Source organism: Micrococcus sp. 093350064-1 (assembly GCF_053627955.1).
The window spans coordinates 1-56,791 of record NZ_JBSEYU010000005.1 but is presented as its reverse complement, the minus strand read 5'-3'; the positions used below and the strand labels follow the sequence as shown (position 1 = coordinate 56,791).

At 72.6% G+C, this 56,791-nt stretch carries 46 protein-coding genes and 1 pseudogene (1 of these 47 cut by a window edge); 19 read left to right on the top strand and 28 right to left on the bottom strand.

Going from position 1 to position 56,791, the window contains the following annotated elements; all coding sequences use genetic code 11:
* From ACUW6W_RS06940 to glyA, 3 genes are all read right to left on the bottom strand, one after another.
* On the bottom strand, positions 1–870 hold the 5' portion of the coding sequence (locus ACUW6W_RS06940; RefSeq protein ID WP_095347451.1) for an ABC transporter ATP-binding protein. Its footprint begins 117 nt before the window's first position; only the first 870 of its 987 coding nucleotides appear in the window; the start codon lies at positions 868–870; its stop codon lies off the left edge, out of view.
* Between the two features lie 128 nt (positions 871–998).
* Positions 999–1,910: a bifunctional methylenetetrahydrofolate dehydrogenase/methenyltetrahydrofolate cyclohydrolase gene (locus ACUW6W_RS06935; protein ID WP_049145576.1), complete on the bottom strand. Its 912-nt coding sequence runs from the start codon at positions 1,908–1,910 to the stop codon at positions 999–1,001.
* 7 nt (positions 1,911–1,917) lie between these two features.
* Positions 1,918–3,198: a serine hydroxymethyltransferase gene (gene glyA / locus ACUW6W_RS06930; RefSeq protein ID WP_010079361.1), complete on the bottom strand. Its 1,281-nt coding sequence runs from the start codon at positions 3,196–3,198 to the stop codon at positions 1,918–1,920.
* A gap of 227 nt (positions 3,199–3,425) precedes the next feature.
* Here glyA and ACUW6W_RS06925 point away from each other — a divergent pair, with 227 nt between their 5' ends.
* On the top strand, positions 3,426–4,940 hold the full coding sequence (locus tag ACUW6W_RS06925) for a catalase (protein WP_119217521.1): 1,515 nt from the start codon (positions 3,426–3,428) through the stop codon (positions 4,938–4,940).
* A gap of 105 nt (positions 4,941–5,045) precedes the next feature.
* Here the strand turns inward: ACUW6W_RS06925 and ACUW6W_RS06920 are convergent, their stop codons facing one another.
* Positions 5,046–6,596 (bottom strand): hypothetical protein, encoded by a 1,551-nt coding sequence (locus ACUW6W_RS06920; RefSeq protein WP_119217522.1) that lies wholly within the window; start codon positions 6,594–6,596, stop codon positions 5,046–5,048.
* Positions 6,597–6,775: 179 nt separating this feature from the next.
* On the opposite strand from ACUW6W_RS06920, the gene purU reads away from it, so the two are divergent.
* Genes purU through ACUW6W_RS06905 form a run of 3 tightly spaced genes read left to right on the top strand, consistent with a single transcriptional unit; the run spans position 6,776 to position 9,287 of the window.
* Entirely contained in the window at positions 6,776–7,681 is a 906-nt protein-coding gene (gene purU / locus ACUW6W_RS06915) for a formyltetrahydrofolate deformylase (RefSeq protein WP_454180036.1), read from the top strand.
* Between the two features lie 55 nt (positions 7,682–7,736).
* On the top strand, positions 7,737–8,258 hold the full coding sequence (locus ACUW6W_RS06910; protein ID WP_049145584.1) for a gamma carbonic anhydrase family protein: 522 nt from the start codon (positions 7,737–7,739) through the stop codon (positions 8,256–8,258).
* 33 nt (positions 8,259–8,291) lie between these two features.
* A complete protein-coding gene (locus ACUW6W_RS06905; protein WP_454180035.1) occupies positions 8,292–9,287 on the top strand; it encodes a D-isomer specific 2-hydroxyacid dehydrogenase family protein in 996 nt (331 codons plus the stop codon).
* A 27-nt stretch (positions 9,288–9,314) separates the two neighbouring features.
* Here ACUW6W_RS06905 and ACUW6W_RS06900 read toward each other — a convergent pair whose 3' ends face one another.
* The 5 genes from ACUW6W_RS06900 to ACUW6W_RS06880 all read right to left on the bottom strand — a co-directional run bounded on the left by ACUW6W_RS06900 (position 9,315) and on the right by ACUW6W_RS06880 (position 16,603).
* A complete protein-coding gene (locus ACUW6W_RS06900) occupies positions 9,315–10,607 on the bottom strand; it encodes an ABC transporter ATP-binding protein (RefSeq protein ID WP_002856613.1) in 1,293 nt (430 codons plus the stop codon).
* Positions 10,608–10,642: 35 nt separating this feature from the next.
* Positions 10,643–11,560, bottom strand: coding sequence for a carbohydrate ABC transporter permease (locus ACUW6W_RS06895; protein WP_136940702.1), 918 nt, complete (start codon positions 11,558–11,560; stop codon positions 10,643–10,645).
* Positions 11,557–12,528, bottom strand: a complete 972-nt coding sequence (locus ACUW6W_RS06890; protein WP_002856617.1) for a carbohydrate ABC transporter permease — start codon at positions 12,526–12,528, stop codon at positions 11,557–11,559. The genes ACUW6W_RS06895 and ACUW6W_RS06890 overlap by 4 nt, the downstream gene beginning before the upstream one ends.
* Positions 12,525–13,829, bottom strand: coding sequence for an extracellular solute-binding protein (locus ACUW6W_RS06885; protein WP_145032075.1), 1,305 nt, complete (start codon positions 13,827–13,829; stop codon positions 12,525–12,527). Before ACUW6W_RS06885 ends, ACUW6W_RS06890 begins: the two co-directional genes overlap by 4 nt.
* Positions 13,830–13,915: 86 nt before the next feature.
* Positions 13,916–16,603, bottom strand: coding sequence for an ATP-dependent helicase C-terminal domain-containing protein (locus ACUW6W_RS06880; RefSeq protein ID WP_454180034.1), 2,688 nt, complete (start codon positions 16,601–16,603; stop codon positions 13,916–13,918).
* A 111-nt stretch (positions 16,604–16,714) separates the two neighbouring features.
* Here ACUW6W_RS06880 and ACUW6W_RS06875 point away from each other — a divergent pair, with 111 nt between their 5' ends.
* Complete coding sequence (locus ACUW6W_RS06875) at positions 16,715–17,554, top strand: ATP-grasp fold amidoligase family protein (protein ID WP_454180032.1); 840 nt, start codon at positions 16,715–16,717, stop codon at positions 17,552–17,554.
* A 111-nt stretch (positions 17,555–17,665) separates the two neighbouring features.
* On the opposite strand, the gene ACUW6W_RS06870 is transcribed toward ACUW6W_RS06875, so the two are convergent.
* Both ACUW6W_RS06870 and ACUW6W_RS06865 read right to left on the bottom strand, forming a co-directional pair.
* The gene (locus ACUW6W_RS06870) at positions 17,666–18,667 is read right to left on the bottom strand and encodes a glycosyltransferase (RefSeq protein WP_454180030.1); all 1,002 of its coding nucleotides are present in this window, start codon (positions 18,665–18,667) and stop codon (positions 17,666–17,668) included.
* Positions 18,667–20,562, bottom strand: coding sequence for a hypothetical protein (locus tag ACUW6W_RS06865; RefSeq protein WP_454180029.1), 1,896 nt, complete (start codon positions 20,560–20,562; stop codon positions 18,667–18,669). The genes ACUW6W_RS06870 and ACUW6W_RS06865 overlap by 1 nt, the downstream gene beginning before the upstream one ends.
* Before the next feature lie 271 nt (positions 20,563–20,833).
* Between ACUW6W_RS06865 and ACUW6W_RS06860 the strand changes: the two are divergent.
* Positions 20,834–21,810, top strand: a pseudogene (locus tag ACUW6W_RS06860) (IS481 family transposase).
* Positions 21,811–21,879: 69 nt separating this feature from the next.
* Here ACUW6W_RS06860 and ACUW6W_RS06855 read toward each other — a convergent pair.
* Positions 21,880–22,977, bottom strand: coding sequence for a hypothetical protein (locus tag ACUW6W_RS06855; protein WP_454180028.1), 1,098 nt, complete (start codon positions 22,975–22,977; stop codon positions 21,880–21,882).
* 246 nt (positions 22,978–23,223) lie between these two features.
* Here ACUW6W_RS06855 and ACUW6W_RS06850 point away from each other — a divergent pair, with 246 nt between their 5' ends.
* Entirely contained in the window at positions 23,224–25,071 is a 1,848-nt protein-coding gene (locus tag ACUW6W_RS06850; protein ID WP_454180026.1) for a glutaminase, read from the top strand.
* A 44-nt stretch (positions 25,072–25,115) separates the two neighbouring features.
* Here the strand turns inward: ACUW6W_RS06850 and ACUW6W_RS06845 are convergent, their stop codons facing one another.
* Positions 25,116–26,714: a TIGR01777 family oxidoreductase gene (locus tag ACUW6W_RS06845; protein WP_248074113.1), complete on the bottom strand. Its 1,599-nt coding sequence runs from the start codon at positions 26,712–26,714 to the stop codon at positions 25,116–25,118.
* Between the two features lie 72 nt (positions 26,715–26,786).
* On the opposite strand from ACUW6W_RS06845, the gene ACUW6W_RS06840 reads away from it, so the two are divergent.
* Positions 26,787–27,380, top strand: a complete 594-nt coding sequence (locus ACUW6W_RS06840; RefSeq protein WP_002853712.1) for a methylated-DNA--[protein]-cysteine S-methyltransferase — start codon at positions 26,787–26,789, stop codon at positions 27,378–27,380.
* Positions 27,381–27,540: 160 nt separating this feature from the next.
* On the opposite strand, the gene ACUW6W_RS06835 is transcribed toward ACUW6W_RS06840, so the two are convergent.
* Both ACUW6W_RS06835 and purH read right to left on the bottom strand, forming a co-directional pair.
* Positions 27,541–29,763, bottom strand: a complete 2,223-nt coding sequence (locus ACUW6W_RS06835) for an NADP-dependent isocitrate dehydrogenase (RefSeq protein ID WP_206481311.1) — start codon at positions 29,761–29,763, stop codon at positions 27,541–27,543.
* A gap of 313 nt (positions 29,764–30,076) precedes the next feature.
* Positions 30,077–31,768 carry a bifunctional phosphoribosylaminoimidazolecarboxamide formyltransferase/IMP cyclohydrolase gene (gene purH / locus ACUW6W_RS06830; protein ID WP_454180024.1) on the bottom strand — a complete coding sequence of 564 codons (1,692 nt, stop codon included), beginning with the start codon at positions 31,766–31,768 and terminating at the stop codon, positions 30,077–30,079.
* Between the two features lie 119 nt (positions 31,769–31,887).
* Here purH and ACUW6W_RS06825 point away from each other — a divergent pair, with 119 nt between their 5' ends.
* Complete coding sequence (locus tag ACUW6W_RS06825) at positions 31,888–33,309, top strand: MFS transporter (protein WP_002853715.1); 1,422 nt, start codon at positions 31,888–31,890, stop codon at positions 33,307–33,309.
* Here ACUW6W_RS06825 and purN read toward each other — a convergent pair.
* Positions 33,296–33,859 (bottom strand): phosphoribosylglycinamide formyltransferase, encoded by a 564-nt coding sequence (gene purN, locus ACUW6W_RS06820; RefSeq protein WP_065573378.1) that lies wholly within the window; start codon positions 33,857–33,859, stop codon positions 33,296–33,298. The two genes, ACUW6W_RS06825 and purN, sit on opposite strands and share 14 nt — an antisense overlap.
* A gap of 22 nt (positions 33,860–33,881) precedes the next feature.
* On the opposite strand from purN, the gene ACUW6W_RS06815 reads away from it, so the two are divergent.
* Positions 33,882–34,319 (top strand): hypothetical protein, encoded by a 438-nt coding sequence (locus ACUW6W_RS06815; protein WP_454180023.1) that lies wholly within the window; start codon positions 33,882–33,884, stop codon positions 34,317–34,319.
* A gap of 10 nt (positions 34,320–34,329) precedes the next feature.
* Here the strand turns inward: ACUW6W_RS06815 and ACUW6W_RS06810 are convergent, their stop codons facing one another.
* Positions 34,330–35,694 (bottom strand): cell division protein PerM, encoded by a 1,365-nt coding sequence (locus ACUW6W_RS06810; protein ID WP_454180022.1) that lies wholly within the window; start codon positions 35,692–35,694, stop codon positions 34,330–34,332.
* 160 nt (positions 35,695–35,854) lie between these two features.
* On the opposite strand from ACUW6W_RS06810, the gene ACUW6W_RS06805 reads away from it, so the two are divergent.
* From ACUW6W_RS06805 to ACUW6W_RS06790, 4 genes are all read left to right on the top strand, one after another.
* A complete protein-coding gene (locus ACUW6W_RS06805; RefSeq protein WP_036334064.1) occupies positions 35,855–37,072 on the top strand; it encodes a glycosyltransferase family 4 protein in 1,218 nt (405 codons plus the stop codon).
* A 76-nt stretch (positions 37,073–37,148) separates the two neighbouring features.
* Positions 37,149–38,207 (top strand): aldo/keto reductase, encoded by a 1,059-nt coding sequence (locus tag ACUW6W_RS06800; protein ID WP_454180021.1) that lies wholly within the window; start codon positions 37,149–37,151, stop codon positions 38,205–38,207.
* Positions 38,208–38,364: 157 nt separating this feature from the next.
* Positions 38,365–39,705: an NADP-specific glutamate dehydrogenase gene (gene gdhA, locus ACUW6W_RS06795; protein ID WP_454180020.1), complete on the top strand. Its 1,341-nt coding sequence runs from the start codon at positions 38,365–38,367 to the stop codon at positions 39,703–39,705.
* Between the two features lie 194 nt (positions 39,706–39,899).
* Entirely contained in the window at positions 39,900–40,958 is a 1,059-nt protein-coding gene (locus ACUW6W_RS06790) for a hypothetical protein (RefSeq protein WP_454180019.1), read from the top strand.
* A 140-nt stretch (positions 40,959–41,098) separates the two neighbouring features.
* On the opposite strand, the gene ACUW6W_RS06785 is transcribed toward ACUW6W_RS06790, so the two are convergent.
* The 3 genes from ACUW6W_RS06785 to ACUW6W_RS06775 are packed head-to-tail and all read right to left on the bottom strand — an operon-like array spanning position 41,099 to position 43,236.
* Positions 41,099–41,545, bottom strand: coding sequence for an acyl-CoA thioesterase (locus tag ACUW6W_RS06785; protein ID WP_002853740.1), 447 nt, complete (start codon positions 41,543–41,545; stop codon positions 41,099–41,101).
* Entirely contained in the window at positions 41,542–42,762 is a 1,221-nt protein-coding gene (locus tag ACUW6W_RS06780; protein WP_061866956.1) for an App1 family protein, read from the bottom strand. The genes ACUW6W_RS06785 and ACUW6W_RS06780 overlap by 4 nt, the downstream gene beginning before the upstream one ends.
* A 27-nt stretch (positions 42,763–42,789) precedes the next feature.
* On the bottom strand, positions 42,790–43,236 hold the full coding sequence (locus ACUW6W_RS06775) for a DUF6508 domain-containing protein (protein ID WP_454180018.1): 447 nt from the start codon (positions 43,234–43,236) through the stop codon (positions 42,790–42,792).
* 83 nt (positions 43,237–43,319) lie between these two features.
* Between ACUW6W_RS06775 and ACUW6W_RS06770 the strand changes: the two genes are divergently transcribed.
* Positions 43,320–44,225: an inositol monophosphatase family protein gene (locus ACUW6W_RS06770; protein WP_041103040.1), complete on the top strand. Its 906-nt coding sequence runs from the start codon at positions 43,320–43,322 to the stop codon at positions 44,223–44,225.
* Positions 44,226–44,292: 67 nt separating this feature from the next.
* A complete protein-coding gene (locus ACUW6W_RS06765) occupies positions 44,293–44,817 on the top strand; it encodes a pyridoxamine 5'-phosphate oxidase family protein (protein WP_454180017.1) in 525 nt (174 codons plus the stop codon).
* A 55-nt stretch (positions 44,818–44,872) separates the two neighbouring features.
* Here ACUW6W_RS06765 and ACUW6W_RS06760 read toward each other — a convergent pair whose 3' ends face one another.
* The 4 genes from ACUW6W_RS06760 to ACUW6W_RS06745 all read right to left on the bottom strand — a co-directional run bounded on the left by ACUW6W_RS06760 (position 44,873) and on the right by ACUW6W_RS06745 (position 49,558).
* On the bottom strand, positions 44,873–45,925 hold the full coding sequence (locus tag ACUW6W_RS06760; RefSeq protein WP_454180016.1) for a dioxygenase family protein: 1,053 nt from the start codon (positions 45,923–45,925) through the stop codon (positions 44,873–44,875).
* 258 nt (positions 45,926–46,183) lie between these two features.
* Positions 46,184–47,902: a thiamine pyrophosphate-binding protein gene (locus tag ACUW6W_RS06755; protein WP_356971024.1), complete on the bottom strand. Its 1,719-nt coding sequence runs from the start codon at positions 47,900–47,902 to the stop codon at positions 46,184–46,186.
* On the bottom strand, positions 47,899–48,915 hold the full coding sequence (speB, locus tag ACUW6W_RS06750) for an agmatinase (protein ID WP_049145634.1): 1,017 nt from the start codon (positions 48,913–48,915) through the stop codon (positions 47,899–47,901). The genes ACUW6W_RS06755 and speB overlap by 4 nt, the downstream gene beginning before the upstream one ends.
* 73 nt (positions 48,916–48,988) lie before the next feature.
* A complete protein-coding gene (locus ACUW6W_RS06745) occupies positions 48,989–49,558 on the bottom strand; it encodes an XRE family transcriptional regulator (RefSeq protein WP_447340014.1) in 570 nt (189 codons plus the stop codon).
* Positions 49,559–49,742: 184 nt separating this feature from the next.
* Between ACUW6W_RS06745 and ACUW6W_RS06740 the strand changes: the two genes are divergently transcribed.
* Both ACUW6W_RS06740 and ACUW6W_RS06735 read left to right on the top strand, forming a co-directional pair.
* Positions 49,743–51,251 carry a sodium:solute symporter family transporter gene (locus tag ACUW6W_RS06740; RefSeq protein WP_206450418.1) on the top strand — a complete coding sequence of 503 codons (1,509 nt, stop codon included), beginning with the start codon at positions 49,743–49,745 and terminating at the stop codon, positions 51,249–51,251.
* Positions 51,252–51,457: 206 nt separating this feature from the next.
* Positions 51,458–52,651 (top strand): alcohol dehydrogenase catalytic domain-containing protein, encoded by a 1,194-nt coding sequence (locus tag ACUW6W_RS06735; RefSeq protein WP_454180014.1) that lies wholly within the window; start codon positions 51,458–51,460, stop codon positions 52,649–52,651.
* A 75-nt stretch (positions 52,652–52,726) separates the two neighbouring features.
* Here the strand turns inward: ACUW6W_RS06735 and ACUW6W_RS06730 are convergent, their stop codons facing one another.
* On the bottom strand, positions 52,727–53,050 hold the full coding sequence (locus ACUW6W_RS06730) for a DUF202 domain-containing protein (RefSeq protein ID WP_129043073.1): 324 nt from the start codon (positions 53,048–53,050) through the stop codon (positions 52,727–52,729).
* A gap of 4 nt (positions 53,051–53,054) precedes the next feature.
* Entirely contained in the window at positions 53,055–53,474 is a 420-nt protein-coding gene (locus ACUW6W_RS06725) for a YidH family protein (protein WP_049147149.1), read from the bottom strand.
* 105 nt (positions 53,475–53,579) lie between these two features.
* Here ACUW6W_RS06725 and ACUW6W_RS06720 point away from each other — a divergent pair, with 105 nt between their 5' ends.
* Complete coding sequence (locus tag ACUW6W_RS06720; protein ID WP_454180012.1) at positions 53,580–54,710, top strand: VIT1/CCC1 transporter family protein; 1,131 nt, start codon at positions 53,580–53,582, stop codon at positions 54,708–54,710.
* Positions 54,711–54,889: 179 nt separating this feature from the next.
* On the opposite strand, the gene ACUW6W_RS06715 is transcribed toward ACUW6W_RS06720, so the two are convergent.
* Together ACUW6W_RS06715 and ACUW6W_RS06710 are read right to left on the bottom strand one after the other, a co-directional pair.
* Complete coding sequence (locus ACUW6W_RS06715; RefSeq protein ID WP_060973830.1) at positions 54,890–55,597, bottom strand: ABC transporter permease; 708 nt, start codon at positions 55,595–55,597, stop codon at positions 54,890–54,892.
* A 46-nt stretch (positions 55,598–55,643) separates the two neighbouring features.
* Complete coding sequence (locus ACUW6W_RS06710) at positions 55,644–56,564, bottom strand: ABC transporter ATP-binding protein (protein ID WP_063190198.1); 921 nt, start codon at positions 56,562–56,564, stop codon at positions 55,644–55,646.
* Between the last annotated feature and the right edge of the window lie 227 nt (positions 56,565–56,791).

The window sequence follows — 56,791 nt, the reverse complement described above, 5'->3', positions numbered from 1 at the left end:
GTCGTGCAGGTCGTCCGCGCGTCGGGCGTAGACGAGGACGCGGTCCGGGAGGACCTCGACGCGGTGCACGACGCCGTCACCCGCGTGGGCCTGGACGGTGCGGGCCGCGGCCTCGTTGCGGTCCGCGCCGAAGCGCGCCTCGAGGACCTCACGGGAGGCGTGCTCGCGGATGAGCTCGGCGGGGGTGCCGGCGGCCATGATCTCGCCGCCGTCGACGACGACGAGCCGGTCGCACAGCTGCTCCGCCTCGTCCATGTGGTGCGTGGTCAGCAGCAGCGTGGTGCCGCGTTCCTTGAGCCGGTAGAGGCGGTCCCACAGGATGTGGCGGGCCTGCGGGTCCAGGCCCGTGGTGGGCTCGTCGAGGAGGAAGAGGGCCGGCTCGTTGACCAGGGCGCGGGCGATCACGAGCCGGCGCTTCATGCCGCCGGAGAGGTCGGTGACCTTGGCGTCCGCCTTCTCGGTGAGCTGGGCGAAGGCCAGCAGCTCCTCGGCCTTGGGCCGCAGGTATGAGTAGGGCAGGCCGAAGTAGCGGCCGTAGATCAGGATGTTCTCCCGGGCGGTGAGCTCCTCGTCCAGGTTGTCCTGCTGCGGCACCACGCCCAGGCGCGCACGGACGGCCGGCCCGTCCTCCTCCGGGTCGATGCCCAGGATGGTCAGCTCGCCCGCGGTGCGCTGCGAGGTGCCCGCGAGCATGCGCATGGTGGTGGACTTGCCCGCGCCGTTGGGGCCGAGCAGGCCGAAGCACTCGCCGGGACGCACGTCCAGGTCGATGCCCTTCACGGCGTGGAACTCGCCGTACTGCTTGCGCAGCCCACGGGCACGGATGACGGAGGCGTCGCCGGGGGACGCGTGCAGAGTGGTGTGACTCACAAGGCGACAGCATAGGCGCACCACCCGCCCGGACGCGCGCCGCCCCTCGGCGACGAACCCTGCGATATGGCCCCCATCCGGGGTGGATGGGGGCCATATCGCAGGGTTGGTCGCGGGAGTGGGAGAGGTCAGGCTCCGGCCCGCTCCCCGGCCCAGTCCTCGCCGTCGGCGGCACGCTCGGCGGCCTCGACGACGTTCGCCAGCAGCATGACGCGGGTCATCGGCCCGACGCCCCCCGGGTTCGGCGCCATCCAGGCCGCCTTCTCCTTCACGGCCGGGTCCACGTCACCCAGGACGCGGGACTTCCCGTCCTGGCCGGTCACGCGCGAGACGCCCACGTCCAGGACGATCACGCCCTCCTTGACCTGTTCCGGCTTCACCATGTGGGCGGAGCCGGCGGCGGCGATCACGACGTCGGCGCTCGCCAGCAGCTCGTCGAGGTTCGTGGTGCCGGTGTGGGCCAGGGTCACGGTGGCGTTGACCTCGCGGCGGGTGAACACGAGGCCGGCGGGCCGGCCGATGGTCACGCCGCGGCCGATCACGAGCACGTGCTTGCCGGCCAGCCCCACACCGTGGTGGCGCAGCAGCTCGACGCAGCCGGCCGGGGTGCACGGCAGCGGCGAGTCCAGCTCGCCGCCGACCGAGGCCACGAGCCGCCCCAGGTTCATGGGGTGCAGGCCGTCCGCGTCCTTGTCCGGGTCGATGGCCTCGAGCACCTTCTGGGTGTCCACGTGCTTCGGCAGCGGCAGCTGGACGATGTAGCCCGTGCAGGCCGGGTCCTCGTTCAGCTCGCGCACGACGTCGAGGATCTGCTCCTCCGTCGCGTCCGCGGGCAGCTCACGCTGGATGGACTCGATGCCCACCTCGGCGCAGTCGCGGTGCTTGCCCGCCACGTACTTCTGCGAGCCGGCGTCCTCACCGACGAGCAGGGTGCCGAGGCCGGGGGTGTGCCCGCGCTCGGCGAGGGCGGCCACGCGGCCGCGCAGCTCCTCCTTGATCGCGGCGGCGGTGGCCTTGCCGTCCAGGACCTTCGCGGTCATCGGCGGCTCACCAGCCCTCGAGGCCGTCGTACAGCGGGAAGTCCTCGGTGAGCTTCACGACGCGGGCGCGCAGCGCCTCCACGTCCGGGCTCGGCTTCAGCGCCTCGGCGATGACGTCGGACACCTCGCGGAACTCGGCCTCGCCGAAGCCGCGGGAGGCCAGCGCGGGGGTGCCGATGCGCAGGCCGGAGGTGGTCATCGGCGGACGCGGGTCCCACGGCACCGAGTTGCGGTTCACCGTGATGCCGACCTCGTGCAGGATGTCCTCGCCCTGCCTGCCGTCCAGCTGGGACTCGCGCAGGTCCACCAGGACCAGGTGCACGTCCGTGCCGCCGGTGAGCACCGAGATGCCGTGCTCGGCCATGTCCGGGGCGGTCAGGCGCTCGGCCAGGATCTGCGCGCCGGCCAGGGTGCGCTCCTGCTTCTCCTTGAAGTCCGCGGAGCCGGCGATCTTGAAGGCCACGGCCTTGCCCGCGATCGCGTGCATCAGCGGGCCGCCCTGCTGGCCCGGGAACACGGCGGAGTCGATCTTCTTCTTCAGCTCCTCGGTGGAGAGGATGAAGCCCGAACGGGGGCCGGCGAGGGTCTTGTGCACGGTGGAGGAGACGACGTCGGCGTGCGGCACCGGGTTCGGGTGCAGGCCGGCGGCCACGAGGCCGGCGAAGTGGGCCATGTCCACCCAGAGCCGGGCGCCGACCTCGTCCGCGATCGAGCGGAAGGCGGCGAAGTCGAGCTGACGGGGGTAGGCGGACCAGCCGGCCACGATCACCTTCGGCCGGGCCTCGAGGGCCTTCTCGCGCACCTTGTCCATGTCGATGCGGTGGGTGTCCGGCTCCACCTCGTACGCGGCGATGCTGTAGTTCTTGCCGGAGAAGTTCAGCTTCATGCCGTGCGTCAGGTGGCCGCCGTGCGCCAGGGACAGGCCCATCATCGTGTCCCCGTGGTCCAGCAGCGAGGTCATCACGGCCACGTTGGCCTGGGCGCCGGCGTGCGGCTGGACGTTGGCGTGCTCGGCGCCGAACAGGTCCTTGGCGCGCTGGATGGCCAGGTTCTCGGCCACGTCCACGAACTCGCAGCCGCCGTAGTAGCGGCGGCCCGGGTAGCCCTCCGCGTACTTGTTGGTCAGCACCGAGCCCTGCGTCTCGAGGATGGCGCGCGGCACGAAGTTCTCCGAGGCGATCATCTCGAGCGTGCCCCGCTGGCGGCCGAGCTCGTCCGCGAGCGCCGCGGCGATCTCCGGGTCCACCTCGGCGAGGGGCTGGGTGTTGATGTCGGGCGTCTGCGTCACGGGGGTTCCCTTCGAACGGGGGTCTGTGCGGCCGGAAGGCTCCGGTGCCCTCCATCCTAGTGACCAGGCGCCGTCGTCGGGCCTGCGCGACGGCGGCCCGCGGCCCCGGCGACCGACCCCGGCACCCGGTTCTTTTGACTGATTCAGAAATATGCCAAGATCGGGGGTGACGCCGCCCACCGCGCCGATCGGTGCGCGGCCGACGTCGATCGACGAAGGAGAGTTCCATGACGGAGTACCAGAAGAAGACCCCGCACGCGACCGGTTCCACCCGCCAGAACGGCGCCCCGGCCGTCAGCGACCGCCAGTCCCTGACCGTGGGCAGCGAGGGGCCCATCGTCCTGCACGACACCCACCTGCTGGAGACCCACCAGCACTTCAACCGCATGAACATCCCGGAGCGCCGCCCGCACGCCAAGGGCTCCGGCGCCTTCGGCGAGTTCGAGGTGACCGAGGACGTGTCGAAGTACACCAAGGCCCTCGTGTTCCAGCCGGGCACGAAGACCGAGACCCTCCTGCGCTTCTCCACCGTGGCCGGCGAGCTCGGCTCCCCGGACACCTGGCGCGACGTGCGCGGCTTCGCGCTGCGCTTCTACAGCGAGGAGGGCAACTACGACATCGTCGGCAACAACACCCCGATCTTCTTCCTGCGCGACCCGATGAAGTTCACCCACTTCATCCGCTCGCAGAAGCGTCTGCCGGACTCCGGCCTGCGCGATGCCACCATGCAGTGGGACTTCTGGACCAACAACCCCGAGTCGGCGCACCAGGTGACCTACCTGATGGGCCCGCGCGGCCTGCCCCGCACCTGGCGTGAGATGAACGGCTACGGCTCCCACACCTACCTGTGGGTCAACGCCCAGGGCGAGAAGCACTGGGTGAAGTACCACTTCATCTCCCAGCAGGGCGTGCACAGCCTCTCGAACGACGAGGCCACCAAGATCGCCGGCGAGAACGCCGACTTCCACCGCCAGGACCTGTTCGAGTCCATCGCCAAGGGCGACCACCCCAAGTGGGACCTCTACATCCAGGCGATCCCCTACGAGGAGGGCAAGACCTACCGGTTCAACCCCTTCGACCTGACGAAGACGATCTCCAAGAAGGACTACCCGCGCATCAAGGTCGGCACGCTGACCCTGAACCGCAACCCGGAGAACCACTTCGCGCAGATCGAGTCCGCCGCGTTCAGCCCGAGCAACACCGTGCCGGGCATCGGCCTCTCCCCGGACCGCATGCTCCTGGGCCGCGCCTTCGCGTACCACGACGCCCAGCTGTACCGCGTGGGCGCCCACGTGAACCAGCTGCCGGTGAACCGTCCCAAGAACGCGGTGCACAACTACGCCTTCGACGGCCAGATGTGGTACGACCACACCGGCGACCGCTCCACCTACGCGCCGAACTCCAACGGCGACTCCTGGTCGGACGAGACCGGCCCGGTGGACGACGGCTGGGAGGCCGACGGCACCCTGACCCGCGAGGCCCAGGCCCTGCGCGCGGACGACGACGACTTCGGTCAGGCCGGCACCCTCGTCCGCGAGGTCTTCTCGGCCCAGGAGCGCGAGGACTTCGTGGAGACCGTGGCCGGCGCGCTGAAGGGCGTCCGCCAGGACGTCCAGGCCCGCGCCTTCGAGTACTGGAAGAACGTGGACGCCACGATCGGCCAGCGCATCGAGGACGAGGTCAAGCGCCACGAGGGCGACGGCATCCCGGGCGTCGAGGCCGGCGGCGAGGCCCGCATCTGACGGCTCCTTCCCCCGGCGGGCGCCCGCGCGGGCTCCGCTGAACGCGCGGCGGCCGCTCCCTCACACGAGGGGGCGGCCGCCGTCGTCGTGGGGCGGTTGTTCCGGTCAGCGCTTGCCCCAGCGGCGCTCCTGCGCCTGGGACAGCTTGTCCTTGACCACCTTCACGACCGTGTCCTTGGCGGGCACGGCCACGTTGTCCCGCAGCGGGACGGCGACCTTGTCACGCACGGTCTCGAACGCGGAGGCCGCCACGGCGCCGACCTGGGCCAGCTTCGACTCACCCTCGGCGTCCGAGACTCGGGTCTCGTCGCGGTCCGCCCGCAGGTCCGGGAGGGCGGCGCCCTCGGTGTCGTCCTCGGCGGGCTCCTCATCCGTGGGGGCGGAGGAGGTGGAGGTGTCTGGGGCCACGGTCGTGGGCGTCGACGACGTCGGCGCGGCGGTCCCGGCAGTCCCGGCGGCTGCCGCCGACTGGGCGGCGCGGGCCTCGCGGCGGGTCGCCGGAGTGGCGTCCTCCGCACGGCCGGACGAGGCCGCGGTCGGATCCAGCTCCGGGGCGCCGCCCAGGGGCGTGGCCGGCGTGGTGCCGGCGTGGGTCTCCGGGGCCTCGGCCCGGCGGGTGGCCGGGGCGGCCTCGAGGGAAGGGCGCTCGGCTGCGGGCTCGACCGCCGCCGGCTGCGCGGCGTCCACGCGATGGTCCTCGGTACGCGCCGGCTCGCGGTCCGCCTCGGCCACGCGCCCGGGCACCCCGGGCGTGCCGTCGATGCGCAGGGCCCCGGCGGCCGAGCGATCCGCCCCGGCGGCGCCGGCCTGCTGGGCCTGGTCCAACTCGGCGGCCACGACGGTGACCGAGCCGTGCGCGGTGGTGGCGACCGTGTGCGTCTCGAGGTGCTCGCCCTGCGGGACGGGGATCGCGTCCGTGGCGAACTCCTTGGTGGGGGTGTGCTCGGTGGCGACCTCGGCGGCGGGGACGGTCCCGTGCACGTGCTCGGGAGCCGGGGTGAGGTGGCTCCTGTGCTGCGGAGCCTCGGCGGCCGGTGCCGCCGGGGCGGGGGTCTCGGTCACCGGGGACGGGGAGGCCGGGGTCGCCGGGACGTCCGCCGCGGGCGTCTGCTCGTCCAGGGTGACGCCGGAGCCGCCGGCCACACCGGCCGCGCCCAGGCCCACGGTGTCCGCCTCGCGCGCCGTGCTCGGCGCCGCCGGAGCGGGGCGCAGAGTGCCCCGGGTGGCCGGAGCCGCGGCGTCGCGGCGGTGGATCTGAGCGGCGGCGTCGGCGCTCGGGGCGTCGTGCTGGTCCACGGTCACCCCGGCACCGCCGGCCACGCCGGCGACGGACTCGTCGGTCTCGCGGTCCGCCGCGGCGGTGTCGGACGCAGCCGGACCCCCGGCGGGCTTCACCGCGGCCGCGGGGCGAGCGTCCTTCTCGGCCGCCACCTCGTCCAGGCGGGAGAGGCGGGTCGGGGCCGCGGGGGCGGCCGCGGCGGCGGCCGCCTGCTCACCCGCGGTGTCCGCGCTGACGCCCCGGCGCTCGAGCCGGGTCTCGGCCGCCTCGGCCTCGGCCTCACGACGACGGCGGGAGGCGATCACCGAGAGGATGATCAGGATCAGCAGCACGACGATGATCGCCGCGATGATCCAGTAGAGGGTGGACTGTGGCATGGGGGTGCTCCTCGGTCGTCTGGGGCGACCGGCCGGGCCGGGCGCCGCGTCGTGCTTCCCGCGCCGCCGCGCGGCGGGGAACCTGGTCTTGAGAATGACACGGGGCCCGGCCCCCCGACCAGGGATCAGCCCCGTCATCCCGCGGTTCCGCGCGGCCGGCACCGCCTACCATCGACGCCATGGACACGGCAGCCCTCTCACCCAGCCCCTCCCCCGCCTCCGGCGCGGAGCACGCCCGCGTGCTCACGCTGGCCTGCACGAACCGCAAGGGCATCGTGCACGCCGTGACGGGCGCCTTGCTGGGCGTGGAGGCGGACATCACCGAGTCGCAGCAGTACGGCTCCCCGGACACCGGCGACTTCTTCATGCGCGTGGAGTTCATGACCCCGGCCGTGCGGGAGGACATCGAGCAGGCGCTCGCGCCGGTGCGCGAGGAGTTCGGCATGCGCATGGGCCTGTGGGACGCGGCGCACCGCATGCGCACCCTCGTGATGTGCTCCAAGGACGGGCACACCCTCAACGACCTGCTCTTCCAGCAGCGCGCCGGCACCCTGCCGATCGAGATCCCCGTGGTGGTCTCGAACCACCTGGACCTGCAGCCGCTCGCCTCCTTCTACGGCGTGCCCTTCATCCACGTGCCCGTCTCCAAGGACCCCTCGAGCCGGGACTCCAAAGAGGCCGCGGAGGACCGGCTGCGCGACCTGATCGCCCAGTTCGACATCGAGCTGGTGGTCCTGGCCCGCTACATGCAGATCCTCTCGGACGAGCTGTGCCGGGACCTGGCCGGGATGGCCATCAACATCCACCACTCGTTCCTGCCCTCCTTCAAGGGCGCCCGCCCCTACCACCAGGCGCACGAACGCGGCGTGAAGCTCATCGGCGCCACCGCCCACTACGTGACCGCCGACCTGGACGAGGGCCCGATCATCGCGCAGTCCGTGCAGCCGGTGACCCACGCCCAGACCGCCGCCGACTTCGTGGCCCGCGGCCGCGACGTCGAGGGCTCCACGCTCGCGCAGGCCGTGCGCTGGCACGCCCAGCACCGCGTCCTCGCGGACGGCCGGCGGACCGTCGTCTTCAGCTGAGCCCGGAACGACGGCGCCACGCGGCGCCGTCGTCCTCCACACCTAGGCTGGTGGCATGGCCCACATCATCACCGTCGCGGGTGCCACCCCGCGCATCCACGAGTCCGTCTTCCTCGCCCCGACCGCCGCGATCACCGGCGACGTCGAGATGGCCGAGCGCTCCTCCGCCTTCTACGGCGTCTCCGCCCGCGGCGACTCCGCCCCCATCCGGGTCGGCACGGGCACCAACCTGCAGGACAACGTGGTGCTGCACGCGGACGAGGGCTTCCCGTGCACCCTCGGCGCCGGTGTCTCCGTGGGCCACTCCGCCGTGGTGCACGGGGCCACCGTGGAGGACGACTGCCTGATCGGCATGTCCGCCACGGTGATGAACGGCGCGGTCATCGGCGCCGGTTCGCTCGTGGCCGCCGGCGCCCTGGTGCTCGAGGGGACGCAGGTCCCGGCCGGTTCGCTCGTGGCGGGCGTCCCCGCGAAGGTCCGCCGCCCCCTCACGGACGAGGAGCGGGAGGGCCTCAAGAAGAACGCGGCCACCTACCTGCGGCTGTCCGCCGCGCACCGGGACGCCGTCGCCGGCTGAAGCGGGCCCGGAGGATGTGGGACGGTGGGCACCATGCCCACCACTTCCGCTCTCCCCCGCACCCGACCCGACGACGTCCCCGAGCGCCTGCTCGTCCTCCCCGCGGCGCAGGACGTCGCCGGCACCCCCTACGCCCACGCCCGTCGGCTGGCCGAGCAGGCCGTGGCCGACGTCGGCGGCGCCGCCGTGGCCGAGGGCGACACCTCCGCCACGGCCCTGCTGATGGTCCGCCCGATCCCGGTCGATGCGCTCGCCGCGGCCCTGGCCGCCCACCCCCACGTGAGCTGGGTGCAGCTCCCGTTCGCCGGGATCGAGCCGTTCGTCCCCCTCGTGCGCAGCCGCCCGGACATCGTGTGGACGTCCGCCAAGGGCACGTACGCGCCGCCGGTGGCCGAACACGCGCTGCTGCTCACCCTGGCCCTGCTGCGGGACCTGCCCGCGCGCGTCCGCGCCACCACGTGGGGCCCCTCCTCCGGCCGCACCCTGAACGGCCTGCACGCCGTGGTCGTGGGCGGCGGCGGGATCGCACAGGAGTACATCCGCCTGCTCAAGACCTGGGACGTGCACGTCACCGCGGTGCGCCGACGCGCGGGCGAGGTACCCGGCGCGGACCGCACCGTCACGATCGACCGCCTCGACGAGGTCCTGCCCGGTGCGCAGGTCGTGATGATCGCCGCGGCCGCCACGGACGAGACCCGCGGCCTGTTCGACGCCGACCGCCTCGCCCTCCTGGACGAGGACGCCGTGCTCGTGAACATCGCCCGCGGGACGCTGGTGGACACGGACGCCGTCGTCGAGGCCCTCGCGGCGGGCCGGCTGCACGGCTACGGCACGGACGTCACCGACCCCGAGCCGCTGCCGGACGGCCACCCGCTCTGGACCGAGGAGCGCGCCCTCATCACGCCGCACACGGCGGACACCCCGGAGATGTGCGTCCCGCTTCTCCACGCGCGGGTCGAGCAGAACCTGCGGGCCCGCGCGGCCGGGACGGAGCTGGAGGGCCTGGTGGACGCCGAGGGCGGGTACTGACCCGCCCCCGGCGTCCGCGGTGCCGGCTCAGCGGCGCGGCGCGTCCGCCTCGCGTTCGGCGGCATCGCGCTCGGTGGCCATCTCGATCTGGCGGCGGCGCTCCTCGGCGGCCCGGCGGGTCAGCTCCGCGCCGACCTCGGGGTCGCGGGTGAGGTTCTCCCCGGTGGTCGGGTCGAACAGGTGCACGCGCGTGGTGTCCACCCACAGGCGAGTCGGTGTGCCCGGCCGGGCGCGGGACTCGCCGGAGAGGGTGGCCACGACGACGGGGCGCAGCTCGTCCGCGTCCAGGTCCTTGGCCAGCGAGGAGAGCATCTCGGCCACGGCCGGGTCCGGATCGAACTCGATGTAGCCGTACTGCTCATGGCCGAGCCACTCCAGGTGCGTGAGCGTCGCGTCGAAGGTGGAGCCCTGGTCGCGGCGGCTGTCCTCCACCAGCTCGGCGTCCTCGAAGAACTCCGGCCGCAGGCCGAGGAACACGATGTCCCGCCCCTCGGCGGCGCGGGCCTTCTCGGGCGGCACCGGGATGTCACCGATCGGCGAGGACAGCACGTGGCCGCCCTCCTTCTGCTTCAGCGAGGCGGGCAGGAAGTTCATCGACGGCGAGCCGATGAAGCCGGCCACGAACAGGTTGAGCGGCTGCTCGTAGAGCTCGCGCGGACTGGCCACCTGCTGCAGCTCGCCCTTCTTGAGCACGGCCACCCGGTCGCCCAGGGTCATGGCCTCGGTCTGGTCGTGCGTCACGTAGACGGAGGTGGTGGCCAGGCGGCGCTGCAGCTGCGAGATCTCCGCGCGCATCTGCCCGCGCAGCTTGGCGTCCAGGTTGGACAGCGGCTCGTCGAAGAGGAACGCGTCCGCCTCGCGCACGATCGCCCGGCCCATGGCCACGCGCTGACGCTGGCCGCCGGAGAGGTTGCCGGGCTTGCGCTCGAGGTGGTCCTCGAGCTCGAGCACGCGGGCGGCGTCGCGCACCTTGCGGTCGATCTCCTCCTCGGAGGGCTTGTTCTCCTTGATCAGCCGCAGCGGGAAGGCGATGTTCTCGTACACCGTCAGGTGCGGGTACAGCGCGTAGTTCTGGAACACCATCGCGAGGTTGCGGTCCTTGGGGGCCGCCTCGTTCACGCGGCGGCCGTCGATCAGCATCTCGCCGTCGGTGATGTCCTCGAGGCCCACGATCATGCGCAGCAGGGTGGACTTGCCGGAGCCGGAGGGGCCCACGAGGATGACGAACTCGCCGTCCTCGATCTCCAGATTCACGTCCTTGATGGCGTGGAAGCCGTCGTCGTAGGTCTTGTCGATGTGGTTCAGGGTGATGGAGGCCATCGGGGGGTCCTTTCGGGAGGTCTCGTGCGCGGGCCTCAGCCCTTCACCGCGCCGTTGGTCAGGCCGGCCACGATCTGCCGCTGGAACGCCAGCACCAGGATCACGATCGGGATGGTCACGATGATCGCGGCCGCCGAGATGGCCCCGGTCGGCGACTCGAACTGCGAGGCGCCGGTGAAGAAGGCCAGGGCGGCGGGCACGGTGCGCGCGGTCTCGGTGGAGGTCAGAGAGATGCCGAACACGAAGTCGTTCCAGGCGATGAAGAAGGCGATGATCGCCGTCGTGAAGACGCCGGGGGCGGCCAGCGGGACGATCACCTTGCGGAACGCCTCGAGCGGGGTGGCGCCGTCCACCTGCGCGGCCTGGTCGAGCTCCCACGGGATCTGGCGGAAGAACGCGGCCAGGGTCCAGATGGAGATCGGCAGGGTCAGGGACAGGTAGGGGATGATCAGGCCGATCCACGTGTCGTACAGCCCGAGGGTGCGCCACATGTTGAACAGCGGCGTCACCAGGGAGATGACGGGGAACATCGAGACCATCAGGGACACCGTGAGCACGAGCCGCTTGCCCGGGAAGTCCAGGCGGGCGATCGCATAGGCGCACAGCGTGGCCAGGATGACGGCGATGATCGTGGCGATCACGGTGATGCCGATCGAGTTGCGCAGCGCGGTGAGGAACAGCTCGCGCGAGCCGCCCACGAAGATCTCCTCGTAGTTCACCGTGGACCACTGGGTGGGCAGCAGCTTGCCGTTGGCGAGGTCGGCGGGCGTCTTGAAGCTGGTCGCGAAGATCGAGAACAGCGGGAAGAGGCACCACACGCCGATCACGACGGTGAGGATCCACCACAGCGCGGTGGCCTTCCCGGTGCCGCGACGGTGGGGCGCGCGGGCCTCGGGCCCGCGGCCCTCGGGGGCGCGGCCCTCGGGGGCGGGAGCGGATGCGGCGGTGCTCACTTGGAACCTCCTCGGTCGGCCAGGTCCACCTTGAAGCCCTTGACGGCGATGACCGCCATGAGGGCCACGCACAGGAACAGGATCACGGAGACCGCCGAACCCATGCCGATCTCGAGCCGGCCGATGGACGTGCGGTAGGCCAGCAGCGAGAGGACCTCGGTGCCGTAGGCGCCGTTGGTCATGATGTAGATGGAGTCGAAGATGCGGAACGCGTCCATCGCGCGGAACAGGACGGCCACCATGATCGAGGCCTTCATGTTCGGCAGGATGACCAGCTTCATCCGCTGCCACCACGAGGCGCCGTCGACGGCGGCGGCCTCCGTGAGGTCGCCCGGCACCTGGGCCAGGCCGGCCAGCAGGAGCAGGGAGATGAACGGCGTGGTCTTCCAGATCTCGGAGAGCATGATCACGAACAGCGCGGTGCTGCTCTGCGCGAACCAGTTCAGGTCCGCGTCGACGCCCGGCAGCCACTCGAACCAGGCGTTGATGTAGCCCGAGTCGATCGAGAACATGTAGAACCACGCGAACGCGGAGACCACGGTGATGATGCCGTACGGCACCAGGATGATCGTGCGGATCAGGCCGCGGGTCTGCTTGATGGCGTGGTGCATGGCCAGGGCCAGCAGGAAGCCGAGGATGAGCTCGACCACCACGGTCACCACGGTGATCAGCAGGGTCACCCCGAGGTCCTTCCAGAACACGGGGTCCGTGAGGATCACGCCGTAGTTGCCCAGGCCCACGAACTCGCGGTCGCCCGGCGCGGTGAGCCGGTACTTGAACAGCGAGTCGTAGAGGGCCTGCAGGATCGGGTACAGAACCACGAACAGCATCACGAAGAACGCGGGGCCGGCCAGGAGCCAGCCGAGACGCGCCTCGGACTTCGCGCGCTGGGACTTCACCCGGCGGGGGCGGCGACCCTCTACGGCGCGCGGGGTGGATGCGGCGGGTGCGGTGTCGACGTGGCTCACAGCAGACGCTCCCCTCTCAGGACTTCCTGGATGAAGTCGTCGGTCTCGGCGGGGGTGGACTCGGAGACGCCCGACGGCGGCGCGTAGCGCTGCTGGATCGCGGTGGAGACCTCGTTGTAGTACGGGGTCTGCGGACGCGGGGCGCCGAGCTCGAGGGACTCCCGGATGGTGTCCGCCATGGGGAACTTCTCAGTCACCTCGGGGGCGTCGTAGGCCGCCGGGTCGGCGGGCGGGTTGCCGTTCTCGACGAAGTACTGGCTCTGGTGCTCGGTGGTGGTGATGCAGGAGATCGCGTCCCAGGCGAGGTCCTGGTGCTCGGACTTCGCCCCCACCCCCAGGTTGATGCCGCCCACGGGCGGCGCGGCGTCCTTGTCCTCGGCGGTGCGGGGGTAGACGGCCCAGCCGATGTCCTCGGGCAGGTCCTCCGGCAGCGTGCCCTCCTCCACGGAGCCGAGGGTGGCCGGCCAGACGAACGGCCAGTTGACCATGAACGAGCCGTTCTTGCCCTGGAAAAGCAGCATGGAGGCGTTCTCGTCCTGGGTCGGCAGGCCCGCGCTGCCGAGGCCCTCCTTGCCGATCGTGGAGATGATCCGGGCGGCCGTGCGGCCGGCCTCGGAGTCGAGGTTGGTGGTGACCTCGTCCGTGGGCGCCTCGGCGTTGGGGATGATCTGCTCCCCGCCGCCCTCGATGAGCGCGTTGAGCCACACGGTCATGGACTCGGCGCGGGCGCCCTGGACGGCCAGGTCCTTGTCCTGGCTGCGGGCGGCCTCGATCAGCTGGTCCCACGTGACGGGCTGGGACATGTCCAGCCCCGCGGCCTCGGCGACCGACTTGCGGTACCAGAGCAGCTGCGTGTTGGCCCAGAACGGGACCGTGACGAGCTCGTCCTTCCAGCTGGCGGCCGCGAGGGCGCCCTCCAGGGCGTTGTCCTCCGCGTACGCCTGCATCTCCTCCGGCACGGGGGCCAGGAAGCCGGGCTCGGCGAGCTCGGGGACGAACGGCGGGTCGAGGGACATGATGTCCATCGACGTGTCGCCCGCGGCGAGGCGGCGGGTCAGCTGCTCGCGCTGGGAGCCGGCGTCCGTCGGGAGCATGGAGGTCTCGATCCGGTATCGGCCGTTCGCGGCGTCGGTGCACTGGGCGGCGATCTTCGCCTGCCCGCCGTCGTCGGGGTTGGTGTACCAGGTCAGGGTGGGCGTCTGCTCGGCCGGGGCACACCCGGCCAGGATGAGCGCGCCCGCAGCGACGGCGCCGGCCAGCGTGGCCCGGCGCCGTTGACGTGCCCGCGTGTCGTGTCTCACAAGTGGAACCTCATTCGATGCGAGTCGGATGTGACGGCCATCATCACGCATCGGAGCGATTCCTGCACGTTTCGCGCGCCCCTTTCTCAACGGGCGCGGCGGTTCGTCCGGGCGGTCGGCTCCGCGGCGGCGGGATCCTCGGGCCAGGGGTGCTTGGGGTACCGCCCGCGGTTCTCGGCGCGGACCTGCGCGTAGGGGCCGGCCCAGAAGGACGGCAGGTCGGCGGTCACGGCGAGCGGGCGGCTCGCCGGGGAGAGCAGGTGCAGGACCACCGGCTCACGACCGTCCGCCACAGCGGGGGTGACACGCGCCCCGAAGAACTCCTGCAGCTTGGCGGCGACCACGGGCGGGGTGTCCTCGTGGACGGCCGGGTAGTCCACGACGACGGCGCGCCCGCTCGGCACGGGCAGGCGCTCGGGGGCGAGCTCGTCCAGCCGGCCGGCCTCCGGCCAGGGCAGGGCGCCGCGCAGCAGCGCCTCGGCGTCCAGGCGCGTGAGGGGCCGCCCGGCGGCCAGGTCGGCCGCGAGCCCGTCGACCAGCGCGTCCAGGCCGGGCAGCGCCGCGTCCGAGAGGTCCGGCCACGGGGCGCCGAGGACGCGGTGGAGCAGGTGCACCCGGCGGCGCAGGCGTTCGGCCCGGCCGCTCGGGTCGAACCGGACGAGGCCGTCGGCGGCGAGGGCGGCGCGCACGGCCTGCGCGGCAGCGTCGGGGGCGACGGGCGCCGGCGTCTCCGCCAGCACGAGCGCGCCCAGCCGGTCCACGCGGCGGCCGGTGAGCCGGTCCCCGCGCCAGTCGGCGGTGTCCTCGGTGCGCCGCAGGCCCGCGCCGGCCCGTTCGGCGAGGGGCCGGTCGATCGGCGCGGCCCCGCGGATCACGGCACCCGTGCCGGCCGCGTCCCCGGCCACGCGGGCGACCTCGGCCACGGCCAGCCACTCCTGCCCCGCCAGGCCGCCACCGGCGGCGTCGCGGGGCAGGGCCGCGCGGGTGCCGGAGGCGAGCAGGTACGCGCCCGCCTCCCCCGCGCGTCGGGCGATCCACGCGGGGAAGGCCAGGGCGGCCACGAGGCCGGCGGGGTGCCGCCGCGCGGTCGCCGCCTCGGGCCCGTCCGGCTCCCGCGTCTCCGGGGCGTGGTGCGCGTGCCGACGGGCCAGGCGCTCGAGCCGATCCGCCTCCCGGCGCCACCGCCCGGCCTCCGGGTGCCGGCCGTCCCGCAGGGCCGCGACCAGGGCCTCGAGGTCGGCGCCGGGGGCGCGCAGGTCCAGGGCGAGGGCCGCCGTCGCCTCGGCCGCGGGGCGGGGCCCCGTCCACGGTGCCGCGCGCAGGAGGGCGTGGCCGAGCGGCGGGTCCAGGGGCAGCTCGGCCAGGACGGCGCCGTGCGGGGTGATGCGCCCGTCCGCGTCCACCGCGCCGAGGGAGGCGAGCGTCCGCTCGGCGGCGGCCATCGCGTCGGCCGGCGGGTCCTCGGGCAGGGTCAGCCCACGGCCGCCCGGGGCGCCCCACGCCGCGAACGCCAGGGCCACCGGCGCGAGGTCGACGACGGCGAGGGCCGGCGTCGGTGCTGCGGGCGCGGCGCCCAGGGCCGCGGCGGTGTGGCAGCGGACCACCGTGCCGGGGCCGAGGCGGGCGGCGCGGCCCGCACGCTGGCCGGCGGCGGCGCGCGAGGCCTGGACGGTGACGAGCCCGGCCATGCCCCGCCCCCGGTCCCGGCGCGGCTCGCGGGCCAGGCCCGAGTCGATGACGAGGCGCACCCCTGGCACGGTCAGCGAGGACTCGGCGACCGCCGTCGCGACGACGACGCGCGGCACGGTGGGGTCGGCGCGGCCGGCGAGCGCGGCGTCCTGGTCGGCGGGTTCCTGGCGGCCGTGCAGGACGCGGACCTCGGTGTCCGGGGCGAGCGCGGCGACGCGGCCCGCGACGGCCTCGACCTCGGCCACGCCGGGCAGGAAGACGAGGGCGTCCACGGTCGGGTCGGCGTCGAGCGCCGCGGCGTGGGCGCGCGCGGCCGTGGCCGCGACGTGGTCGAGGAACGCCCGGTCCACGCAGCCCTCGGCGGTGAGGCGGTGGCCGCGGAACGGGGCGTGCTCCTCGCGCAGCGGGTGCAGCACGGCCGGGGTGGAGACCACGGGCAGGGGCGCCTCCTCCCCCATGCCGCGGGCCCAGCGGGCCGCCAGGGCCGCCGCGTCCACGGTGGCGGACATGGCCACGAGCGCGAGTTCGGGACGCAGCTGCCGCAGGTCGGCGAGGAGGGCGAAGAGCACGTCCGTGTCCAGGTCCCGCTCGTGGACCTCGTCCAGGACCACCGCGCCCACGCCGTCGAGCCCGGGGTCGGCCAGGAGGCGGCGCAGCAGCAGGCCCGGGGTCACGAACTCGACGGCCGAGGCACCGCCGCCCGCCGCGTCGCCGCGCACGGCGTACCCGACGGCGGCGTCCGCGAGCCGAGCCCGCGCGTCGGGGCCGGCGCCGGGCTGCGCGTCGGCCGCGGCGGCCAGGACCGCCGTGCGCAGCCGCCGCCAGGCCGCGCGCACCGCGACCCGCCGCGGCTGCGTGACCAGGACGCGCCCGCCGCCGTGGTCCGAAAGCCGGACCGCGAGCGCGGGCGGGACCACGGTGGTCTTGCCCGTGCCCGGGGGCGCCTCGACGACGGCCGCCCCGCGCGCGTCCAGCGCCGCCTCGAGGTCTGGCAGGGCGGCCGCGAACGTCAGGCCGGTGCTGAGGCGGCCGAGGGCGGCGGAGAGGGCGGAGGGGACGGTGACGGGATCGACGGGGGTGGGCATCGGGTCCATTGTCGCGAAGAACGCCCGGCTGTTTCTCCGTCACGTGAGTGGCGTCTCGGGCACGTGTGCTTGACTGTCGACGTGACGCAGAGTGCAGACGGGCCGCAGGCCATGGACTACTTCGACAGGATTCAGAATCGCCTGGAGGGGCGGGAAGCCGGCGTCCCTGGATGGCTGGGGGCGAAGAACGCGACCCGTCAGTTCGCTGCGCAGATCGGGATCAGGACTCCTGAACAGCTCTTCAAGGGACCGCTGTCCGCACTCGAGCGGTTCGACTTCCCCGAGCGGTGCATCGTCAAGCCTGGCTTCGCGTCCACCTCCATCGGCGTGCACCTCCTCGAACGCCGCGGGGCCGAGCTGTGGGATCTCGTGAAAGACGAGCCTGTGACAGTTCCGGGGCTCATCGAGACGCTGCGTGAGATCGAGGGCAGGTACGACCTGAGCCCCGACGCCGGCGAGTTCCTCGTCGAGGAGCTGCTGAGTGACCGTCGTGGAGTGACTCCGCCGGCCGATGTCCGGTGCTACATGTTCCAGGGCGAGTGCGGTTTCGTGCTGGTGGAAGACCACATCGCGGGCCCCGCCGCAGCGTCATACTTCAACGGTGACTTCTCACCGATGACGGACGTCCATGACCGATTCGGTGTGCACCCTGGAGTCACTCATCTGGAGTCCATCGTCAACGCTGCAGAACCCCCGGCGGGAGCCGAGGAACTCTTGGCTGTGGCTCGCCGCGTGAGCACAGCGGTGCCTTCGGCGTTCTGCCGCGTGGATCTCTACGACACCCCCGCTGGGCCGGTGCTCGGTGAGATCACGTTCTACCCAGGCACCTTCTTCTACAAGAACCGGAAGCTCATGGCTCCGGAAGAGGCCGCCCGGCTGGGAAACCTGTGGGACGCGGCAGAGAAGCGACTCGCTGGCTCGCTTCTCGTCGATGCGCCGAAGCGCAATTGATCGAGCGAGACCAAGAAAAACGGCCATAGTCCCCGTCCTCCGCTTGGCCCGCAGGCGAGGCGGAGGACGGGGACGCTCCGGACGGCGCGCCAAGCGCGCCGTCCGACCACCTCACCAGGCCGTTGCGGCACCCGCGGAAACCGGGGCCCCTTCCCGGATGACTCGCACCAGGTCCGCGATGGACCCGCTGGGAACACGATGTACCAGGCCGGTGCCCGCGAAGAGGTCCCAGACCGGAAGGTCCGAGGCAGCCACCCGCAGCCCCGCGTTCGTCGCCTCCGCCACGGCGTAGCCGAAGGACTCCTTAAGCGACGTGGACACCAACCAGCCGTCCGCGTCTCTGACCGAGCGGTAGAACTCCCCCAGCGCCTGTGGAGTGAGGTTCAGGTAGAGACGCACACGCTCCAGGACGCCCAGACCCGCAGCCTCGGCGAAGAAGCGCTCCGCACGATGCGGGTCGTCCTCCAGGCTCACCACGACATGCCCCACGTACTCCTGAGGAAGAGCCGCTATGACCCTCAGGAAGTGCGCGTACGCCTTCCCCTGATCGAACCGCCCGACCCACAGCAGCGGAATGGTGTCCTGCCCATCGCCGAATCCGGAGTCGGCGAGGAACTGCGCCGACCCCTGCTCTCCGAAAGTCTCGACATCCACGAGGTTGGGCTCCACCGCCAGGCGGAAGCGGAGACGACGCGGAAGCAGCGGCTGAATCTCCCGCGCCATGATCTGGGAGGGCACGACGACGGCGGCCAGCCGGTCCAGTTCCAGCGCTCCGAGTTCCTTCTCGATGACGGGGATGCTGGACGAATGGAACTCATACGTCACGGCCACATGGTCCAGTGCCGACAGCACGTTGGCCGAGGCCGGGTGGCTGAGGACAGACACGGACTCATAGTCGAACTGGTGGGCCAGGTGCGTCAGATAGGGCCCCGACCGGCTCTCCTGGACCAGGCGCACGTGGACGTTGTCCATGTCGGAGAACGCGTCCGAGCCCCCTCGGTCGTGAAGGAACACCGCGTCGAACTGGACGTCCGGCTCAGCCTGGGCTCGGCCCCGGATTACGGCGGAGACGCCGCCCTTGGACAGATTGGGGTAGAAGATCAGCTTGCGCATCAGTCGCGTCCCTCCGTCGTGATCCCGTAGTAGGACAGCAGGCGTTCGGCCCGGTCATCCCAGTCGCTCGACTGGACGAAGGACTCCATGGCCTCCCTTTCGCCAGGTGCCCAAGGCGTGCTCAGTGCCTCGTCGAGTTTCTCGACGAACTCGTCCACTCCCCGATGGACCCAGGTGGACGGATACGTCTCCACACTGCCCATGGGCGCGGTGACACACCGCAGACCCCATGCGAAATACTCGTAGATCTTGTTCGGGTCCACCGATCGGGTGAGCGGGATGTCCAGGAACGGGATGAGCCCGACCTTCCAGCCGGTGACGATGTCCGCCAGCTGCTCGTGGGAGCGGGGGCCCAGAAGATGGACGTTGGCGGGCAGTGACATGCCCTGGGGCGCACCGTGACCGATGATCTCGAAGACGGTCTCCGGCATACGCCGGGCTGCTTCAGCGATCAGCGGCCAATCGAACCAGGAGGGCGTCAGGTGCCCGACGTACCCGGCCACCCGCAGGTGTTCACGTCGGTCGAAGCTCTCCTCCGTCCTCAGGTTCTCTGACTGATCGATGACGTGACGGTTGACCGCGTTCGGAATGACCGCGTGGTCGCGCAGGGCCGGCCACATCGACACGAGCTTGGCGTCGAGCGCGGTACTGACGCTGACGACCTTGTCGGCCACAATCAGCATCTGCCGCTCCAGTGCGGGCGAATACCACTTGGAGTAGCCCACGCGATTGAACTCTTCCATGTCGTCACGGCACTCGTAGACGACCTGCCAGCCAAGGGTCTTGAGCTGGGTGCCGAGTGCGACGGCCGCAACCGACGGGAACGAGCTGCAGATGTAGGTGTCACCCATGGACCGCCGTCGGGTGGTCAAGCCGCGCACCAACCGACCGAAGTCCTGGCGGGCGACCTGGAGGACCCGATTGGACACCCGCGCCGGGAACTCCTGGAGTGACGAGAATGGCAGGAACACGACCCACACCCCGGCCCTCTCGAAAGCGCGCGCCAGGTTGTTGGGCCGCAGGGACAGCGTCTCGTGTCCGAGCGGAGGTGCGGTGGTGTCGATGACGAGCAAGGTGTCGCCCGCCGGGATCTCCGCGAGGAAGGCGTCGATTTCGGCAGCCGAGGAGCGGACCTCAGTCACTTCGACCTCGGCCTTCATCATGACGTCAGAGTTTCCCCACCCGCGTCGGCCCTGGATCCGGACCCATCGAGCATGCGACGGGGCCGCAATCTGGAACCGCGTTTCAAGGGGGCCTTCTGCGGCTCCCCTCAGCTGGACGAAAGGTCCGAACGTCGGATTCTGGGGGAGATCCGACGGCCCGGGAAGGGGATCTCCTTGTTCATCCAGGAAGCCGACAGTGAGGAGCGCCGTGCTCTTCTCGGTCGGCAGGCTCGCATGGATGACCCCTTCTATGGAGGCGGTGCCCGGGCTCACCGGCAGATGATGGACGAAGTCCCATACCCGGACGCGTGTGTCCGGGCTGAACGGGGAGGCTGGTGTGTCCAGCGGATGGACGTGGCGCAGGACCATCGGGGCGCCGTTCACTCGCACGGGGAACTCCGGCTTCCATGCGTGGCCCTGCAGCACAAGATGAGCCGCCCCGTCCGGCACCGTGACGTCGAAGGCGGTGACCCGCTGGCCTTCACCGGCGGAGAGGTATCGGTACTCTCCCAGGCTCGTCGAGACGTGGGTCCACCCCTCCACCTCCACCCGTTCCCCTGCTGCGTCTTCGAACCTCAGCTGTACCAGCGCCGCCCCTCGCGCATCTGCGTCATTGACGTGCTGGATCGCGACGCTGAGGAGCTCGCCGGGAGCCACTGGAACGTGGTGCGCGAGATCGGAGACGTCGGGCAAGGATTCTCCCGGCCCTTCGGCGTGCTCTGAAAGGATCATCGACCCTGCTTTCCATGAGTTTTCTGGCGAGTGGACGGTGCCACCCGCGGGCACCACGACTCAACATACGTGACGGTGGGCGAACCCCACTCTTCGTATGCGAAATGGTGCTCCACACCGCCTCCGCCACGCTGTCCCGGGACTGTCCCACTGACTAGGTGTTGTGGGTCATGAGGTTCTTGCCACGAGGTACGGGCTGAGATGAGACGAGCGAGCCCAGCCCGCAGGATGGAAGTTTCTCAACAAACACATCCAGCAAGAGAGCCCGCTCGTGACCCACGCTAACGCACCCCTGACCCCGACCGGCCGACTCAGGATGGTCCACCGCCACCTGATCGACGGGATCCCCCAGGCTCACGTCGCCGCCGAGTTCCGCGTCAGCCCGCCCACGGTGGCCACGTGGGTGGCCTGCTACCGCGCCGGAGGCGAGGCGGCACTGATCGACCGGTACAGGCAGCCACGGCGTTCTCCTGGCCAGCTCGACCCCGCAGTGGTCGCCCAGATCCACGCCCTGCGCCGGGAACGCAAGTGGTCCGCCCGTCGCGTCCACCACCACCTGCACACCGCAGGCCACCAGCTCTGCGTGCGCACGGTGGGCCAGCGGCTACACCGGGCCGGGGAAGACCTCCGCCGGCAGCCGGCCCAGAGGATCACCGCGCGGGCCCCGGGGCACACGGTGCACCTGGACGTGAAGAAGATCGGGCGTATCCCTGACGGGGGCGGCTGGCAGGCCCACGGACGCGCGTCCGAGGCCGGCAGGGCCTCCAAGCGTGGCCCCGGGCACGAGTGGGGTACCCGTACCTTCACTCGGTCGTGGACGAGTTCACCCGCCCGGCCTACACCGAATCCCTCGAAGATGAGCGCGCAGCCACGACGGTGAGCTTCTACTGCCGGGCGAGGGTCTTCTTCGCCGCGCACGGGACCCGGATCGACAGGATCATCACGGGCAATGGGAACAACTACCGAGCCGGAGACTTCACGCAGAAGGTGACCTCCCTGGGTGGCCGAGACCACTGGATCCGCCCGTACACCCCGAAGCACAACGGCAAGGTCGAGGAGTACAACCGGCTCATGGTTGATGAGGTCATCTACGCCCACCCCTGCACATCAGAGGCCCAGCGGCGTGAGGCGTTGGCGGTGTGGGTGAATCACGACAACTACCATCGGCCTCACACTTCCTGCGGGGACGCCCCGCCGGCCCCGCTGGCCCCGGCGCGTGTCAACAACCTCATGACCTCCTACAACTAGACAGCAATGAACCTCCTTGCGAGGCTACGCAGCGTAGGTGAGTTGCTCGGATATTGAAGGCACAACAGCCTAGTCAACCGGCAGCTGCGGGATTGCTTCCGCTGCCCACTGGAGCGCCGCTTCCAGGCCCTCTAGAAAAACCTCCGCTGATGGAGCCACATGCCCCTGAGGCCCGTCATACTCAAGCACTCTGAACCGCTCAGAGAGGTTCTCGCCCCGAGCAGCGGCACCGAGCCACGGAAGATAGTGCTGTTCATAGTGGAAGTCATTCACGTTTTGAACAAATAGGACATAGTTTTCCCGCCGACGTGAATAACGACGCAACGGCGAGACATGGTCACCCAACTGGAGAGACCATCCAGGGCTCGGGTCGTGCCCCACCACATCAGGATGCACCCAGATCGCGTATGAGCGCTGGGGCCCACGCAAAGCCGGATCGCCATTGACAAAGTAAGACTCGATATCTGTCTGCGGATTCATCGGGACCGCGATGCTGCCGGGCACGAGTGCCGAGACCTGGAGAGCAGCGAAGCCCCCTCCCGAGGCGCCCGTGAAGATTAGTGTGCGGCACCCCAGTGCTCGAGCCGCCTCCACCGAGGCGGCGGCGATCTGGGCCTGCACGTCTTCACCATCCCAGCCGGTGTACCAGGCGAGTTCCATCCGGTCATTCAGCTGGAGGGTGAGATCTGAGAAGAACAGAGAGTTAACGTCTCGCGCAGCCAGAGTGGCCATGCGTTCGAACCGAGGCAATTTAGTCGCACTCCGCGAGGTCGCCCCATGGAGGCAGACAACGAGGACATCCGATCCCTTGTTGAGCAGGAGGGAGTCCAGATAGCTACCCTCGCCGTACTCATAGCGGTATCGAGATGCGCCCAAGTTCGTTGCGTAGGTCGGCGAGGCAGCAGCCTCAACGAAATGAACGGGCGCGTTATGACCATTGAAAAACAGCTTCTCCACCGGTATTACAGCAGGGTCGCCCACCTCAAAATCCCATTTAAATGGCCAGAACCCGGCCGCTTTGATAGCTTCATCCGGAGTGGGCCCGTCAACTGATCTGAGTATCTCTACGGATCCGACCTCAGCCCCCTCCTGAGTGACCACGGTGGCGATATCGAGGACCCCGCGCTCGTCGCGCGTCCCCTGGTCGGTCATGATGGCCGTATACATGCGCTACACCCTGCCACATCGGGCCTTAGTCGCGTGTCGATCGTGCGTCACGCTACGGTGCGGCCGCCGGAAAACCGAAGCGCTTAGACTCGGCTCTGCCTAGTTGTAGCGAAGACGGGGTTTTCCCGAGTTTGGTTGGCATCAGCAGACCTGGCTCTTAGGTGCTGTGTTCAGCGAGCTCTTACCCCGCCGTCACCGCCTCCGCCACGCTGTCCCGGGACTGTCCCACTGACTAGGCTGTGACCCATGACCACACCCGTCCAGGAGCACCTCGATCGCCTCACGTCGGCCCACGCGGGCGAGGGGGAGGTCCCGGACGGGCTGGGCGTCGCGATGCTCATGGTGGACGGGCACCGCTACGTCTCCGGATCCATGACGTCCGTGCCCCTGGCCACGCTCGCCTCTCCCCTGTTCCACGCGCAGGCCCTCGAGGACCTCGGCGCGGTGCGGGTGGGCGAACGCGTGGGGGCCGCCCCCGTGCGCGACCTTGACCACCGGGTCGAGGTGGACGCCGTGACGGGTCTGCCGCACAACCCGCTGCAGAATGCGGGCGCGGTGGCCACCGCCTCCCTGGTGAAGGGCCGCGGCGGCCGCGACCGCACCGCACGCATGATGCAGCTGCTCTCCGCCCTGTTCGACCGCGAGGTCACCGTCACGGAGACGGCCGCCCGCGCGGAGAACCGCGCCCAGCACCACACCCGGTCCGCTGCGTGGCTGATGAAGTCCCTCGACACCCTGGACGCCGACCCCGAGACGTTGCTCGAGGACATCGCCACGGTGCGTGCCGCCGCCGTGACCGTGGAGGACCTCGCCCTGCTCGCCGGCACCCTCGCGCACGGCGGCGTCCACCCCGTCACCGGGGACCGCGTGCTGAGCGAGGAGACGGTCCGCGGTGTGCTGTCCGTGATGGACTCCTGCGGCATGGACACCCGGGACTCCCGGTGGGCGTACGACGTCGGCCAGCCCGGCTGGGCGTCCACGCGCGGCGGCACCGTGCTCGTGGTGGTGCCGGGCCATCTCGGTCTGGCGCTGCAGTCGGACACGACGGACGAGAACGGGCTCGGCGCTGCGGCGATGGCAGCCCTGCGGACCATCGTCGAGGACTTCGAGCTGCACCCGTCGGTGGTCACCGGGTCCCCGCGCGCGGCCCTGCGCACCCACTACCGGATCGATCAGGCGCCCTCGGGCACGGTGCGCAGCGCCGCGGTCCTCGAGGCGCTCGGGCGGTTCGCGGACACCGTGCACGTGATGGAGCTGGGTGGTCACCTCGGCTTCAGCCAGGTGGACGCGATCGCCCGCGTCAGCCGCGGTCTGCCGGAGGCCCTCGAGACGCTCGTGGTGGACATGCGCTCGGTCAGCTCCGTCTCCCGTCCGGCCCGGCTGCTGGTGGCCCAGTGGTTCGCCCGCGCGCTGGGCAACGGGCTCGACGTCGTCGTCGTGGACCGGGACGCCACGGAGATGAAGGAGCTGATGGCGGCCGTCGAGGAGTCCGTGGAGGTCGACCTGCCCGAGCCGCTGCAGGATGAGGCCGAGGGGGTGGACCCCGCCGCCGAGGGCGCGCAGTTCGTGTTCTTCGACTCCCGCTCGCGTGCCGCCCAGTGGGCCGAGCAGCGGCTGCTCTCCCGGCACGCCCCCCACCTTTTGCCGCGGGACGCGCAGGAGGCGGCCGTGGCACCCCTGCTGCAGCACCTCTCCGCGGACGACGCGCGTCTGCTCGAGTCCATGATGGACGAGCGGGTCTACTCGGACGGCCAGATCATCCGCCGCGCCGGCCAGCCGTTCGGCGGCATCTACGTGATCGTCTCCGGCACCGTGGAGCTCTCGGGGCAGGGCACGGGCAACCGCCGCGTGCGCCGCACCCTGCTCACCCCGGGCATGACGTTCGGCGAGATGGCCCTCGGCCAGCCCGGCCGCCAGCCCTCCACCGTCCGCGCTCGCGGGCCGGTCACGGCGCGCGTCCTCACCGCCCAGGTGATGGTCGCGCTCCAGGAGGGCTTCCCGCAGCTGGCCCTGGCCCTGTGGGAGGCGCTGGCCCGCGACGCGTTCACCGCGCTGAGCCAGCTCATCCGGGAGACCGGCGCGCTGCAGGATTGACGACCTGCCGGGGCAGCGTCCCCGTGGGACGCCGCCCCACCCCGTCACCGCCCGAGGACGTGGCGCAACGCGCCCTCCAGTTCGGGGTCGCGCATCTCGTAGCCGGAGGCGACCAGCCGGTCCGCCACGACCTTCTGGTCCGCCGCCACGGTCTCGGCCCGGCCCTCCTCGCCCAGCAGCAGGCGCGGCCCGGCCTCGGGCACCGGGATGACCGCGGGCCGGCGCAGCACCCGCCCGAGCACGGTGGCGAACTCCTTTGCCGTGACCGGCTCCGGCGCCACGGCGTTCAGCGGGCCGGTGACGCCGTCGTCGAGCACCGCGTGGGCGAAGGCCCCCGCGATGTCATCCGCGCCGATCCAGCTCAGCCACGGGCTGCCGTCGTGGCTCTCCCCGCCCGAGGTCGCGACCGGGCCGCCGAGACCCGCGAGGAACAGCGGCAGCACCTGCTGCAGCATGCCCCCGGCCGGGCTCAGGACCACGCCGGTCCGCAGCATCGCCACCCGGACGCCGGACGTCTCGGCGCGCCGGGCCTCGGCCTCCCAGTCCGCGACGACCTCGGCGAGGAAGTCGTCCCCGGGCTCCAGGTCCTCCACGAGGCCGCTGCCGAACGGGCCCGTGCCCGCGTCCGCCCCGTAGTACCCGATCGCCGAGCCGTTCACGAGCGCCCGCGCCCGCGCGTCGTCCCCCTCCCGCGCGGCGATCCGGGCGAGCGCGTCCACCAGGGTGCGCGTGCCGCGCACACGCGAGTCGTGCACGGCCTCCTTGTGCGCGTCCGTGAACCGGCCGGCGATGGGCTCGCCCGCCAGGTTCACCACGACGTCGGCCTCGGCCAGGGCGTCCTCGTCCACGATCTCGCGGGCCGGGTCCCACAGCGCCGCATCCAGCGCACCGCCCTTCTTCGAGCTCCGCACCAGCCGGATGACGCGGTGGCCGCCGGTGGTGAGCAGGGCACGGAGCTGCCGGCCGATCAGTCCGCCGGACCCCGTCACCGCGACCGTGCGGGCCGGTCCACCGACGAGGGGGCCGGGGTGGGCGGCGTGGAAGTCCAGGTCATCGGCCATCACGCGGGCGCGGTAGGCGAACTGGCGGCCCAGCTCCGCCTCGAAGGCCTCATGGGTGCGGCGCGAGGCCGCGGTGCCCAGACCGGGCACCCGGGACACGAGGGACTCCCCCGGCAGCGCGTACTCGATGTGGTCTGTGACCACCGTGCCGCGCCGCCCGTCCGCCGTGTCCGCCTCACCGGGCGCGGCGTCGTCAAGCAGGTGAGTGTGCCTCCAGGAGGCCAGAGGTCCGGAGACCATCTCGTCCCGGAACATGCGGCCCTCCTCGTAGGCCGTGTGGCGGGCCCGCCACGGCACCGCGGGCGCGGCTCCGCCAGGGAGGCGGGAGGCGACGGCGTCCGGCAGCAGGCCGGTGAGCATCCCGTGGGCCGCGCCGGCGAACAGGCCGGCCGCCCCGGGGGCCTGGATGCGCAGCCGCGATTCGGAGCCCACGCGGAGGCCGTCAGAGGGCCCCTGGACCACCTCGCCGGCGAACGGCGGGGTGAGACGCTCCAGCGCGCCGGGGTTCTCCAGCCATTGGAAGACGACCTCACGCGGGTGGCGCAGGAGGGTGCGGTGCTCGAAGACGCGGATCTCGGTCATGCACGCCAGCCTGGCACAGATGGAGGAGACGCGAACACCTGTCCGGGCCGGGCCGTGCAGGACAATGAGGGGATGGACCTGCTTCCCGAGCTGCGCTGGACCGCCGCCGCCCTGCCCGCCACCGAGCTGACCCTCGTGGCCGTCTTCTCCCCCGAGGACCAGACGGTGCGCGCCTCCGGCGTGGCCGTGCCGGAGGACTCGGAGCCCCCCGCCGCCGCGATCGGGCGCCTCCTCGAGACGCTCATGGACCGGCTCGTGGCCCTGGACCCGGAGACCGCCGACCGCGAGATGAACCCGCGCCCCGTGGAACCGCGTCCGGGTGCGTCCCAGCCCGTCGCCGACGCCCTGGCCGCCTACGCCGCGGGGGACGTGGCCGCGCTGGACGCCCTCGACGTCGCCCAGCCGGGCACCGCGTTCCGGCAGCGGGCGTGGCGGGAGCTGCGCGGCATCGCCCCCGGCTCCCCCGCCACCTACGGCGGCCTGGCCGAGCGGTGCGGGGCCCCGCGGGCCGTGCGCGCCGCCGGCGGGGCGTGCGCCGCCAACCTGGTGGCCGTCGTCGTGCCCTGCCACCGCGTGGTGCGCGCCGACGGCGCCGCGGGCCACTACCTCTACGGCACCGCCGCGAAGCAGGCCCTGCTGGCCCACGAGGCGGCGCACGCGGGCTGACCACCCCTCCCCCCGGCAACGCCGGTTGAGTTGTCACGGGTCCCGGGCACGCACACCCGTGACAACTCAACCCGCGTTGCGGACACGAGAAGGGGCCGGGCCGCGCGCTCCACGCACGCGACCCGGCCCCCGGCGCTCAGCCGCTCAGTCGCTCAGTCGCTCAGACGGAGAGCTTGTCCACGATCGCGTTGAGCGTCGCGGACGGGCGCATCACGGAGGTGACCTTCTCCAGCTCCGGCCAGTAGTAGCCGCCCAGGTCCACCGGGGAGCCCTGCACGCCGTTGAGCTCGGCCAGGATGGTCTCCTCCTGGGCCTCCAGCTCCTCGGCGACCGGCTTCGCCGCGGCCGCCAGCTCGGCGTCCTCGGTCTGCTTCGCCAGCTCGCGGGCCCAGTACAGCGCCAGGTAGAAGTGGCTGCCGCGGTTGTCCAGCTCGCCGACCTTGCGCTTCGGGGACTTGCCCTCGATCAGCAGGGTGCCGGTGGCGGCGTCCAGGGTGTCCGCCAGGACCCGCGCGCGGTGGTTCTCGTTCGCGACCGCCTCGTGCTCGAAGGACACGGCCAGCGCGAGGAACTCACCCAGGGAGTCCCAGCGCAGGTGGTTCTCCTCCACCAGCTGCTGCACGTGCTTCGGCGCGGAGCCGCCCGCACCGGTCTCGAACAGGCCGCCGCCGTTGAGCAGCGGGACGACCGAGAGCATCTTCGCGGAGGTGCCCAGCTCGAGGATCGGGAACAGGTCCGTGTTGTAGTCACGCAGCACGTTGCCGGTCACGGAGATGGTGTCCTCGCCGCGGCGGATGCGCTCCACCGAGAGCTTGGCGGCCTCGACCGGGGAGAGGATGCGGATGTCCAGGTCCTCGGTGTCGTGCTCCTTGAGGTACTCCTCGACCTTCTTGATGAGCTCGCGGTCGTGGGCGCGGGTCTCGTCCAGCCAGAACACGGCCGGGGTCTGGGACGCGCGGGCGCGGGTCACGGCCAGCTTCACCCAGTCGCGCACCGGGACGTCCTTGGTCTGGCAGGCGCGCCAGATGTCGCCGGCCTCGACGTCGTGGGAGAGCAGGGTCTCCCCGGCGGAGTTCTTCACGGCCACGGTGCCCGCGGCGTCCATGATGAACGTCTTGTCGTGCGAGCCGTACTCCTCGGCCTTCTGCGCCATGAGGCCCACGTTCGGGACGGTGCCCATGGTGGTGGGGTCGTAGGCGCCGTTGGCCTTGCAGTCGTCGATCACGGCCTGGAAGACGCCGGCGTAGGAGGAGTCCGGGATGACGGCCAGGGTGTCCTGGGTCTGGTCGTGCTTGTTCCACATGCGGCCGGAGTTGCGGATCATGGCGGGCATGGAGGCGTCCACGATCACGTCGGAGGGCACGTGGAGGTTGGTGATGCCCTTGGCGGAGTTCACCATGGCCACGTCCGGGCCGTTCTCGTAGGCGGCGGCGATGGCGGCGCGCACACCCTCGGCGGTCTCGGCGTCGAGCTTGTCCAGGCCGCCCTCGATCGCGGCGAGGCCGTTGTTCGCGGACAGGCCGGCGGCGGCCAGCTGCTCGCCGTACTTCTCGAACAGCTCGGAGAAGTAGGCCTTCACGACGTGGCCGAAGATCACCGGGTCGGAGACCTTCATCATGGTGGCCTTCAGGTGCGCGGAGAAGAGGATGCCCTCCTCCTTGGCGCGCTTGACCTGCTCGGCGAGGAACGCGTCCAGGGCCTTGGCGGACATGAACGTGCCGTCCACGACCTCGCCCTTGAGGACCTTCAGGCCCTCCTTGAGCACGGTGGTCTTGCCGTCCTCGCCGGTGAACTCGATCGTCAGCACGTCGGCGGCCGGCAGGGTCACGGACTGCTCATTGGCGCGGAAGTCGTCCGCGCCCATGGTGGCGACGGCGGTCTTGGAGTCCGGGGTCCACTCGCCCATCGAGTGGGGGAAGCGCTTGGCGTACGCCTTCACGGCCTTCGGGGCGCGGCGGTCCGAGTTGCCCTCGCGCAGCACCGGATTCACGGCGGAGCCCTTGACCGAGTCGTAGCGCGCCTTCGCGTCCTTCTCCGCGTCCGTCTTCGGCTCGTCCGGGTACTCCGGCAGCGCGTAGCCGTGCGCCTGCAGCTCCTTGATCGCGGCGCGCAGCTGCGGCACGGACGCGGAGATGTTCGGCAGCTTGATGACGTTGGCCTCGGGGGTCTTCACGAGCTCGCCGAGCTCGGCGAGGGCGTCCGCGGTGCGCTGCTCCTCGGGCAGGACGTCCTTGAACGCGGCGAGGATGCGGCCGGCCAGCGAGATGTCACGGGTCTCCAGCTCCACGCCGGCGGTGCCCGCGTAGGCGCGCACGATCGGCAGCAGCGACGCGGTGGCCAGCATGGGCGCCTCGTCCGTGAGCGTGTAGATGATCTTCGACATGCGGATGATCTCTCCTTCTGGCCGCACTCGAGACGCGGCCCTCGTCGGCAGGGAACGGGTGACTCGCCGCCAATCTACCCGGCGTCTCGGACGCGCCACACCGTGTGTGGCTCGGCGTCAGCGCCCCGGCCGTCGCCGGTGCCCTCGCCGGGCCGGGAGGGGTCGCTCGGGTACCAGGGGGGCGTCGGGTCGGAGGGGGCGCCCTCCGACGACGGCGGCGTGGATCGTGGCCGGCTCAGGTGCCCCGCACGGCCTGGGCGATGAAGAAGGAGACGACCAGGCCGAGGGGCTCCACACCATCGGCCCGCCGCGCTCAGCCGTGGAAGAAGTGGCGCGCCCCGGTCAGGTACAGGGTCACGCCGGCGGCCTCGGCCGCGGCCACGACCTCCTCGTCCCGGACGGAGCCGCCCGGCTGGACGACGGCCTTCACGCCGGCGTCGATGAGGATCTGCAGCCCGTCCGCGAACGGGAAGAACGCGTCCGAGGCGGCCACGGACCCGCGGGCCCGCTCGGGGGCGCCCTCCCCGGAGACGTTCTCCGCGCCGCCGGCGCTGCTCACGTCCTGCCCGCCGGTCTGCGCGGCGCCCAGGGTGTTGGCGCGCTCGACGGCCAGGCGGCAGGAGTCGAGGCGGTTGACCTGGCCCATGCCCACGCCGACCGTGGCGCCGTCGTGGGCCAGCAGCACGGCGTTGGACTTGGCCGCGCGGACGGCGCGCCACGCGAAGGCCAGGTCGGCCAGGACGGTCTCGTCGGCGGCGGGGCCGGCGGCGAGGGTCCAGGTGGCCGGGTCGTCGCCGTCCGCGTCCACCGCGTCCGCGATCTGCAGCAGCATGCCGCCGGAGACCTGCTTGGCCTCCACCGCGTCCCGCAGGAAGCCCTCGGGCAGGCTCAGCAGGCGCAGGTTCTTCTTGGCGGAGAGGATCTCCAGGGCCTCGGGCTCGAACGCCGGGGCCACGACGACCTCCGTGAACACGTCCTTCACCTGGGCGGCCATGGCGGCGGTGACGGGGCGGTTGGCCGCGATCACGCCGCCGAACGCGGAGACCGGGTCGCACGCGTGGGCCTTGGCGTGCGCCTGCGCGATGTCCGTGCCCTCGTCCGTGACGGCCACACCGCACGGGTTGGCGTGCTTGACGATCGCCACGGCCGGGACCGGGTGGTCGAAGGCGGCGCGCACCGCGGCGTCGGCGTCCACGTAGTTGTTGTAGCTCATCGGCTTGCCGTGCAGCAGCTCGGCCTGCGCGATGCCGGGGGCCGCCGAGGAGTCCAGGTACAGCGCCGCAGGCTGGTGCGGGTTCTCGCCGTAGCGCAGGATCTGCGCGCGCTCGAGGGAGAAGCCGGCGTAGGGCGGGAACACGGGGATCTCGTCGGCATCCGTGTCCTCGCCGAAGTGGGCGGCGGTCCAGGCGGCCACGGCGTTGTCGTACCCGGCGGTGTGGGCGAAGGCCAGGGCGGCCAGGCGCCGGCGGGCGCGCAGGTCGAAGCCGCCGGACTGCGCGGCCTGGACGACCTCGCCGTAGCGGGCCGGGTCCACGACGATCGCCACGGACGCGTGGTTCTTCGCGGCCGCGCGCACCATGGACGGCCCGCCGATGTCGATCTGCTCGACGACGGCGTCCTCCGCGGCGCCCGAGTTCACGGTGTCCACGAACGGGTAGAGGTTCACGACGACGAGGTCGAACGGCTCCACCTCGAGATCGCGCAGCTGGGTCACGTGGTCCTCGCGACGACGGTCTGCCAGGATGCCCGCGTGCACGCGCGGGTGCAGCGTCTTCACGCGGCCGTCCAGGCACTCCTGGAACCCGGTGACCTCGGCGACCTCGGTGACGGGCACGCCGGCGGCGGCGATGCGCTGGGCGGTGGAGCCGGTCGAGACGATCTGCACGCCCGCGGCGTGGAGCCCGGTGGCGAGCTCCTCGAGGCCGGTCTTGTCATAGACGGAGATCAGGGCCCGCTTCAGGGGCACCGTGTCCAGGACGGTGGTGGTGGGCTGGGCAGAGGTCACGAGGGGGCGCTCCTTCGAGGGGGTCCGGGTGCATCCCCCAGCATAGGCCGGGCCGCATAATGGCCCAGGCGTCCGCGTGACGGACCGCCCCCACTCCACCCGACGAACGGGAGCCGACCATGTCCTCCGCCACCCCACCCCGCCCCAGCGCCGACGGCGCGCACCCCGGGCCCACGCCCGACGTCGTCGCCCCCGACGCCGCCCTGCCCACCGGCGAGGCGGTCGTCCAGGAGCTGCCGTGGCGCTGGTCCGTCCAGGGACGCATCTTCCTGATCGGCGGCCTGGGCTTCATGTTCGACGCGTGGGACGTCACGCTCAACGGCGTGATGATCCCGCTGCTGCGCGAGGAGTGGGCCCTGGACAAGGCCGACGCCGCGTGGATCGGCACCGCGAACCTCATCGGCATGGCCGTGGGCGCGTTCCTGTGGGGCACCATCGCGGACCGCATCGGCCGCAAGGCGGCGTTCGCGTGGACGCTCGCGATCTTCTCCGTGTTCACGATCGCGGGCGCGCTGACGGACTCCCTGCTGTGGTTCGCGCTGTTCCGGTTCGTGGCCGGCATGGGCCTGGGCGGCACGATCCCCGTGGACTACGCGCTCGTGGGCGAGTTCACCCCGCGCCGGCTGCGGGGCCGCGTCCTGGCCGCGATGGACGGCTGGTGGCCCGTCGGCGCCGCGCTGTGCGGCCTCGTCTCCGCCTGGCTCGTGGGCACGTGGGGCGACTGGCGCCTGCCCCTGCTGGCCATGGTCCTGCCGGCCCTGCTCGTGTTCGTCGTGCGCCTGGGCATCCCCGAGTCCCCGCTGTTCCTGATGAGCCGGGGCCGCGAGACGCAGGCCCGCGCCGTCATCGACCGCATGGTGGCGGCCACCGGCGCGCCCCGCCGGCCCTACACGATGCCCCCGGCCGAGCCGGCCCGCTCCGGCGGCGTCGGCGCGCAGCTCGCCGCGGTCTGGCGGTTCTCCCCGCGCATCACCGCGGTCGCCTGGGCCCTGTTCGTGGCCATCATGCTCGTCTACTACATCGCGCTGCAGTGGCTGCCGACGTTCCTCATCGACGCCGGCTACGCGGAGGGCCGCGCCTTCATCATGACCTCCGGCATGGCCGCGGCCGGCCTGCTCGGCGTGGTCGTGGCCACCGTGCTGATCGAGGTCACCGGCCGCCGCTGGCTGCTGGCCGTCAGCGCCGTCGTCGCGAGCGCCCTGACCGTCTGGCTGGCGAGCGTGCTGGACGTGCCCGCCGCGGTGCTGCCGCTCGTGCTGGCGTTCGGCTTCGTGGTGCAGGTCGCGATCCCGGTGCTCTACACGTACGTCTCCGAGCTGTACCCGACGACGCTGCGCGCCTCCGGCTTCGGCTGGGCGTCGGCGGCCTCGCGGGTGGGCGCGGGCCTGGGTCCGCTGCTCTTCGTGGGCACGCTGGTCCCCGTCCTCGGGCTGCCGGGGGCGTTCGCCGTCACCGGCGGGCTCGTGGTCCTGGCCTGCGCGGCGATGCTGGCGCTGGCCCCGGAGACCCGCGGCCGCGCCCTCGAGGTCAGCGCCGACTGAGCTCGCCGAGCACGCGCAGCAGCAGGGCCCGCTCCTGGACCTTGATGCGCTCGTGCAGCTCGGCCTCGGTGTCCGTGTCCAGCACGGGCACCGCGGCCTGCGCGAGGATCGGGCCGGTGTCCACGCCCGCGTCCACCACGTGCACGGTGCAGCCGGTGACCTTCACCCCGTGCGCCAGCGCGTCCCGGACGCCATGGGCCCCCGGGAAGGACGGCAGCAGAGCGGGGTGGGTGTTGAGGATGCGGCCGTCGAACCGCTCGAGCAGCGGGGCGCCCAGGATCCGCATGAACCCGGAGCACACCACCCAGTCCGGCGCGTAGGCGGCGACGGCGTCCGCGAGCGCCTCGTCCCACGCGCGCCGGTCCGCGTGGTCCTTCGGGGAGACCACGAACGTCTCGATCCCGTGGGCGCGGGCGCGCTCCAGGCCGCCGGCCTCGGCGACGTCGGCGCCCACTGCGGCGATCTCCACGTCCAGGGCGCCGGAGGCGACGGCGTCGAGGACGGCCTGCAGGTTGGTGCCGGAACCGGAGACGAGGGCAACGATGCGCATGCGCCCATCGTAGGGTGAGGGGGTGTCCGCCCCCGTTCCCTCCTCCCCGCCCCGCCCGCCGCAGGGCACCCCCGACCCCGGCCGCGTCCGCACCGGCCGTGCCCTGCTGTGGCAGTCCGTGGCGCTGCTGGGGATGGTGCTCTCCTTCTCCCTCGTGCTGCCGTGGAAGCTGATCGCCCTCGCGCTGGGGCTGGTCGCCCTTGTGCTCGGCGTGCGCGTGTGGGTCACGAGCCGCGGCGCCGAGCGCTCGGGACTGCCCCGCGCGGTGGCGTCCGCCGGCATGGCGATGGCGCTGGTGGGCATGACGACGGCGGCGCTGCCGCTGCTCGCGTGGGACGCGACGGTCCAGCTCGAGCAGTGCGGCGCCTCCGCGCTCACCGTGCGGGCGCAGCAGGCGTGCGCGGACGAGTTCACCCGTCAGGTGGAGGAGCGCACGGGGGTGCCCCAGCTGCGGCCCTGAGCCGCGGGCGTCAGTCCCGCGCCCGGCGCGGGGCCGGCCGGTCGCGCGGGCCCGAGGCGCGGTCGCCGGACCGCGGCACCGTCGTCGTCCTGTCCCGGTGCCCGGCCACGGCCAGGGCCGTGAGGTAGCCGGCGGCGCAGCCCAGCGCGACCCACCCGGCGACGGCGGCGCACACCGCCCAGACGTGGGAGCCGATGTCCGTCAGCGTGCCGAGCCCGAGCGTGCCGGAGGTGAGGGCCAGCGGCACGAGCAGCAGCAGCCCCGTGAGCAGTCCGGTGAGCAAGGCCAGGGCCAGCGTGGACAGCGTCAGGGACACCGCGCGGCTGCCGTGGCGGGTGTCCAGCCAGTCGTCGAGGTGGTTCTCCCCCTCCCGCAGCAGCCACACGCCGGCCACGGCGCCGGCGCCGATCGGCACGGCCAGCAGGAGCAGCTGCCACGGCGACCACGTCCCGGGCAGCGCACCCAGCGCCGGGAGGGCTGGCGCGGTGGCCGACGTCGCGCCGAACACGGAGTAGAGGCTGTCCGCGCCCACGGAGAACCCCGGGCCCGCCGTCCACGCGATCGACCACGCGGTGAACGTGGGCAGCCAGCCGATCTGCAGCAGCGCCAGCAGCAGGCCGCCCAGCGGGCCGCCCCCGATCGCCTCGGCCACGGTGACGACGGCGGCCCACTCGGCGGCCAGCCGCCCCGCCACGAGCAGCGCGTTCAGGCCCGTCAGGGCGAGCACGGCGACGGCCGCGGCGCGCACCACGGACCACGCGTACGAGCCGGCCCAGCGTTCGTACTGCGAGCGCCGCGAGATCCGCTCCGTGAGGTCCAGGCCGATCAGGTGCGCCCAGGTGCCCGCCTCGCGCCGCGCCCCCGCGAGGGCGGCCACGCCGAAGAGCAGGGCGGGCAACAGCGCCGCCGGGGCGGGGTGCGCCGTCAGCTCGTCCGTGCCGGGCAGGAAGGCCACGGCCAGCCCCACCAGGGCGTAGGCCCCCACCGCGCCCACGAAGGCCTGCCACGCCTGGTCCCGGTAGGACGCGCGCGCCAGGCGCCGGCCGGCCCGCCAGGACAGCGCGAGCGGGAGCAGGGTCAGGCCCCACGGCACGAACCACGCCGTGCCGGCGATGAGGTGATCCGGCGCGGTGGGCATGGCCGTGGCCACGGTGACGGGCACCGCGTGCAGGGCCAGCCACAGGACGCCGCCCACCTGGACGGCACCCTCGATGGTCGGCCGCTCGAACCCGCCCGTGGCCCACACCGCGAGGGTGGGGACCATGACCGCGAGCAGGCTGATCATCGCCGTGACGAGCGCCTCGACCACCCCCTGCAGCCACAGCGGCAGGGGGACGGGGCGCAGCAGACGGGGCGCAGCGGGGCGGGAACTCACCCGTCCATGGTGCCACCCGACTCCGGGCGGCGCCTGGACGGGGGCGGGCCGCGCGGGCCGGTGCGACGACCGTCACGCGCCCCGAGAGTTCACCGTGGGGTCACCGGGCCGTCGTCGGAGGGTGTCCCGGCCGTGGTCCGGGGTCCTTAGCGTCGGCCACGTGCGTGTCGTCGTGGTCGCCGAATCGTTCCTGCCCCACATGAACGGGGTCACCCACTCCATCCTCCAGGTGCTGCGCCACCTGCGGGAGCGGGGCGACGAGGCGATGGTGATCGCCCCGGCCGCCTCGTGGTCCGCCGGGTGGACCCAACGCGCGGGCGCCGGTGAGGCCCCCCGCGAGGTCGAGGGCTTCCCCGTGCGCACCCTGCCCTCCGTGCCCCTGACCGGGTACGCCTCCGTGCGGGTGGCCGCCGGCACGGTGGGCCGGCTGCGCGGCATGCTCGCCGACTTCGCCCCGGACGTGGTGCACATCGCCTCCCCCTTCGTGCTGGGCTGGCGCGCGGTGCAGGCGGCCGAGGAGCTCGGCATCCCCTCCGTGGCCGTCTACCAGACCGAGGTCCCCGGCTACGCGGCCCGGTACGGCGCCCCGTGGCTGGAGGACGTGCTGTGGAGCCATGTGGCGCGCCTGCACAACATGGCCACGCTGACGCTCGCGCCGTCGTCGTTCACCGTCCGGCAGCTGCACCGCCAGGGGGTGCGACGCGTGCACCTGTGGGGCCGCGGCGTCGACTCCCGCCGATTCCATCCCGCCAAGCGGGACGAGGCGCTGCGCGCCGAGCTCGCCCCGAACGGCGAGAAGCTCGTGGGCTTCGTGGGGCGGCTGGCGCACGAGAAGCAGGTCGGGGACCTGCGGGTGCTCTCGGACCTGCCGGGCACCCGCCTCGTGGTCATCGGCTCCGGGCCGCTGCGCGAACAGCTCGAGCGGGAGCTGCCCGGCGCGCACTTCGCCGGCTTCCAGGGGGGCGAGGACCTCGCACGCCACGTGGCGAGCCTGGACCTGTTCGTGCACCCGGGCGAGTCCGACACCTTCGGCCAGACGCTGCAGGAGGCGATGGCCTCGGGCGTGCCCGTCGTCGCCGTCGGCCGCGGCGGCCCCCTCGACATCGTGGACGCCTCCCGCACCGGCTGGCTCTACCCGCCCGGCGAGCTGGACGAGCTGCGCCGCCACGTCGCGGACCTCGTGTACGACGACGTCAAGCGGGCCGCGTTCGCCGACGCGGCGTGGGCGTCGGTGCAGGGCCGGACCTGGCCGGTGCTGTGCGAGCAGCTCGTGGGCTACTACGAGAAGGCGATCGCGGTGCAGGAGCGCCGCCGCGTGGAGCTGGCCCGCCGGCTGCTGACGGCGCCGGCGCTGCTGGCCGCGCGCGTGTTCGGCTGAGCCCCCCGGGCCGGGCGCCGTGCGGGCGCCGTGCGGTCCGGGTCTCGCGTCCGGAGCCGTGACTAGGGTGGCGGGCATGGACGCCACCCCGCACCACCGCCCCGCCGAGCCCGGCCCCCTGCCCGATCCCGCCGCGCCTCGCCGCCTCGCCGGCAAGGACGTGCACCCCGTCGGCCTCGGGTGCATGAACATCGTGCACGGCTACTCCGGGTTCCTCGACGACGACGCCGCCGTCGATCTGCTCACCCGCGTGCTGGACGACGGCACCGACCACCTGGACACCGCTACCCTCTACGGCGGCGGCCGCAGCGAGGAGCTCGTGGGGCGGGCGCTCGCCCGGGCGAGGTCGGACGTCCGCGAGCGCGTCCTGCTCGCCTCCAAGGGCGGGCTCGTGCGGGACGGGCAGCGGCGGATCGACGGCCGCCCGGAGACGCTGCGCGCGCACGTGGACGCCTCCCTGCGCCGGCTCGGCCAGGACCGGATCGACCTGTACTACCTGCACCGGCTGGACCCGGAGGTCCCCGTCGAGGAGTCCGTGGGGGCGCTCGCGGAGGCCGTCACGGACGGCAAGATCGGGGCGATCGGCCTGTCCGAGGTCTCGGCCGCCACCCTGACCCGGGCCGTGGCCGTCCACCCGATCGCGGCGGTGCAGTCCGAGTACTCTCTCGCCACCCGCAACCCCGAGTGGGGTGTGCTCGAGGCGTGCCGCCGCCACGGGACCGCCTTCGTGGCCTTCTCCCCCGTCAGTCGCGGCCTGCTCACGGACGCGCCGCCGCGGCTGGGCGGGCTGGACGCGGGAGACCTCCGGCACCGGCTGCCCCGCTTCGCCGAGGGCCACTACGAGGCCAACCTGACGCTGCGCGAGGCGCTCTCGGCCGAGGCCGTCCGGCTCGGGACGAGCACGGCGGGGCTCGCCGTCGCCTGGGTCCTGGCCCAGGGCGAGGACGTCCTGGCGATCCCGGGGACCACCTCATGGGAGCACTGGCTCGAAAACCGGGGCGCGCACGAGGTGCGGCTGACCCCGGCCGACGTCGCCCGCCTGGACGCCCTCGTCAACGACGCGACCGTGGCGGGCCCGCGCTACAGCGAGAGCCAGCAGGCCAGCATCGACACCGAGGCGGCGCCGCCGCGCTGAGCCGAACGCGGGGCCCGGGGTGGCCCGCGTCTCATGTCGGTAACAGGGCGCGCTCCCTGTCAGGATGGGCGTCAGGCACCGCGGCCTCCTCCGACCGCGGCGCGCCACGGCGGGGGCACCGCGGGGCGTCTTTATCCCGACGTCCGAGGAGGACACCATGAATGAGTCTCTGGAGAGCCTGCGCGACGAGGTGTTCGCGCGCAACCCCGGCGAGGCCGAGTTCCACCAGGCGGTGTCCGAGGTGTTCGAGGCACTGGGACCGGTGGTGCAGCGCCACCCCCAGTACGTCGAGGCCGGGGTCATGCACCGCCTCTGCGAGCCGGAGCGCCAGATCATCTTCCGCGTGCCGTGGATCGACGACGCCGGCGTCGTGCAGGTCAACCGCGGGTTCCGCGTGGAGTTCAACTCGGCGCTCGGCCCGTACAAGGGCGGACTGCGCTTCCACCCCTCCGTGTACCTCGGGATCGTCAAGTTCCTGGGCTTCGAGCAGATCTTCAAGAACTCGCTCACCGGCATGCCGATCGGCGGCGGCAAGGGCGGCTCGGACTTCGACCCCGCCGGCAAGTCCGACCGCGAGATCATGCGGTTCTGCCAGTCCTTCATGACGGAGCTGCATCGCCACATCGGTGAGCACACGGACGTGCCGGCCGGCGACATCGGCGTGGGCGCCCGCGAGATCGGCTACATGTTCGGCCAGTACAAGCGACTGACCAACCGCTTCGAGGCCGGCGCCCTCACCGGCAAGGGCCTGACGTGGGGCGGCTCGCTCGTCCGCACCGAGGCCACCGGCTACGGCGCCGTGATGTTCGTGGACTCCATGCTGCGCACGCGCGGCGAGTCCATGGACGGCCAGCAGGTGCTGATCTCCGGCTCCGGCAACGTGGCCATCTACGCCGCGGAGAAGGCCGCCGCGCTCGGGGCCACCGTGCTCACCGCGTCCGACTCCTCGGGCTGCATCGTGGACCCGGACGGCCTCGACCTGGACCTGCTCAAGCAGATCAAGGAGGTCGAGCGCGGCCGCATCTCCGAGTACGCCGAGCGCCGCGGCGGGCGGTCCCGCTACGTCAGCGGCGGCAGCGTGTGGGACGTCGAGGGCACCGTGGCCCTGCCGTGTGCCACTCAGAACGAGCTCGACGAGTCCGCCGCCCGGACCCTGCTGAAGAACGGGGTGAAGGCCGTGGCCGAGGGCGCGAACATGCCCTGCACCGAGGCAGCCTCCCACCTGTTCGTCGACTCCGGGACGCTGTTCGGCCCGGGCAAGGCCGCCAATGCGGGCGGCGTGGCGACGTCCGCGCTGGAGATGCAGCAGAACGCCTCGCGGGACTCGTGGAACTTCGACTACACCCACGACCGGCTCGAGCAGATCATGCGCGACATCCACGACCGCTGCGTGGAGACCGCCGAGGAGTACGGCACCCCCGGCAACTACGTGGCGGGGGCGAACATCGCCGGGTTCATCAAGGTCGCCGACGCGATGATCGCCCAGGGCGTGGTCTGAGGCTAGGCCCCGCCCCTTCCGTGATCCTCCGCCGCCCTGCGACATCACCGCCGTTCTGACGCGCGGTGATGTCGCAGGGCGGCGGTCGTTCGAGGGCACCCGACTCCTGCACAGGCCCCCCGACGTCGGGGGCCCTCCACCGTCCGGCGCGGCCGACCCCGCGCGCCCCGGACGGGCCCACGACACTGGGCCGCATGACCCTGCTCTCCGACCACGCGCGGACACTGCTCCCGGGACGCGGGCCCCTGCTCAGCGCAGCGGACCCCCACGACGGGGCGGCGCGGCGCCGTCTCGAACGCGCCTGGACCCGCGGGGTCCTCGTGCGGCTCAGCCCGCGCGTCTACATCAGCGTCAGCGACTGGGCCGCGCTGCGTCCGTGGGACAGGGCGGTCGTGTCCGCCGTCGCCCTCTCGATCGCCCGCCCCGCGACGGTGTTCACGGGCCTGACCGCGGCCCGGCTGCACGGTCTGGGGCCGGCCGTCGAGCCGCCCGCGCTCGAGCTGCGCGCCCCCTCGCCCGGGCATCACGGCTGCGGTCCGCTGACCCGCCGTCCCCTCGCCCCCTCCCTGGTGGCCCACGACCGCCGGCTTCCCGTCCCGCCACGCCGCCGACCCCGGTGGGGGCTGCCGGAGGCGGCCCACGCCGCGCCTCAGCCGGTCGAGGCCGTCCTGTCGGACGGGCAGAGCCTCGGGACCGTCCTGGCGGATCCGCTGCCCACGGTGCTGCTGGTCCTCGGCGCGGCCACCCCGTTCCGCGACGCCGTGGCCCCGCTGGACGCGCTCGTCCGAGCCTGGCCCGAGGAGGCCGCACGCTGGGCGAGGCAGGCGGAGAGCCGACTCGGATCAGCGGCCGCCCTCCGCCGATTCGAGCGGGCGTGGCACTTCGCGGACGCGCGGGCGGAATCCGCCGGCGAGTCCTACAGCCGGGCCATCATCCACGAGCTCGGCTTCGTCCCGCCCACGGCGCTGCAGCATCGCCACCGGGATGCGAACGGACGCGGGGTGGCCCGCACGGACTTCTGGTGGGAGCAGGTGCGGGTGTACGGGGAGTTCGACGGGCTGGGCAAGTACGACCTGTCGTTCTTCGACGGTGACGACACGGCCCGCCGCGCCAGCATCCGCCGGGAGAAGGAACGGGAGGTGGCCCTGCAGCTGGTCACCCGGGCGGGTGCGCATTGGACGTGGGGAGACCTCCTGCGGCCAGACCGGCTGGCGCGGATCCTCACCGCCGCGGGCGTCCCCCGCTCGGTCTGATCCACGGCCGTCCCACGGGCCCGGTCCCGACTCGGCGAGCCCGAGCGGTCGACCTCCGCTCTGCGACATCGCAGCCGTTCTGCACGGCGGTGATGTCGCAGGACGGCTGCCGGGCGGCCCGCAGCCCACCTCGGCCCACCTCAGCCGGCCAGGGCCGCCCGCTGCTCGGGGCTGATGCGCACGGGGCGGCCCGTCTGCCCGTCGACGAACACCATGACGGACGTCGCGGTGGCGCAGAGGGTGTCGTCGACGCCGTCGTGCAGGGCGTAGCCCACGTGCACCGAGGCGGCCTTCACGGCGTCCACGCTCACCACCACGCGCAGTGGCACGGGGCGGTAGGGCATCTGGGCCCGGTACTTCACGGTGTGCTCGGAGATGAACGTCCGCACACCGGGGGCCACCCCCTCGAGCAGGTCGATCGGCGGGGCCTGCCCGCCGCCGGCGCCGGTGTTCGCGGGCACGCCGAAGGCCGCCACGCGGGCCTCCTCCAGCAGCTGCACCACGGCGATGTTGTTCACGTGGCCGTAGGCGTCCATGTCCGCCCAGCGCAGCGGGATGCGGACCTCGACGGAGCGCGAGGCGGTCATCGGGCGGCCTCCTCGTCCGCGGGCCGGCCGTCGCGCTGCCCCGGGGCGTCGAGGGTCGCCGGCGCCTCGTCGTCGCCGAGGATGTCCTCACGCCAGGCCTCGGGCTGCACGTCCACGAACTCGACGGGCAGGATGCCCAGGTCCTCGAGCTGATTGGACAGCGTGGCCCCGTCCGGGCCGTAGCACCACGGGATGCCCGGGGTGGAATGGCGGGTGTCCTCCGCCCGGCCGCCCGCGAGCAGCGCCTGCGAGGGGGTCAGCTGCCGGATGACGATCGCCTTGACCCGGTCGGGGTGGCGCTGCGCGAACTCGGCGTAGATCTCGGGGTCGTGCTGGCCGTCGTCGCCCACCAGGATCCACTGGATGTCCGGGAACTGCTCGGCGAGGCGCTCGAGCTGGACCCTCTTGTGCTCCTGACCGGAGCGGAACCAGCGGTCCCTCGTGGGCCCCCAGCTGGTCAGCAGCAGAGCGCCGAGCGGGTAGAGGTTGCGGCCCAGGAAGCGGGTGAGGGTCTGCGCCACGTTCCACGCGCCCGTGGACAGGTACAGCACGGGGGCCTTCGGCTCGAGCTCGGCGATCCGGCGCAGCAGCACGGCGATCCCCGGAGTGGGCGTGCGGGCGTGCTCGTCGATCACGAACGAGTTCCAGGCCGCCAGCAGGGGGCGGGGCAGTGAGGTGACCACCACGGTGTCGTCGATGTCCGAGACCAGGCCGATCCGCGCGCCCGGCTCGCAGATGTACAGGTCCATGACGGCGTGCTCCTCTTGGCCGCCGACGTGGAGGGTGGCGGTCTGCCAGCCGGGCTCCAGCTCGACGTCCAGCACGACGTCGACGACGCCCATCCGGTCCGTGCGCACCGTGGTGCGCAGGTCCCCCACCTGCACCTCCACCTCGGCGTAGGCCATGGGCGGGGCCACGAAGTTGCGCCAGCCGCGCACGCCGTCCGCCACCACCTTCGACAGCCGACGGCCGTTCATGAACTCCTCGTCGGAGGCGATCACCACACGGGAGAGGATCCGCACCCAGCTGGTGCTGCCGTAGCCCGTGAACGCCATGACCGTCGGCACGTTGCCGGCACGCAGCGCGCGGGCGCGGTGCCAACGGTTCCACCCCTCCTGCAGGTGCGTGGCGACGTTCTCCACGGGAGTGGGGTCACCGGAAGGGGCCAGGCGGCCGCGCCGGGGCGCGGGCGTGGGGGCGTCGGAGGCTGCGGGCATGCGCCCAGTATTCCGCACCGTGCGCTCTCAGCGGATCTCGGGGACCAGCGCGGTCAGGCGGTCCAGCATGCGGCCGACCTTGCCGTTCTCGATCGCGGCGGCCACGTGCCCGTTCGCGAACCGCTCGCCGCGCACCAGGTAGGTGAACAGCGTGCCGAGGTCGGCCAGGGACGCCTCGGCGATGCCGGCCTCGCTCACCCGGTCCACGTTCCGCAGGTAGTCGACGTCGATGCCCGCCAGCTCCTGCGCGGCCACGAGGCCGGGGAACACGCGGTCGTCGTAGTCCGGGTAGACGCCGCCGAGGGTGCCGGGCGCGGGGGCGCCGTAGGAGGCGATCGGCCGGGCCTCGGTGCCGTAGCCGGCGGCGAGCAGCTCGCGCAGCGCACGCACGGCGGCCACGCGCTGGGGCGTGGGGGTCTGCGGGCCGGTGAGGGAGGCGTCGTCGTCGGGGGTCGGGAGGGGGTGCTCGGTCATGGCGGCTCCTCTGCTCGGGGGGGGTCGGCCCCATTGTCTCGCGTGCGGTCCGACGTGTCCGGGCCCCCGCCTAGGCTCGGGGCATGAGCCCCGCCCTGCCCTGCCCCGCCGAGCTGCGCGCGATCGCCCTCGACGCCGCCCGCGCGGTCGTCGGCGACCTCGCCGCCGCCTTCCGCTCCCCCACCGCCATCGGGCCCGAGGCCAAGACCACGCACCACGACCTCGTCACCGTGCACGACCGACACACCGAGGCCCGGCTCGTCGCCGCGCTCACGACGGCGGTCCCCGGCTCCGGCGTGCTCGGCGAGGAGCTCGGGGCGCAGGCCGGCACCGGTGAGGCCGCCCGGCTGACCTGGATCGTCGACCCCATCGACGGCACCTCCAACTTCACACACGGCTTCGCGATGTTCTCGGTGTCCCTGGCCGCCGAGGTCGACGGCGAGGTGGTGGCCGGCGTCGTGCTGGACCCCGTGGGCCGGCTGGCGTTCTCCGCCGACGCGGACGGCGCCTACCTCACCCGCGGCGACGGGCCGGAGCGCCCGCTGGCCGAGGTCGGCCGGCCGGCGCCGGCCGGCGGCGAGCGCGCCCAGAACCTCGTGACCTCCTATCCGGCGGGCGAGGCGCTCGCGCGCGAGGGCGAGGACGCGCTGCGCCGCTTCGGGCGGCTCGTGACCGCCCACGCGACCGTGCGCCGCACCGTCTCCGGCGCCCTCGAGCTCGCCCACACGGCGGCGGGCTGGGCCGACGCCGCGCTGTACGTGGACACCAAGCCCTGGGACGTCGCGGCGGGGCAGCTGATCCTGCGCCGCGCCGGGGGCAGGTGGCTCACGCCGGACCCGGCCGCGCCGTCGTCGGGCCGGCTCGTCGACGACGGCCCGCGCGCCCACACGTGCCCGTTCGCGCTCGCCGTCGCCCCGGGCCGCGAGGCGCCGACGACGGCGGCGGTGCTGGGTGACATCGTCGCCTCGCGGGCGACCGACCATGTATAGAGTGGATGTGAGCCCGATCTCAGCGCCGCGCCCGACGGCGCCCGTCCCGGCATGCCAGGAGGCCCCGATGACCCAGCAGCACCATGACACCGCCGACGCCCCGTCGATGCAGCGCCCCGATCCGGTCGCGGAGCCCGGGGACCACCTGATGTTCGAGCACCCGGACGGCGAGGCCGTCCTGGTGCTGGACGAGGACCAGGTCTGGCGACTGCTGGGCCGCGTGGGCCACGCGCGCCTCGGGCTGGCCGTGGACGGGCGGCCGGACATCGTGCCGGTGAACGTGCGGGCCCACGACGGCGCCATCTACTTCCGCACCGCGCCCGGCTCGAAGCTCGCCGAGCTCACGGTGAACCCGCGCGTCGTGGTGCAGGCCGACGGGATCCTGGCCGACCAGGCCTGGTCCGTGCTCGTGCACGGCACCGCGCGCCGCCTGGACACGGAGGCGGAGATCGCGGAGGCCGAGTCCCTCGGCATCGAACCGTGGGTGCCGACGCTCAAGGACTTCTACGTCCGCGTGGACGTCCAGCGCGTGTCCGGCCGCCACTTCGTGTTCGGCCCGCACCCCGAGCGCAACGAGTCCCAGACCGACTGAGCCGCCGGCAGGACGCGTGGGCTGAGCCGGACGGCTCAGCCCACGTCCGCCGGGCTCAGGGCTGCGCCGGGGGCTGGCCGCCCTCGCCGCCCGCCGGGGGCTGGCCACCGCCGGGCCCGCCCATCCCGCCCTGCTCCTGCTCAGTGGTGGTGTCGATCGGGACGTCGATGGTGATGGCGAAGCCCTTCTCCACGGAGCCCGTGATCTGCGGCAGCTGCGTCTCGTAGCCGTCCGAGAAGACGTTGTCCGTCTCGAGGCTGACGTCGGCGAAGTTCTCCGTGGACCCGTCGTAGGCCGAGGTGGCGTAGACCTGCGCGGACTGCTCCTCGGGCATGGCGATCTGGGAGGTGAGGACGTTGTTCGTCGCGTCCGTGATGGACGCCTTGTCCGGGAACACCTCGAAGTGCAGGTGGGGCCACCGGCCGGCGTAGCAGCCGGGCCACACCGTGGTGAAGGTGACCGTGCCGTCGTCGCCCACCACCTGGACGCCGCGCAGGTAGTTCTCCTCCGTGATGCCGTCCGAGTACATCGAGTAGCGGCCCTGCGCGTCGGCGTGCCAGAGGTACACGGCGGCGCCGGTCATGGCGGCGTCGCCGTTGGCCATGTCAATCACGTTCATCGTCACCCTCAGCGGGACGCCCTCGGCGGCGGTGCCCGTGTCGATGCTCGTGGTCAGGTCGGAACGTTCGATGCCGGACGCGTCGAGCACGTCCGGGCCGTTGGAGCCGTCGCCCGGGTACGGGCCTGCGGTCTCGGTGACCATCTCGGTCAGGGTGGCGGACGGCGAGGCGCTCGCCGCCGACGAGGAGGAGGCCGCGGGTGACGAGGAGCCGGCGCTCGCCGACGTCGAGCCGGAGGAGGACGAGGCGCCCTCCTGGACACCGCACGCGGCGAGGACGAGGGCTCCCGCCCCCGCGCCGAAGATGCCCAGCGCGTTGCGGCGGGAGACGAGCGTGCCGACGTCGAAGGCGGCGCCCTGGTCCTCGACGTCCTCGGCGGGGCGATGGAAGGCCCGGCCCTCGAAGGTGGGCGTGACGGCGGGGGCCTCGTCTCCCTCGGTGACCTGGGGGAAGGGACGGCGGGAGCGGGTCGGGAGCCCGGGGGCCATGGAGTTCCTCTCGTGGGGCGCCCGCCGGGTGGCGGGCCGCGTCGAGAGGCCAGCATGGCAACGGATGCCGGACGTTTTCGTGAGATCGGCGGGATGGTTCCAGGACATCTCCTGGGCGGTTTCTGACACGGGCGGGACCGCCGGCGCCTCGGTCGACGCCTCAACTACCTGCCGGTCCAGCTCCGTTGCTAAAACATGCACCTGGAAAGGTGGCGCACACTCTCAGGGTCGAGTCAGCGATTCCGGCGCCGGGCCGCGTCAGACCTCCGGGGCCTCCCCCAGGTGGCTCGGCGCCCACATCGCCAGGCGGGTCTGCACCACGACGACGTTCGGCCCGTCCGCCTGGAACGCGCGCTCGAGCGCGCCGCGCACGTCCTCCACTCCCACCGTCTCGGCGGGCACGCCGAAGGAGGCGGCGAGGGCCTGGAAGTCCGGCCGGTCGAGCTCGGTGGCCGTGGCCTTGCCGAACGCGCCCTCCATGTACTCGCGCAGGATGCCGTACCCGCCGTCGTCGATGATCAGCCACGTCACCGCCGCGCCGTGCTGTTTGGCGGCCGCGAGCTCGGCGAGGGAGTACATCGCCGAGCCGTCGCCGGCGACGGCGAGCACGCGCCCGTCGATCCCGGTGCGTCCCTGGTGGGCCAGGCCCACCGCGCCGCCGAACGCGGCCGGGAACCCGTAGCCGAGCCCCCCGGCACCCTGCGCCGAGTGGAACTCGCCGTCCTGCGCGTCCCAGCAGTTCCACGCCCAGTAGGCGGCGATGGTCATGTCCCAGTACGTCTGCATGGTCGACGGGACGGCGGCGCGGATGTCCGCCAGGAGCCGGCGCTCCACGCCGAGGTTCTGGGCATCGAGCCGGGCGCCGATCCGTGCGTTGACGTCGGCGACCACCTCGGCCGGGGTGCGGCCGTGCCAGACGGCGGCGTCCTGCGCCACCGAGCCCGACTCGCGCAGCGCCGCGGCGAGCGCCTCGAGCGCCTGGCCGGCGTCGGCGCGCACACCCAGCGTGGGGTGGTTGGTCTCCAGCACGCGCGGCTCCGCGTCCACCTGGATGAGGCGGCCGCGCGGCTCGAGCGTGAAGTAGTTCGAGGTGACCTCGCCGAGCGAGGAGCCGACCACGAGCAGCACCTCCGCGTCCTCGAGCAGGTCTGTGACGAGGCGGTCCTCCACCCAGCCGCCGAGGCTGAGCGGGTGCTCCCACGGGAAGGCGGTGTTGCCGCCCGGCGAGCAGACCACGGGTGCCTGGAGCAGCTCCGCGACCTCCCGCAGGCTCTCCATCGCGGCCCGGCCGGAGCGGCGCACGCCGCCGCCGGCCACGATCGCCACCCGCCCGGCCCCGCGCAGCCAGCGTGCGGACTCGGCCACGAGCTCGGCGCGCGGCGGGTGGTCGTAGGGCACGGCCAGGGCGTCCTCGACCGGGGGCACCATGACCTCGCCGAGCAGCACGTCCTGCGGGATCTCGACCCACACCGGCCCCTGCGGCACGGTGATGGCCTCGGCCCACGCGTCCTGGATGGCGGACGGGATGCCCGAGGCGTGGTGGACCGTGAACTGGGCCTTGGTGACGTTGCGGGCCGAGGCCTTCTGGTCGTCCAGCTGGTGCAGCATGCCCTTGCGCCGGGCACCGAGCCCGGACAGCGGGATCTGCGAGGCGATCACGAGCATCGGCACACCGGTCGCGTAGGCCTCCTGCAGGCCGGCCAGCGAGGTGAGGGCGCCCGGGCCGGTGGACAGGAACAGGACGCCGACCTCGCCGGTGGCCCGGGCGTACCCGTCCGCGGCGAAGGCGGCGTTGTTCTCCACGCGGTTCGAGACGAACTCCAGCGGGGAGCGGGACAGGGCGTCGAAGAGGCCGAGGGCGTGCTGGCCCGGGATGCCGAAGACCGTCCGTGCACCCAGGGCGTGGAGCGTCTCGACGGCGAGGTCGCCGCCGTTGCGCCGCGGGGCCGCCGCCGTCGTCGTCTGCTCGTCCGTCATCGGCCCGGCTCCTCACCGGCGGCCGCGCGGGTGGCGCGGCGGTCGGCCATCAGGGAGATGAGGTCGTAGGCCACGTGGGAGGCGGCGACGCCGGTCAGCTCGGCGTGGTCGTAGGCCGGGGCCACCTCCACCAGGTCCGCGCCCACGATGTCCAGCCCGCGCAGGCCGCGGAGGATCTCGAGCAGCTCGCGGCTCGTGATGCCGCCGGCCTCGGGGGTGCCCGTGCCCGGCGCGTGCGCGGGGTCGAGGACGTCGATGTCCACCGAGATGTAGAGCGGCCGGCCCCCGATGCGCTGGCGCAGCTGGTCCACGATCTCGTCGACGCCCTGACGGAACACGTCCGAGGAGGTGACGATGCCGAAGCCCATGCGGTGGTCGTCGTCGAGGTCCTTCTTGCCGTAGAGCGGACCGCGCGTGCCCACATGCGAGATGGCCTCGGTGTCCAGGATCCCCTCCTCCACGGCGCGGCGGAACGGCGTGCCGTGGGTGTACTCGGCCCCGAAGTAGGTGTCCCACGTGTCCAGGTGGGCGTCGAAGTGCAGCAGGGCAACGGGCTCGCCCGCCCGGGCGGAGGCGGCGCGCAGCAGCGGCAGCGCGATGGTGTGGTCGCCGCCGATGGTCATGAGCGAGGAGCCGTCCTCGGTGAGGTCCATCGCGTCCTGCTGGATCGCCTCGATGGCCTCGCCGATGTCGAACGGGTTCACCGCCATGTCCCCGGCGTCCACCACCTGGGCCTGCGCGAAGGGCGAGGTGTCCGTGGCGGGGTTGTACGGGCGCAGCAGCCGCGAGGACTGCCGCACGTGGCCGGACCCGAAGCGTGCACCGGGGCGGTAGGAGACGCCGGCGTCGAACGGCACGCCGACCACCTTGATCTCCGGGGCGACGCCGGCCGCGGCCGCCTCGTCCAGGCGCGGCAGCAGCGCGTAGGTGGGGGTGCCGCCGTAGCGGGGCACGAGGGCGGAGTTCACGGGGCCGAGGCGGCCGTTGTCCTCGACGCGGGGGATCTCGAGCATCTGGATGTCCTCTCTGGGCGGTTCGGTTCGGTCTGGTCGGTCTGGTCTGTCCGGCGCGGGCGTGTCGCACGGTTCACGCGTGGCCCACGAGGGTCCACAGCACGACGGCGGGGCGGTCGTCCGGATTGGCCCACGAGTGAGGCTCGCGGCCGGGGAAGGTGACGGTGTCCCCCTCCTCCAACAGGTGCACGGCCTCGGTGGTCCGCAGCTCGAGGCGGCCGGTGACCACGTGCACCGCCTCCACGCGGCAGTCCACGGTGTACAGCTCCGCCTCCCCGCGGCCGCGCGGCGCGATGTCAGCGCGCAGGATCTGCAGGTCACGACTGCCGCGCGGGGTGATCAGGCGCTCGCGGATGCCCTCGCCGCCGAGGCTGACCGCGGGGGCGTCGGTGAGGCGCACGACCGTCACCTCGGGCGCGTCCAGGACGTCGCCCGGGCTCGCGCCGAGCACCTGGCACAGGGTCACGAGCGTGCTCACGGACGGGCTCGTCAGGTCCCGCTCGAGGCGGGAGAGGAAGCCCTTGCTGACGCCGGCCGCCTCGGCCAGCTGGGCCACGGTGAGCCGCCGCGCCTCGCGCAGCGCACGCAGCCGACGGCCGATCAGCGCCTGGCCCGGCGCGGTCTCGAGCGGGAGGGCCTTCATCGCGCTCCTCCCGACGTCGGCCAGGCGACATCGCCGATGTCCCCCTGGACGACATGTTGTCTGATAAGCAACATGTGTTTACCGTAGACCCGGATCGTGTGATCGGCAACACGCCGATCACTCCTGTCCCGCCGCGGCGCCCCCACATCCGGCGCCCCGGATCCCCTCGCCCCAAGGACCGCCCGTGACCCTCGACCTGACCATCGTCGCCGTCTACCTGGTCGGCATGCTCGCCTTCGGCTGGTGGGGCAAGGCCCGCGCCGCCAGCTCGGAGGACTACCTCGTGGCGGGCCGCCGTCTCGGGCCGGTGCTGTTCACCGGCACCATGGCCGCCGTCGTGCTCGGCGGCGCCGCCACCGTGGGCGGCGTCGGCCTGGGGTACGAGTTCGGGCTCTCCGGCGCGTGGCTCGTGGCCGCCATCGGCGTCGGCGTGCTCATCCTGTCGGTGGCGTTCGCCCCGATCCTGGCCCGCCTGAAGATCTACACCGTCTCGCAGATGCTCCGCCTGCGGTACGGCCGCGGCGGGGCCTCGCACGCCTCCTCGTTCGTGATGCTCGCCTACACGCTCATGCTCGCCGCCACCTCCACGGGCGCCTACGCGTCGATCTTCGTGGTGCTCTTCGGCTGGGACCGCTGGCTGTCCGTCCTGGTGGGCGGCGGCATCGTGCTGGCCTACTCCGTGCTCGGCGGCATGTGGTCCATCACCCTGGCGGACATGGCCCAGTTCCTCATCATGACCATCGGCCTGTTCGCCCTCATGCTCCCCCTCTCCCTGGCCAACGCCGGCGGCTGGAGCGCCATGCAGGAGCGCCTGGGCGCCGAGTTCTTCAGCTGGGACGGGATCGGCGTGCAGTCGATCGTCACCTACTTCGTGATCTACACCCTCGGCCTGCTGATCGGCCAGGACGTCTGGCAGCGCGTGTTCACGGCCCGCTCCCCGCGCGTGGCCCAGATCGGCGGCGCCACCGCGGGGCTGTACTGCATCGGGTACGGCGTCGCCGGCGCCGTGATCGGCATGGCCGCGCGCACCGTGACCGCGGACATCGCCGCCACGGACGACGTGTTCGCGTGGGTCGCCCAGAACCTGCTGCCCGTCGGCGTGGGCGGCGTGGCCCTGGCGGCCGCCGTCGCGGCCATGATGTCCACCGCCTCGGGGGCGATCATCGCGGCCTCGACCGTGATGCGCACCGACATCCTCCCGATCCTCCGCGGCGAGGCCGCCGCGTCCGAGGACGGCGCCACCGCCGAGGACCAGGCTCCGGAGACCGCGGCGGAGCTCGCCTCGAACCGCGGCTGGGTGCTGCTGCTCGGCGCCGTCGTGCTGGGGCTGGCGATCGTCGTCCCGGACGTGGTGGCGGCCCTGACCATCGCGTACGACATCCTCGTGGGCGGCCTGTTCGTCGCGATCGTCGGCGGCCTCGTGTGGAAGCGCGGCACCGGCACGGCGGCCCTGTGGTCCATGGTGGCCGGGACGGTGGGCACCCTCGGCACCATGGGCTGGCTCGAGCTGAACGCGGCCGAGCCCTTCGAGGGTGTTTTCGCGAACGAGCCGATCTACGTCGGTCTGGCCGCCTCCGCCGTCGTGTACGTCCTCCTCAGCCTGATGACCCGGCCCACCGACCCCGCGGTCCTCGAGGCCTGGCGGGTGCGCTCCCGCCACGGCGTCGACCCCGCGGTCCGAGCGCAGGTCTGACCCACGCTCCCGGGGCCTGTGATCCTCCGACGCCCACACGATGGCCGAGGCCACGTGGTGCGGCGGGCGGCGGCGGGCGACCCTTCCCGCGGGCTCCCCCCGGCCCCTAGTGTCTCCGTACAGCCTGAGACCGGGACTCCCCCTCGGGTTCGCCCCGTCTCTCGCCCCACCTGGGGCCTCGCTGGAGACAGAAAGGCAACAGTTTCATGACCACCAAGAACCGCGCCGTGGCATTCCACGGCATCAAGGACGTGCGCGTCGACGAGCTGGACTTCCCCAAGCTGGAGATGCCCGACGGCTCCGCCGCCCCGCACGGTGTCATCCTCAAGATCATCGCGACCAACATCTGCGGCAGCGACCTGCACATCTACCGCGGGTCCTTCCCCGCCCCCGAGGGCATGGTGCTGGGTCACGAGATGACCGGCCAGGTGCTGGAGGTCGGCAGCGACGTCCAGTTCCTGCAGGAGGGCGACCTCGTCTCCGTGCCGTTCAACGTGGCCTGCGGCCGTTGCCGCAACTGCCGCGCCGGCCGGACCGAGATCTGCGAGACCGCCAACCCGGACCAGGCCTGCGCCGCCTACGGCTTCAATCTGGGCGGCTTCCAGGGCGGGCAGGCCGAGTACCTGTTCGTGCCGTACGCCGACTTCCAGCTGCTGCGCTTCCCGGACCAGGAGCAGGCGATGGAGAAGATCCTGGATCTCGCCGTGCTCTCGGACATCCTGCCCACGGCGTTCCACGGTCTCATGTCGGCCGGCGCCAAGCCCGGCTCCACCGTCTACATCGCCGGCGCCGGCCCTGTGGGCCGGTGCGCCGCGGCCGCCGCTCGGCTGCTGGGCGCCTCGTGCATCATCGTGGGCGACCAGGACGCCTCGCGGCTGGAACTGGTGCGCAAGCACGGCTGCGAGACCATCGACCTCTCCGCCACGGAGAACCTGCAGGACGCCGTGAACGACATCCTCGGCGAGCCGATGGTGGACTGCGCGGTGGACTGCGTCGGCTCCGAGGCCCACGGCCTGGGCTCCGCGTCCGATGAGATGCAGCCGATCGCCGCCGTGAACCAGGTCCTGGACATCACCCGTCCGGGCGGCGCCACGGGCATCATCGGCATCTACGGGCCGAACCCGATCGCGGAGACGAAGGCCGAGCAGGAGGGCACCTTCCCGGTGGACTTCGGCAAGGCCTGGATCAAGTCGCCCCACATCATCGGCGGCCAGGCGCCCATCATGCGCTACAACCGCCAGCTGATGATGTCGATCCTGTGGGACCGGATGCCGTACCTGACGGAGATGGTCAACCCGCGCGTGATCAGCCTGGACGAGGCACCGCAGGCCTATGCGGAGTTCGACCAGGGCTCCCTGGAGAAGTTCGTCATCGACCCCCACGGCATGATCGCCCGCTGAGCGGTCCGCCTCCGGAGGCACGACGGCGCCCCTCACCTGCCCGCGCAGGTCAGGGGCGCCGTCGTCGTCCGCGGATCATGCCGCGTGCAGCAGCGTGGCGGTGATCCCGAGGCCCGCCAAGCCCACCACCAGCGCGACCATGCAGGCCACCGACGCCAGGGCCGGCCGGGCCTGCTCCCGCGCGATTCCGTCCGCCTGCGCCACGTAGCGCCGGCGCTGCGTGGCCAGCACCGCCGCCCCGCCGACGGCCGCCACCACCGCGGGCCCGAACGCCCACGCGCCGACGGCCGGCCACCACCTCAGGAACGTGAGGCTGAGGACGCTCAGCGCCAGGACCGTGCGGCCCCAGCTCATCACGGTGCGCTCGGGCTGCAGCCCCGGGTCGTGATGCAGACGCATCGCCTCAGCCCCGCGGCAGGACGACGGCGGCCAGCAGCACCACGACCGCCAGTACGACGCCCCCCGCCAGGACCGGGACGATCAGCGGCAGCGGCAGCGGACGGCCGCGGCGCATCGCCCGCTCCACCCGGAGCCAGCGCACACCCGCGCCCAGGGCGAGCAGCGCCGCCAGGACGAGCAGCACCGTGCTCAGCACCACCCGGACCGGCGGCGCGAAGAGGGCGCCGGTGAACGCCTCCACCGCGACCCCGCCGGCCAGCAGCGCCAGCGCCGTCCGGACCCAGGCCAGGAACGTGCGCTCATTGGCAAGCGTGAACCGGGGGTCCGGCTCCACCCCGCCCGCCAGGAGGCGGTGCTGCCAGGCCGGCCGGCCGCCGTCGTGGGCGGCGGCCTCGGGGCCGTCGGGGGTCTCTGCTGCGTCCATGCGGCCATGGTAGCGACGGCGTAGACTGGCGGGTCGGGCGCGCGCCCGGCCGCCGTGGTCCGCGGCGGCGGCGCCCGTCTCCGCCTGCCCATCCGATGGAGCCCCATGAGCCCCGCCCACACCGCCACTCCTGCGGCACGCCCCGAGCCGACCCGCGAACAGGTCCGACGCTGGCGCCGCTACCTCGCCGACGAGATCGCCGAGGGTCAGATCTACCGCGACATCGCCGCCCGCAAGGACGGCGTGGAGCGCGACATCCTGCTCGGCCTCGCCGAGGCCGAGCGCCGCCACGAACAGCACTGGCGGGCCCTCCTGGGTGGGCACGCCGAGAACCCGCCGCGCCCCTCCCTGCACCGCATCCTGCTGCGCTGGCTCGCGCGGATCTTCGGCTCCGTGTTCGTGCTGGCCCTGGCCCAGCGCGCCGAGTCGGACACTCCCTACGCGGAGGACCAGGACGCCCCCGAGGGCATGGTGGCGGACGAGGCCATCCACGAGGAGGTCGTGCGCGGCCTCGCCGCCCGGGGTCGCGAGCAGCTGGCAGGCAACTTCCGTGCCGCCGTCTTCGGCATGAACGACGGGCTGGTCTCCAACCTGGCGCTCGTGATGGGCATCGGCGCGACGGGCGTGGCGCCGTCCGTCGTGCTGTTCACGGGCGTGGCCGGCCTGCTGGCGGGCGCGCTGTCCATGGCGGCCGGCGAGTACGTCTCGGTGCGGTCCCAGCGGGAGCTGCTCGAGGCATCCTCCCCCACCCAGATCACCCTCGAGGCGGCCCAGCACCTGGACCTGGACCACAACGAGCTCAAGCTCGTCTACCTGGCCCGCGGCATGACGCCCGAGGACGCCGAGCACCGCGCGCTCGAGCGCCTCGGCTATCTCACGTGCGACTGCAACCCGCAGTTCTCCGCCCGTCCCGACGGCTCCCAGGGGCCGGTGGACCACTCGGACTCCTTCGCGGAGATCGGCTCGGCGTGGAGCGCCTCCCTGTCCAGCTTCGCGTTCTTCGCCTCCGGCGCGCTCATCCCGATCCTGCCGTACATCTTCGGCATGTCCGGGCTGTGGGCCCTGGGCCTGGCGGCGGCGATGGTGGGCGTGGCCCTGCTCTTCACCGGCGGTGTGGTCGGGCTGCTGTCCGGCTCCTCACCGCTGGCTCGGGGCCTGCGCCAGCTCGCGATCGGCTTCGGCGCCGCTGCCGTGACGTACGTGCTCGGCCTGCTCTTCGGCGCGAACGTGGGCTGACGCGGGGAGGGCGGTCTGGCGCCCCGGCCACGAGAAGAGGGTCCGGTCCTCTCCGTCCTCTCGGCGGCTCAGTTCCTCCAGAGCCCCGATGAGTGCACCGACAGCGGTGGGCCGGCCCGCTGTCGCAGTGTCGCTCTGCTCTGTGTCATGAGGAGCGGAAGGTGGTGACCATGCGGGCCTCAGGTACGCGGTTCCCACCGGAAGGTGCTCTTTGCCATGGCGAACGCCGCCACGACGAAGGCGAGGCTCGGCAGCAGCAGGCTGACGGCCTCGTGGAGGGCCATGCCGCTCCATCCCTCGATGATCAGCTCGGTCACCGCACCGCCGGGGAGCAGGCGTTTGACTCCGGCAAGCTCCTCCGTGCCGGTCAGACCGACCCACATGGAGGCGCCGAGGGCGACGACGAACAGGGGCAGCGTGGTCACCTGCGCGTGGTCCGGGGAGTTGGTGAGACCCGCCGTCGCGATGGCCGCGCCCACGAACATCAACTCCAGGACGACGACGGCGGCCACGACGGCCACGACCCCCACCGGAGGGGTGCCGACGACCGACAGGATCGCGACGATGACCCCGGCCTGCACCAGGTTCACCAGCGCAATCGGCAGCACGAGACCGCTCAAGATGGAGGCGTCCTTCGCCGACGTGGAGCGCAGCCGCTTGAGGAACAGGTTCTGGCGGCGGGAGGCCAGGGTGGTCGTCGCCGTGATGTAGGTGCCCATGGCGGTCACGGTGACCAGGATCAGAGCGGCCGTCACCGGGGTGCCCCCGAAGTTCTCGCGGTTGAAGATCAGGACCGCGCTGAAGGCGAGGGGGATGAACAACGACGAGGCTGCGACGAGGCGGTTGCGGACGAGCTGTGTCATCTCGCTGCGGGCGATGGCGAACATTGCGGGCTCCTCTTGTGGTGGTCGAGTCGGTCGTGAGGACGTGTGATCAGGCGTTAAGGGCGCGGAAGAGGGATTCGAGCCCCTCGGCTCCGACGTTCAGGCCCTCGAGCTCCACATCGCGGGAGCGGGACCACACCAGGAGGCGGTACAGGTCCTCCTGGAGGTTCGTGGTGGGGATGGTGACCGCGCCGCCGGGTGCGATCGTCGCGTCCTCGAACGGGACGGTGGGCTCACCACTCAGCCGGAAGCTGATGGTCGAGGGGAAGGCCGAGGTGAGCTCGGCGACTGTCCCCTGCCGATGGATGCGGCCGCTGTGCATGAGCGCGATGCGGTCGGCCCGCTCCTGGGCCTCCTCGAGGTAGTGCGTGGTGAGCAGGATCGTCGCGCCCTCGTCACGCAGCCGGTCCACGACGTGCCAGAGTGCGTCGCGTGCCTCGATGTCCAACCCCGTGGTGGGCTCGTCAAGGAAGATCAGCTCCGGTGAGCCGAAGATCGCCGTGGCGAAGTCGAGGCGGCGCTTCTCGCCGCCAGAGAGCTGCCCGGTCCGGGTGTCCCGACGCCGGCGGAGGTCCACGAGGTCCAGGACACGGTCGACGTCGTCGTCCCGCCGCGTCAGACGACCGATCAGCGCGAGGGTCTCGCGTACGGTCAGGTCCGGGGCGAACCCGCTCTCCTGGAGCATGATCCCCACCCGACGACGCAGGGTGCGGTCGCTCGGGTCCTGCCCGAGGACCCGCACGGAGCCGGCGGTCGGGGCCCGGTGACCCTCCATGACCTCGATGGTGGTGGTCTTCCCGGCACCGTTGGTGCCGAGCAGGCCGAAGAACTCCCCACGTCGGATCTCGAGATCGATCCCGTCGACGGCAGTGAAGTCCCCGTAGTCGACCCTGAGGTCGTGGATCTCGACGATCGTCTGCGTGCAGGAGTCGACGGCGATGGGGGCCGGGAGAAGCGTCGTGTTTTGCATGTCCCCCACACAACCAACCGGGATCCGCCCCCGACAGTGAGGTCACGTCACTGCGCGGCATGACAGACTTGGTGCGCAAGCATGACGCTATGTCACTGGTGCGGGGCGGGCCGGTGACGGAAGGGTGGATGTGGGCGTGTCAGATGGTCTGTGTAAGCCGTACCGAGAGGAACGGTAAGAATCATGACCATGATCGACGAGAAGAACCCAGGCGAGCCCTCGGGCCA

What these genes read in the sequence shown, in the direction of transcription:
- ACUW6W_RS06760 (WP_454180016.1), bottom strand. Translation starts at nt 45,925, where the DNA reads ATGGCCCCCGGGCTCCCGACCCGCTCCCGCCGTCCCTTCCCCCAGGTC.
- ACUW6W_RS06875 (WP_454180032.1), top strand. Translation starts at nt 16,715, where the DNA reads ATGGACTACTTCGACAGGATTCAGAATCGCCTGGAGGGGCGGGAAGCC.
- ACUW6W_RS06770 (WP_041103040.1), top strand. Translation starts at nt 43,320, where the DNA reads ATGAGCCCCGCCCTGCCCTGCCCCGCCGAGCTGCGCGCGATCGCCCTC.
- ACUW6W_RS06925 (WP_119217521.1), top strand. Translation starts at nt 3,426, where the DNA reads ATGACGGAGTACCAGAAGAAGACCCCGCACGCGACCGGTTCCACCCGC.
- ACUW6W_RS06715 (WP_060973830.1), bottom strand. Translation starts at nt 55,597, where the DNA reads ATGTTCGCCATCGCCCGCAGCGAGATGACACAGCTCGTCCGCAACCGC.
- ACUW6W_RS06845 (WP_248074113.1), bottom strand. Translation starts at nt 26,714, where the DNA reads ATGACCGAGATCCGCGTCTTCGAGCACCGCACCCTCCTGCGCCACCCG.
- ACUW6W_RS06780 (WP_061866956.1), bottom strand. Translation starts at nt 42,762, where the DNA reads ATGCCCGCAGCCTCCGACGCCCCCACGCCCGCGCCCCGGCGCGGCCGC.
- ACUW6W_RS06720 (WP_454180012.1), top strand. Translation starts at nt 53,580, where the DNA reads ATGAGCCCCGCCCACACCGCCACTCCTGCGGCACGCCCCGAGCCGACC.
- ACUW6W_RS06910 (WP_049145584.1), top strand. Translation starts at nt 7,737, where the DNA reads ATGGCCCACATCATCACCGTCGCGGGTGCCACCCCGCGCATCCACGAG.
- purN (WP_065573378.1), bottom strand. Translation starts at nt 33,859, where the DNA reads ATGCGCATCGTTGCCCTCGTCTCCGGTTCCGGCACCAACCTGCAGGCC.
- ACUW6W_RS06935 (WP_049145576.1), bottom strand. Translation starts at nt 1,910, where the DNA reads ATGACCGCGAAGGTCCTGGACGGCAAGGCCACCGCCGCCGCGATCAAG.
- ACUW6W_RS06730 (WP_129043073.1), bottom strand. Translation starts at nt 53,050, where the DNA reads ATGCGTCTGCATCACGACCCGGGGCTGCAGCCCGAGCGCACCGTGATG.
- ACUW6W_RS06835 (WP_206481311.1), bottom strand. Translation starts at nt 29,763, where the DNA reads ATGTCGAAGATCATCTACACGCTCACGGACGAGGCGCCCATGCTGGCC.
- ACUW6W_RS06765 (WP_454180017.1), top strand. Translation starts at nt 44,293, where the DNA reads ATGACCCAGCAGCACCATGACACCGCCGACGCCCCGTCGATGCAGCGC.
- purU (WP_454180036.1), top strand. Translation starts at nt 6,776, where the DNA reads ATGGACACGGCAGCCCTCTCACCCAGCCCCTCCCCCGCCTCCGGCGCG.
- speB (WP_049145634.1), bottom strand. Translation starts at nt 48,915, where the DNA reads ATGCTCGAGATCCCCCGCGTCGAGGACAACGGCCGCCTCGGCCCCGTG.
- ACUW6W_RS06735 (WP_454180014.1), top strand. Translation starts at nt 51,458, where the DNA reads ATGACCACCAAGAACCGCGCCGTGGCATTCCACGGCATCAAGGACGTG.
- ACUW6W_RS06790 (WP_454180019.1), top strand. Translation starts at nt 39,900, where the DNA reads ATGACCCTGCTCTCCGACCACGCGCGGACACTGCTCCCGGGACGCGGG.
- ACUW6W_RS06755 (WP_356971024.1), bottom strand. Translation starts at nt 47,902, where the DNA reads ATGACGGACGAGCAGACGACGACGGCGGCGGCCCCGCGGCGCAACGGC.
- ACUW6W_RS06840 (WP_002853712.1), top strand. Translation starts at nt 26,787, where the DNA reads ATGGACCTGCTTCCCGAGCTGCGCTGGACCGCCGCCGCCCTGCCCGCC.
- ACUW6W_RS06850 (WP_454180026.1), top strand. Translation starts at nt 23,224, where the DNA reads ATGACCACACCCGTCCAGGAGCACCTCGATCGCCTCACGTCGGCCCAC.
- ACUW6W_RS06785 (WP_002853740.1), bottom strand. Translation starts at nt 41,545, where the DNA reads ATGACCGCCTCGCGCTCCGTCGAGGTCCGCATCCCGCTGCGCTGGGCG.
- ACUW6W_RS06905 (WP_454180035.1), top strand. Translation starts at nt 8,292, where the DNA reads ATGCCCACCACTTCCGCTCTCCCCCGCACCCGACCCGACGACGTCCCC.
- ACUW6W_RS06880 (WP_454180034.1), bottom strand. Translation starts at nt 16,603, where the DNA reads ATGCCCACCCCCGTCGATCCCGTCACCGTCCCCTCCGCCCTCTCCGCC.
- ACUW6W_RS06800 (WP_454180021.1), top strand. Translation starts at nt 37,149, where the DNA reads ATGGACGCCACCCCGCACCACCGCCCCGCCGAGCCCGGCCCCCTGCCC.
- ACUW6W_RS06745 (WP_447340014.1), bottom strand. Translation starts at nt 49,558, where the DNA reads ATGAAGGCCCTCCCGCTCGAGACCGCGCCGGGCCAGGCGCTGATCGGC.
- ACUW6W_RS06710 (WP_063190198.1), bottom strand. Translation starts at nt 56,564, where the DNA reads ATGCAAAACACGACGCTTCTCCCGGCCCCCATCGCCGTCGACTCCTGC.
- ACUW6W_RS06825 (WP_002853715.1), top strand. Translation starts at nt 31,888, where the DNA reads ATGTCCTCCGCCACCCCACCCCGCCCCAGCGCCGACGGCGCGCACCCC.
- ACUW6W_RS06870 (WP_454180030.1), bottom strand. Translation starts at nt 18,667, where the DNA reads ATGCGCAAGCTGATCTTCTACCCCAATCTGTCCAAGGGCGGCGTCTCC.
- ACUW6W_RS06900 (WP_002856613.1), bottom strand. Translation starts at nt 10,607, where the DNA reads ATGGCCTCCATCACCCTGAACCACATCGACAAGACCTACGACGACGGC.
- ACUW6W_RS06865 (WP_454180029.1), bottom strand. Translation starts at nt 20,562, where the DNA reads ATGATCCTTTCAGAGCACGCCGAAGGGCCGGGAGAATCCTTGCCCGAC.
- ACUW6W_RS06920 (WP_119217522.1), bottom strand. Translation starts at nt 6,596, where the DNA reads ATGCCACAGTCCACCCTCTACTGGATCATCGCGGCGATCATCGTCGTG.
- gdhA (WP_454180020.1), top strand. Translation starts at nt 38,365, where the DNA reads ATGAATGAGTCTCTGGAGAGCCTGCGCGACGAGGTGTTCGCGCGCAAC.
- ACUW6W_RS06855 (WP_454180028.1), bottom strand. Translation starts at nt 22,977, where the DNA reads ATGTATACGGCCATCATGACCGACCAGGGGACGCGCGACGAGCGCGGG.
- ACUW6W_RS06725 (WP_049147149.1), bottom strand. Translation starts at nt 53,474, where the DNA reads ATGGACGCAGCAGAGACCCCCGACGGCCCCGAGGCCGCCGCCCACGAC.
- ACUW6W_RS06775 (WP_454180018.1), bottom strand. Translation starts at nt 43,236, where the DNA reads ATGACCGAGCACCCCCTCCCGACCCCCGACGACGACGCCTCCCTCACC.